Here is a 51,979-nt window from a genome sequence, read left to right on the forward strand (position 1 = left end):
GGCCGGTCGCCATCGAAGAACATACGCAACCGGACGTCGAACGCTTCAGCTATGCCGACAGTAACGCGGACCCAGGCTATAACCTGCGCGGCCAACCGATAGAACAGCGCGATATCGCCGGCCCCCTGAGTTTCAGCAACTATGAACGGGCCACGCCCGGCAACATGTTATGGTGCGCGCCCGTATTGCTGACTGTTTTCAACGCCATGCTTGCGACTTCCCGAACGTTACGCCTGACGCTGTACACCCTGCTGATCGTCGCCGGTGCGGTTCTGGCTGCCACCTTTGCCATCCGCCACGCCGAGCGCCAGGCGCTGGAAGAAGACGCCGCCCGCGCCAGTCAGCAATTGGCGTTGTACGCCAACTCCCTGCACACGCTGATTGAACGCTACCGCGCCCTGCCCGCCGTGCTGGCGCTGGACCCGCAATTGCGCGACGCGCTAAACGGTGAAGTGAGCACCGAAGAGCAGCTTGCATTGAATCGCAAACTGGAAAAAATCAACGGCGCCGCGCAGTCCTCGACCCTGGAACTGCTCGACCGTACCGGCCTCGCCGTGGCCGCCAGCAACTGGCGCCTGCCCAGCAGTTACGTCGGCCACAACTACGGCTTTCGCCCCTACTTCAGTCAGACCCGCACCCAGGGCACCGGGCGCTTTTATGCGGTGGGCGTCACCAGTGGCATTCCCGGTTACTTCCTGTCCAGCGCAGTGACTGGTGACGACGGCGAGTTCCTCGGCGCGATGGTGGTGAAACTCGAATTCCCGGAACTGGAGCGCGAATGGCGTCAGGGCAGCGACACGTTGCTGGTGAGCGATGCGCGCGGGATCATCTTCATCGCCAATCAGCCGGGCTGGCGCTATCGCCTGCTGCGGCCTCTGAGCGCCAGCGATCACACCGAACTCAAGGCCACGCGCCAATACGACAAACAACCGCTGACCCCACTTGAGTATCGTTCGGTGCGGCGCTTCGACGACAACAGTGATTTGACCCGGGTCAATGGCCCCGAGGGGACGGCGGATTACCTCTGGGAATCCCTGCCGCTGGCCACCGAAGGCTGGACGCTGCACTTGCTGCGCCGCCCGCAGGTAGCCTTCGAAGACCTGCGCAACGCCGGGCTCGCGGCCGCCGGGGTGTGGCTGGCCGTGGTGTTTCTGTTGCTGTTCCTCAATCAGCGTTGGCGGCTGGCGAAATTGCGCCAGCGCAGCCGCGAAGAACTCGAACGACTGGTAGAAGAACGCACCCGCGATTTGCGCACCGCCCAGGACGGCTTGGTGCAATCGGCCAAACTCGCGGCACTAGGGCAAATGTCGGCGGCGCTGGCCCATGAAATCAACCAGCCGCTGACTGCCCAGCGCATGCAACTGGCGACCTTGCGCCTGCTGCTCGATCATGGTCGGGTTGAGGACGCTTACAAGGCGCTGAAACCGGTGGACGATATGCTCACCCGCATGGCCGCGCTCACCGGCCACCTGAAGACCTTCGCCCGCAAAAGCCCCAGCGGCCTGCGCGAACGGCTGGACCTGGCGACGGTGGTCGATCAATCCTTGCAGTTGCTGGATACGCGCTTGCGGGACGAAAACGTCAGTCTCGTGCTGCACCTGACGCGCCCGGCCTGGGTGCGTGGCGATGCGATTCGCCTGGAACAGGTGCTGATCAACCTGCTGCGCAACGCCCTGGATGCGATGCACGACAAACCCTGCAAACGTCTGGAAATCCGCCTCGAAGCCGATGAACAATTGTGGCGCCTGACCGTCGCCGATAACGGTGGCGGCATTGCCGAAGAGAATCTGGCACAAGTCTTCGATCCGTTCTTCACCACTAAACCGGTGGGCGATGGCCTGGGTCTGGGGCTGGCCGTATCCTTCGCTATCGTTCACGAAGCGGGCGGACGTTTGAGTGCTGACAATGGCGAAAATGGCGCGGTATTCACCTTGACGTTACCTATTGATCTGGAGATCCCTGCCTGATGCTCAATTCGGTGATGGTGGTCGATGACGAAAGCAGCATCCGCAGTGCTGTCGAGCAATGGCTGAGCCTGTCGGGGTTCGAGGTGCAGCTGTTCAGCCGCGCCGACGAATGCCTGGCGCAACTGCCCAGACATTTCCCCGGGGTGATTCTCAGCGATGTGCGCATGCCCGGCATGACGGGGCTGGAGCTGCTGGCTGAAGTCCAGCGCCGCGATGCCGATTTGCCGGTGATCCTGCTGACCGGTCACGGCGATGTGCCAATGGCCGTCGAAGCCATGCGCGATGGCGCCTACGATTTCCTTGAGAAACCCTTCAGCCCGGAAGCCCTGATGAGCAGTCTGCGTCGGGCGCTGGACAAGCGTCGACTGGTGCTGGAAAACCGAGCGCTGCATGAGCAGGCGGACAATCGCGCCAAACTCGATGCCACCCTGCTGGGGGTGTCCCGTGGCTTGCAGACCCTGCGCCGCCAAGTGCTGGATTTGGCAATGCTGCCGGTCAATGTACTGATCCGTGGCGAAACCGGCAGCGGCAAGGAATTGGTTGCCCGTTGCCTGCACGACTTCGGTCCGCGCGCCGACAAAGCCTTCGTGGCGCTCAACTGCGCAGCGATTCCCGAGCAGTTGTTCGAGGCCGAATTGTTCGGTCATGAGAGCGGCGCGTTCACGGGCGCCCAAGGCAAACGCATCGGCAAGCTCGAATACGCCGACGGCGGCACGCTGTTTCTCGATGAAATCGAAAGCATGCCGCTGGCCCAGCAGGTGAAACTGCTGCGGGTGTTGCAGGAGCAGAAGCTTGAGCGCCTGGGTTCCAACCAGAGCATCCACGTGGACTTGCGGATCATCGCCGCGACCAAACCCGATTTGCTGGATGAAGCCCGGGCCGGACGTTTTCGCGAGGATCTGGCCTATCGATTGAACGTCGCAGAGTTACGTCTGCCGCCGTTGCGTGATCGGCGTGAAGACATTCCCCTGTTGTTCGAGTTCTTCGCGCGAAGTGCCGCCGAACGTTTGGGGCGCACCTTTGCGCCCTTGAGCGGGCCGCAACTGAGCCATCTGCTGAGCCACGACTGGCCGGGCAATGTGCGTGAACTGGCGAACGTCGCCGAACGACAAGTGCTGGGCCTCGGCGAACCGGAACCGGCGGGGATCGATCCCGGCCAGTCACTGGCGGCGCAGCAAGAAGCCTTCGAAGCCCATTGCCTGCGCGCGGCATTGACCCGGCACAAGGGTGATGTGAAAGCGGTGCTTGAAGAACTGCAACTGCCGCGCCGTACCTTTAATGAAAAGATGCAGCGGCATGGGCTGACGCGCGAGATGTTTTTGCAGGACAGCTGACTGATCGTTCCCACGCTCCGCGTGGGAATGCAGCCCGGGACGCTCTGCGTCCCAAAAGCCGAACGCGGAGCGTCCGTTGAGGCATTCCCACGCGGAGCGTGGGAACGATCAATCGGCGAAAATCCGCTCATACTCACGCACACCTTGAGCGACTATCCGCTCAACAAAACCGCCTACCCCCCTCTAAACCGGCCCTCCTCTCCTTGGCACAGCTCCTGCTATAGCTCCAGCAGGCTGCGTTTTAACGCGCTCCACAAAAACAATTAAACGAGGATCCTTCAATGGATAACTCCAACACCCTGCCCCTTGGGTCGGCTGCCCTGCCAGTCAAAGAAAGAACCACTGCCAGCCGGATCAAATCGATCTTCAGCGGCTCTGTCGGCAACATGGTCGAGTGGTACGACTGGTATGTCTATGCCGCCTTCTCCCTGTACTTCGCCAAAACCTTCTTCCCCGCCGGTTCCTCCACCGCACAGCTGATGAACACCGCTGCGATCTTCGCCGTGGGCTTCCTGATGCGTCCGATCGGTGGCTGGCTGATGGGCCTCTACGCGGACCGCGCCGGTCGTAAACGTGCGTTGATGGCCTCGGTGTATCTGATGTGTTTCGGCTCGCTGCTGATCGCCTTGAGCCCCAATTATGAAACCATCGGTATCGGTGCGCCGATCCTGCTGGTGTTCGCTCGCCTGCTGCAGGGCTTGTCGGTTGGGGGTGAGTACGGCACCTCGGCGACGTATCTCAGCGAGATGGCAACCAAGGAGCGTCGCGGCTTCTATTCCAGCTTCCAGTACGTGACCCTGATCTCCGGCCAACTCATCGCCCTGGCGGTGCTGATTGTGCTGCAACAGACCCTGACCACCGAGCAACTCTACGCCTGGGGCTGGCGCATCCCGTTCGCCATCGGTGCGCTGTGTGCCGTGGTCGCGCTGTACCTGCGTCGTGGCATGGAAGAAACCGAGTCGTTCACCAAGAAAGAGAAGGCCAAGGAAAGCGCGATGCGCACCTTGATGCGCCACCCGAAGGAACTGATGACCGTGGTCGGCCTGACCATGGGCGGCACCCTGGCGTTCTACACCTACACCACCTACATGCAGAAATACCTGGTGAACACCGTCGGCATGAGCATCACCGACTCCACCAGCATCTCGGCAGCCACGCTGTTTCTGTTCATGTGCCTGCAACCGATCGTTGGCGGGCTGTCGGATAAAGTCGGTCGCCGGCCGATCCTGATTGCCTTCGGTATCCTCGGGACGTTGTTCACCGTGCCGATCCTGACCACCCTGCACACTGTCCAGACCTGGTGGGGCGCATTCTTCCTGATCATGGCGGCGCTGATCATCGTCAGCGGCTATACCTCGATCAACGCGGTGGTTAAAGCTGAACTGTTCCCCACCGAGATCCGTGCGCTGGGCGTCGGTTTGCCGTACGCGCTGACCGTGTCGATCTTCGGCGGTACCGCTGAATACATCGCGCTGTGGTTCAAGAGCATCGGCATGGAAACCGGTTACTACTGGTATGTCACGGCGTGCATCGCGGTGTCGTTGCTGGTGTACATCACGATGAAAGACACCCGCAAACATTCGCGGATCGAGACGGACTGAGTCCACTCATACAAAAAGGGGGCAGATCCGGCAACGGTCTGCCCCTTTTCATTTGGCGCCAGCCCCCGTAGAAGCGATCGGCTGCGAGCACAAATACCGGAATCAACACAAAACCCTGTGGGAGCGAGCCTGCTCGCGATGGCGGTGTAACAGTCGAAATCTTTATCGAATGTTAAGCAGTCATCGCGAGCAGGCTCGCTCCCACATTGATCGAAGATCGACTGGAATTATGTCGCAGGCCCTTGCACCATGGCCCTCTCCCGAGATCCCCAGGAATTCACTGTATGCCCGACGACATCCATTTCTACGAACCCGCCAACGGCCACGGCCTGCCGCATGACCCGTTCAATGCCATCGTCGGCCCACGCCCTATCGGCTGGATTTCTTCCCAGGATGCCAATGGCTGCTTAAATCTGGCGCCCTACAGCTTTTTCAACGCCTTCAACTACATTCCGCCGATCATTGGGTTTTCCAGCGTCGGGCGTAAAGACAGCCTGAACAACATCGAGCAAACCGGCGAATTCGCCTGGAACCTGGCGACCCGGCCGCTGGCCGAGCAGATGAACCAGAGCTGCGCCATGGTCGGGCCGCAGGTCAATGAATTCGAACTGTCCGGGCTGACCACTGCGGCGTCGAAAATCATTCAGGTGCCACGGGTTGCCGAAAGCCCGGTGTCCTTTGAATGCAAAGTCACGCAGATCATTCAGTTGCAGCGCGCAAACAAGGAAGTGGTGCCGAGCTGGCTGATTCTCGGCGAAGTGGTCGCCGTGCATATCGCCAAGTGGCTGTTGAAGGATGGGGTATACGACACCGCCGCGGCAGAACCGATTCTGCGCGGCGGCGGGCCGGCGGATTACTTTCAGCTGGGGCCAGAGGCTTTGTTCAAAATGTTCCGCCCGGGGGCGGTCAAGTAATTACCAGAGCAGGTCGGCGTCTTCTTTAACGTCTTTGAGGCGGGTCAGCTCTTTGGCTGCGGCCTCGTCGGCTTCATGAGCGGTCTTGAAGGTCTGGCCTTCCAGTACTTTGTGAAAAGTCGGGGCACCGGAACCGCCGAGGGCTTTGACGGCAATCGCGGCGTGGTAACCGCCCTCGCCCGGTACTACTGCTGAAACGGCTTCGAAGTGTTCAAAGGCTTTGCGTGCCATGTCGCGGATCCTGGCTAATGGAGAATTGCGCCATTAAACCCTCAACCGGCGAGTTTGTGTACCGCTGCCTGGGACTGGCCAAGGGCCCGGGCCGCCGAGACATCCTTGAAGGTATGGAAATCCAGGCTATTGACCACCAGTTCCTGCACCAGCTCGGCAAAAATCTGCATCGCCGGGCTGCCGAAGTAAGCGGTCATGGCCTGTTGGTTGTCCCAGAAACCGGACACCAGCCACAGCTCGGGATCGCATTGCGAGTGCTGCAGGGCAAAGCTCAGGCAACCCGGCGCGTTGCGCGACGGCTCGATCAGGGCGCTCAGGCGCGCACCGAGTTCTGCCGAACGCCCGGCGCGGGCGCGGACGAAGGCCATATGACTGACGGGGATTTGCGTAGACATGTTCAACCCTCCCAGGTCATCCAGTGGCAGCCGGGGACGGGCTGCGACAGGATCCAAGATTAGGCGGCGTGTCGCAGTCGCCGTTAGTCGATTCCTGCCGACGCATTGCACAATCCTGCGAGACTTGGCTCAACACCTGTAACAACCGGTAAAACCCGTCACATCACTGTCACACGAGCTTTGTGTAGGCGCTGCCGAAGGCTGCGATCTTTTGACTTCTGTTTTCAAGGTCTAGAGATCGCAGCCTTCGGCAGCGCCTACAGGGGGAGGTTTGCGTCAGCCGTTGCCCATCTGCGTCACGTCATGACGGGGCGGCACACGAAGCCCCGTGCAGAATCAGGCAAGTTTTTGGCAGGATGTGGCTACCGCTGTCCCTTGCACAAATTTAAGCTCAGCCCATTACCAACGCGTCACCGAGGATGCCCAGCATGTCGTCGCTCGATCATTTTCAAGCCCCGCTTGCCGCCGACATGGAAAAACAGCGCGCGGAACTGGCCGCCCTCATCCGCCGCAACACGATGGAGGATGGCACTTATGCCACCGCCGTCGGTTCGCTGTTCATGTCGCGCCACAGTCAAAACCATGACTTCGCCCCAGTGCTGGCGCAACCGGCCCTGTGCATCATGGCCCAGGGGCGCAAGGAAGTGCGGCTGGCGGATGAATACTTCAATTACGACCCGCTGAATTACCTGGTGGTGTCGGTCTCGATGCCGTTGAGCGGGCGAGTGGTGAATGTCTCGCCCGAGGAACCGATCCTCGCCGTGCGGCTGGACATTGACCCGGCAGAAATCACCGCGCTGATTGCCGACGCCGGCCCCATTGGCGTCCCCACACGGCCCACCGGCCGCGGCCTGTATGTGGAGCAGATCGACACGGCAATGCTCGATGCCGTGTTGCGTCTGGCGCGGTTGCTGGATACACCCAAAGACATCGCCATGCTGGCGCCGCTGATTCGCCGGGAAATTCTGTATCGGCTGTTGCGCAGCCAGCAGGGGCATCGGCTGTACGAGATTGCCATCGCCAACAGCCAGAGCCATCGCATCAGCCAGGCGATCAAATGGCTCAACGGCAATTATGAGCAACCGTTGCGCATTGATGATCTGGCGCGGGAAGTGAACCTGAGCGTGTCGACATTGCATCACCGGTTCAAGGCGATGACGGCGATGAGTCCGCTGCAATATCAGAAGCAGTTGCGCCTGCAGGAGGCGCGGCGGTTGATGCTGGCCGAAGGGCTGGAAGCTTCGGCGGCGGGTTATCGGGTGGGGTATGAAAGCCCTTCGCAATTCAGCCGGGAATACAGCCGATTGTTCGGCGCGCCGCCGCTGCGGGATTTGGCGCGGTTGCGGTTGTCGGTTTGAGCAGATTTTTGTGTTGTTTGTGCCGGCCTCATCGCGAGCAGGCTCGCTCCCACAGTGGATCTGTGGTGTTCACAAATCCAGTGTTCACAGGAGATCCAATGTGGGAGCGAGCCTGCTCGCGATGGGGCCAGTAAGTCAGGCGCTCAACACGCGGCACGCCTCAGCCGGCAAGGTCACCGACACCGGATTGCCAATGCTCAACCCAACCCCCTGACACGGCGTGCTCAACGCGGTAAACGACACCCCGGAACACTCGACGGTGGTTTCAATCGTCGCCCCGATATCCCGCACAAACGTCACCTTCCCGAGCAAGCGATTGCCCGCCGTGGCCTGGGGTTGCGACAGTTGCAGGTCTTCCGGGCGAATCAGCATCTTCACCTTCTCCCCCACCACAATGCTGCTGCAGATTGGCACTTGCAGCGCATCGCCACCGGGCAAGCTGACTTTGCCGTTGCCCAGCGCCGTGGCCGGGAAAATGTTCCCCGAACCAATAAAGTCCGCGACGAATTCATTGGCCGGATGCCGGTAGATTTCAATCGGCGAGCCCACCTGTTGCACGCGATGTTCCCCCAGCACCACCACGATGTCGGCCATGGTCATGGCTTCGCGCTGGTCGTGGGTGACCATGATGGTGGTGATGTTCAAACGCTGTTGCAGCTGACGGATTTCCACCTGCATCGACTCACGCAGCTTGGCGTCCAGCGCCGACAGCGGTTCGTCGAGCAGGAGGATTTTCGGCCGCGAAGCAATCGCCCGGGCAATCGCCACGCGCTGACGCTGACCGCCGGAGAGTTTCGCCACCGGGCGATCAATCATTTCCTGCAGCTGAATCAGCTCCAGCAACTCCACCACCCGCGCCTGTTGATCAGCCTTGCTGACCCCGCGCAGTTTCAACGGATAGGCAATGTTCTCCCCCACTGTCATGTGCGGGAACAGCGCCAGGGATTGAAACACCATGCCGAAATTACGCTGATGCGCCGGCGTATGGCCGATGTCTTCACCGTCCAGGCGAATCTCGCCACCAGTCAGGGTTTCCAGCCCGGCGATCATCCGCAGCAAGGTGGTTTTACCGCAGCCCGAAGGGCCGAGGAAACACACCAGTTTGCCCTCGGGCAAATGCAGGTTCACATCCTTTACCGCGCAGGCCGAGCCGTAATGTTTCTCGACGTTTTCCAGAATCAGACCAGTCATGTTGCACCTCAAGAATAAGGTTCTGGCTGGAGGTCGCCGAGCGAAGATCAGGCAAGGCAAAAGTCTGCGAAGAAGCGGAGTTGACTTTAGTCAATGAGCATTCTGAGCGGACTTTTAACGCAGCATGATCGAGCGCAGGCACCTCCAGGCAGAAGCTAGAACGAAACGCCACCTTCACCGACTAGCTTCTCCAACGCCCAGATCAGGACGAAGTCGATCAGCACGATCAGCACGGCAAACGAGAAAACGGTAGGGTCGAGCGAAGACACGGTGCGGCTGTACATCCAGATAGGCACGGTCATGACGTCGATGGTGTAGAGGAAATAGGTCACGGTGAATTCGTTGAACGAGACGATGAACGCCAGCAGCATGCCCGCCAGAATCCCCGACTTCATCAGCGGCACCACCACATCGACAATCGCCCGCAGCGGTGAAGCGCCGAGCATCTGCGCGGCCTCTTCGACTTCGCTGCCGATGGAGAGCATCGCCGCGGTGCAGTTTTTCACCACGAACGGCAGCGCCAGAATCACGTGGGCAATCACCAGCCGCGAGGTGGTGATGTGAAACGGCAGGCTGTCGAACACCAGCAGCAAGGCCAGGCCCAACACCACCATCGGGAACACCAGTGGCAGCGACATCAATTGCAGCGCCACGGCCTTGCCGCGGAACTCGCAACGGGTCAGGGCATAGGCTGCCGGCACCGCGATAATCGTGGCGAAAATCATGGTCAGGCAGGCCACCATCAGGCTGGTGGTCATGGCTTTGCCGAGGCTCAGCACATCGCTGGCGTCCGGCGACACGAAGGTGTTCCAGGCGGCTTTGTACCATTGCAGGCTGTAGCTGCTGGGCGGGAAGTCGAGGTTCGATGCACCGCTGAACGACATGACGATCATGGTCAGGATCGGCAGCACCGCCAGCAGCAAAATGAAGCCCGACAGAATGCCGGCGAACTTGCCGGTATCGCCCGGCAGCAGTGAATGGCGCTTCTTGATCAGGGTGCTCATTGGGAAGCCTCCAACATGCGCCGACGACGGCCAGTGATGTATTCGGACAAGGTCATGATCGCCAGGGTGGTGACGATCAGCACCACACCGGCAGCGGACGCGGCGGGCCAGTTCATCAGCGGGGCGATCTGGTCATGCACCATCACCGCCAGCATCGGCACGCGCCGACCACCAAGCAGCAACGGCACCACGAAGCTACTGGCGTTGTAGGCAAACACCAGCGTCGCGCCGGTGATGATCCCCGGCAAACTCATCGGCAACACCACCTGGCGAAACACCTGCAAGCGACTGGCGCCGAGGGTGGCGGCAGCTTCTTCGTAAGTGCGGGCGACGCCGCGCATGGCGCTGGCAATCGGCAGCACGGCCAACGGGAACGCGGTTTGCACCAGGCCCATCAACACGCCGTTCTGGTTGTACAGCAGCATGATCGGCCGCTTGATCAGGCCCAGGCCCATCAGCGCCTGATTGAGCATGCCGCCGGGGCCGAGAATCACCAGCCAGCCGTAGCTTTGCAGCAGCAGGTTGACCAGCAATGGCAGCAGCACCGCGGCGAGGAAGATCCGCCGCACAAACGGTGAGGTCAGTCGCGACATGGTGTAGGCCACCGGGATCGCCAGCAACACCGCAATCACCGCGCTGATCAGCGCCAGGCGCAACGTCAGCAGCAACGATTTGAGGTAATAGGGTTCCAGCAATTGGGCGTAACTGGCCAGGCTGAAGCCGGACCACTCCGCACCTTTGGTGCCGACGCTCATGCGCAGCACCAAGAGGCTGGCGGCAATCAGCACGCCGAGAAACAGCATCGACGGCGAGAGGAAAAGCCAGGCGCGCGCCGTCGGTGAGACACCCCGGTTGACGCGCACGGGTGCGGCGCTTACCGGATGGGTCAGAGGTTGGTGTTCCATAGCAAGGGTCTCGTCAATGGAAAGCAGCTGAGCGAACACAGGCCTCGAAATCACATTGGCCCCCTGTGGGAGCGAGCCTGCTCGCGATAGCGATTTGTCAGTCGACATCAATGCTGAATGTCAGTCCGCAATCGCGAGCAGGCTCGCTCCCACAGGGGATCTATAGAGTTTTCAGAACCTGTGTTCGCCACTCGATCAGGAAGAAAAGATTTCCGTGTAACGACGAATCCATTGGTCATGCACGGTGGCCAGGAAGGCGTTGTCGTGCATGATCGCCTTCTCGGCAATCTGCTCCGGCGTGAGGATGTACGGGCTCTTGCGCGCTTCGGCGGAGATGATCGCCTTGGCGTTGACCGGGCCGTTGTAGATGTCTTCGGCCATCTTGCCCTGCACCAGCGGGTCCAGAGAGTGGTTGATGAAGGCGTAGGCCAGGTCGGTATCGCCCGGACGATTCTTCGGCATCACCGACAGCATCAGGTCGGTGTAGAAGCCTTCCTTCATGCCAAACGTAGCGCCCAGACCGTAGGCCGGATCGCGAATCTGTTTCGGGAAGAACGCCGGCGCGTACAAGCCGCCCATGTCCAGGGAACCGGTGCGGAACAGTTCTGCGATCTGGTTCGGGTTTTCGCCCAGGGTCACGACGCGATCTTTCAGCTCGGCGAGTTTCTTGAAGCCTGGCTCGATGTTGTGTTCGTCACCACCGGCCAGTTTGGCGGCGATGATGATCAGGTCCATGGCCTCGGTCCAGTTCGGCGGCGGCAGGAAGATGTTCGGTGACAGCTCCGCGTCCCACAGGGCGGCGTAGCTGTCCGGCGCTTCTTTGATGGTGCGGGTGCTGTAGACCAGGCTGTTGCACCACAGCAGGTAACCGATGCCGTGACCGTTGGCGCCAGTACGGTATTTCTCCGGCACGTCGATCAGGTTAGGGATACGGTTGAGATCGGGTTTTTCCAGCAGGTTGGCGGCGGCCAGACCTTCGGCGCCGACGCCGGCCAGGGTGATGATGTCGTACTGCGGACGATCACCGCCGGCCTTGAGTTTGGCGACCATTTCCGAGGTACTGCCGGTGCGGTCAGCAATGACCTTGCAGCCGTACTTGGCTTCGAAGGTTGCCGCGATGTTGCGCAGTGCCGCAAGGCCGGTGTCATCGGACCAGGTCAGCAAGCGCAGGGTCTTGCCCTGGAAACGTGTGTCGCTGGCATTGGCCTTGATGAACGGCATGCTCATGGCCGCCGCAGCCACGGACGCCACGCCCACGGTTTTGATGAATTGACGTCTGTTCAGATCGTGCTCGCCCATGAAGGACTCCCTTTGTTTTTTTAAGTATGAGGTTGGTCGCAACCGTTGCATCCGCGCGGCCAGATCGGCTTACAGTCCCCGGTTTCAAAGGACTTGAGCTGCACCGGCGGGTTCATCCTGAGGTCGTGCAAAACACCTGACTATCGATAAAAACTCATTGAAGCCATGACGCTAGTGCATGCCTCATCACGAGGCATGCACGGCCTTTTTTTGTGCCTTCAGACGGCCCGAATCACGTGTTTTATTTCCTGGAAAGCCTGCAAGCCCCACGGCCCCAATTCGCGGCCGATGCTGCTCTGTTTGTAGCCACCCCAGGCGGTCTGCGGGAAGATCACCTGCGGCGCGTTGATCCACACAAGCCCCGCCTGCAAAGCGTTAGCAACCCGATCCGCAGCCTCGCTGTCACGAGTGACCACGCTGGCCACCAGGCCAAACTGGCTGTCGTTGGCCAGGGCAATGGCCTCGGCTTCAGAGGTGAAACTGCGCACGCAAATCACCGGGCCGAAAATCTCTTCGCACCACAGCGCACTGTCGAGGGGCACGTCGATGAAAAGGGTCGGCTGCAAAAAATAGCCGCGAGGCAGGTCCGCCGGGCGATTACCGCCGCAGATCAGCTTTGCGCCAGCGCTCAAACCGCGATCGATGTGGCCCAGCACCCGTTGGTATTGCGCCTGATTGACCAGTGCGCCCATTTCCACGTTCGGGTCGAACGGGTCGGCCACGCGAATGGCTTCGGCGCGCACCTTCAATCGCGCTACAAATTCTTCCGCCAGCTCATCGGCAACCAGGACGCGGCTGGTGGCGGAACACATTTGCCCGGCGTTGAAGAAACCACCGCCACAGGCCACTTCCACGGCCAGTTCGATGTCGGCATCGGCGAGTACCAGCAGCGAAGATTTGCCGCCCAATTCCAGGCTCACACCCTTCACGGTTTCTGCCGCTCGCTGCATCACCTGCACGCCCACCGCGTTGCTGCCGGTGAAGGAAATCTTGGCGATGCGCGGATCAGCCGACAGCGGCGCACCAACAGCCAGGCCGGTGCCGCAAACCAGATTGAACACACCGTTTGGCAGACCGGCTTCGGCAATGATCGTCGCCAGTTCCAGCTCCGGCAGCGGCGTCACTTCCGACGGTTTAAGCACCACGCAGCAACCGGCGGCCAGGGCCGGGGCGAGTTTCCAGGCGGTGGTGACCATCGGGAAATTCCACGGCACGATCAGCCCCACCACACCGCACGGTTCGCGGCGCAAACGGGCGCTGAAATCATCGCTCGGCAACGCCACGGCGCTGTCTTGCTTCGCGTCCAGGCCTTCGGCCAGCTCGGCGTAATACTCGAAGGTGGCAATCACGTCGTCGACGTCTATGGCCGCTTCGAACAGCGGTTTGCCGTTGTTGCTCGACTGCAATTTCATCAACTGCTCACGACCGGCCTGCACGCCCGCGGCGATTCTGCGCAGGATCGCCCCGCGCTCGGCGCCGGTGGTTTTCGACCATTCCTTGAAAGCATGGGTCGCGGCTGTGACGGCCTGATCGACAGCGTGTTCGTCGCCGCCGTTAACGGTGGTCAACAGGGCTTCGGTCGCCGGGTTAATCACGCGCAGATGTTCGTTGCCGGCGGCCCATTGGCCGTTGATGTACAGACCATCCAAAGTAGTTGGAAAACTCATTGCGACACCGCCTTCATCCACTGGGTCTGATCAATTTCAATCAGGGTCGGGCCCTGGCGATCGGTGGCAAGGCGCAATGCATCACGCAATCCGTCAACACTGCTGACCGCCTCGGCCGCACAGCCCAGGGCCTTGGCCACTCCGATGAAATCGGGGGTGTAGATATCCACGCCCACCGGTTCGATGGCGCGGTTGACCATGTATTTCTTGATCTCTTCGTAGCCCTGGTTATTCCACAGCAGGACGATCACCGGGGTACGTGCTTCTACCGCACTGGCCAATTCCGGCAGGGTGAATTGCAGGCCACCGTCGCCGATCAGGCACACCACCGGAGGGCGTGCGCCGCCTTCGATGCGGCCACCGAGCCAGGCGCCAATCGCCGCCGGCAAGGCGTAACCGAGGGTGCCGTAACCGGTGGACGAGTTGAACCAGCGGCGCGGGCGCTCCGGGTTGAAGGTCAGGTTGCCGGTGTACACCGGTTGGGTCGAATCGCCGACGAATACCGCGTTCGGCAATTCATGCAAAACGGTTTCCAGGAAGCGAGTCTGAGCCAGCGTCGGGGCGTCCCAGGATGCGGCCAACTCATCGCGCAAATGCGCGGCACGCACCTGGCCCCAATCGTTGCGACGCTCGGCCAGTGACTTGTGGGACAGCGCACTCAGCAAGGCCTGAGCGGCGTTGCGCGAGTCGGCCACCAACGCGACTTTCGGCGGGTAATTGCGCACAGTCTGGTCGGGGTCGATGTCCACGCGCAGCAGCACGCCAGGAATTTCGAAGCCACCAGCGAAGGTGACGTCGTAATCGGTTTCGGCCAGTTCAGTGCCGATGGCCAGCACCACGTCGGCCTCGGCGACCAGCGCGCGAGTGGCTACCAGGCTTTGGGTCGAACCGATCAGCAGCGGGTGGCGGGATTCGAGCATGCCCTTGGCATTGATGGTCAGGGCCACTGGCGCGTCCAGCAGTTCGGCCAGTTCAGTCAGCTCGGCTGCGGCATCGATAGCGCCGCCACCGGCGAGAATCAACGGGCGCTTGGCACCGGCCAGCAAGTCGGTCATGCGGCTGATCGCGCTGGGCGAAGCACCGGCGCGGTCGATGTTCACCGGCACGCTGGCGAGCAAGTCATCGGCCTCTTCGACCAATACGTCCAACGGAATTTCGATGTGCACCGGACGCGGACGGCCAGCCTGGAACAACGCGAAGGCGCGGGCCAGGACGCCCGGCAATTCAGCCGCCGACATCAAGGTATGGGAGAACGCTGCCACGCCGCCGACCAGTGCGCTTTGGTTCGGCAGTTCATGCAACTTGCCGCGACCGCCGCCCAATTGGCTGCGCGATTGCACGCTGGAAATCACCAACATCGGGATCGAGTCGGCGTAAGCCTGGCCCATGGCGGTGGTGATGTTGGTCATGCCAGGGCCGGTGATGATGAAGCACACGCCCGGTTTTCCGCTGGTGCGCGCATAACCGTCGGCCATGAAGCCGGCGCCCTGTTCGTGACGCGGAGTGACGTGGTTGATGCTCGAACGGGCCAGCCCGCGATACAGCTCCACGGTGTGCACCCCGGGAATGCCGAACACCTGCTCGACCCCGTAGTCTTCGAGTAACTTGACCAATACTTCGCCGCACGTCGCCATGTCTTTGCCCTTTTTGTTCGTTTGAGACGCCGGGCCTGCGCAGTGTTTATGATGGGTTGGCAGGTCCAGGGATGGCCTCATTGGAACGGGCGACACGTAGCCGCAACAATGGATAAAAAGTCATACTAGCCATGTCCTCACGTCATACCTTGGATCCCAATGAAACGATTGCCTCCCCTGCCGGCGTTGCACACTTTTCTGATCACCGCGCAGTGCTGCAACTTCACCCGGGCCGCCGAACAACTGCACATCACCCAAGGCGCGGTGAGCCGGCAGATCGCCGGACTGGAAGATCATCTGGGTTATGAGCTGTTCATTCGTCAGGCACGAGGCTTGAGCCTGACCGCCGAAGGACGGGAGTGGCTGCCACGGGTGCAGCAGATTTTCGGCCTGATCGACGAGGCCGTGGAGCAGATCGGCGAGAAGCGCGAAACCCTGCAATTGAAAGCACCGACCTGCGTGATGCGCTGGCTGTTACCGCGCCTGTTGCAGTGGCAAAAGGAGCGCCCGGATGTGCCGGTGGAATTGACCACCACGGTCAAACACGGGGTGGATTTTCATCGCGAGCAGTTCGACGCGGCGGTGATGTACGGCCCGCCGCCAGACAGCTCACTGGCCTCCCAGCATCTGTTCGATGAACAACTGACGCCGGTGTGTTCCCGACCGATGCTTGAAGGGCCGATGGCCTTGCAGACACCGGCCGATCTGCAACAGCACTTGCTGCTGCACCCCACCCGCGATGAACGGGACTGGAACGCCTGGCTGAAGGCTGCGGATATTCGGCTGAGCAATGTCGGCAAAGGGCAGCATTTCGAAACCCTGGACCTGGCGATGTCAATGGCGTCTCAGGGGACGGGCGTGGCGATTGGCGATTGGTCGTTGATCGGCGATGACCTGAGTGCCGGACGGCTGGTCATGCCTTTTGATTTGAAGGTGAAAACCGGGTTGGCGTATTACCTGGTGTTCCCCGAGAAACCGGCGCCTTCGCCGAAGTTGCGCGAATTGATGGGGTGGTTGGTGGAGCAGGCTCAAAGCCGCTAAGAGATGCTCATAGATCGTTCCCACGCTCCGCGTGGGAATGCAGCCCGGGACGCTCCGCGTCCCTTCCAAAGCCGAACGCGGAGCGTCCGTTGAGGCATTCCCACGCAGAGCGTGGGAACGATCAGACGATCAATACCCGACAGTAAACCGCTGGCGGGAATGCTTCGGCGTTTGCACTTCATCAAGCAACGCAATCGCGAAGTCTGCAAAGGTAATCCAGCTGCGCCCCTCTGCACTCACCAGCAAGTCATCCTTACCGATTCGAAACGTACCCGTGCGCTCACCTTCGACAAACTCAGCCGACGGCGACAGGAAGGTCCAGTCCAGGTCCTGTTCCTGACGCAGGGTATTCAGGAACGCGGCACCGGCGCTGGCCTCGGCCTTGTATTCCTCCGGGAAGCCTTCGCTGTCGATCACCCTGGAACCGCCCGGCAGCAACAGCGAACCGGCACCGCCCACCACCAGCAGACGCTTGACCCCGGCCTTCTTCACCGGCTCGATGACCGCGCTGGCGGGGATGGTGGAGAAGTGCGCAGCGCTGATCACCGCATCATGCCCGGCCACGGCGGCCTGCAATGCATCGGCGTCGAGAACGTCCACGTTTTTGCTCACGACACCGGCTCGCGGGGCGATTTTCGAGGTGTCGCGGGCGATGGCAGTAACGCTGTGACCGCGACGCAGGGCTTCTTCCAACAGTTGACTACCGGCACGACCGGTGGCACCGATGATTGCGATGTTGCTCATGACGTTTCTCCAGTTGGTTTGGGTGAATCTGTTGATCGTTCCCACGCTCTGCGTGGGAATGCCTCAACGGACGCTCCGCGTTCGGCTTTTGATGGGACGCGGAGCGTCCCGGGCTGCATTCCCACGCAGAGCGTGGGAACGATCATCTCAGCGGATTACCACTTCATCTCGCCCTTGGCGACTTTGGCGCTCAGCTCCAGCGAGCTTTCTTCGCCCAGGGTCGGGTAGCGTTTTTTCATTGCGCCGATCAGTTCGGCAGCGTCTTTCGCCTTGGCGGTTTCTTCGTCGAAAGCCTTGATGTAATCGGCGGTGAATTGCACCGCCGCCAGAGAGCGAGCGCTCTCACCGAGGTAGTGACCTGGCACGATGGTGTTTGGCTTCAGCGCTTCAATCGCCTGCAGCGTCGTCAGCCAATCGGCATGGGATTGCGGGGTCTGGGTGTCAGCCATCCACACGTGAATGTTTTCGGCGACAACCACGCCACCCACCACAGCCTTGATCGACGGGATCCACACAAAGCTGCGATCCGGCTGCTTGCCGTCCAGGCCGATCACCTGCAATTTCTGCCCTTCCAGCATCAGGCTGTCGCCCTTGAGCACCTGCGGCACGATGGTTTTGTTCGGTACGTCGGCGCCCATTTTCGGGCCCCAGAACGCCAGTTTGCCGTCGACGGTTTTTTTGATGTGATCAACAGTCGGTTGCGAGGCCAGCACTTTGGCTTTCGGGAACGCTTGGGTCACGGTGTCGAGGCCGAAGTAGTAATCCGGGTCACCGTGGCTGATGTAGATGGTGGTCAGTTGCTTGCCGCTGGCGCGGATTTTTTCCACCACCTGTTCGGCCTGGGCTTTGCCGAATTGCGCGTCCACCAGAATCGCTTCCTTCTCGCCGCTGACCAGCACCGAGGTCACCGGGAAGATCGCGTTGGTGCCAGGGTTGTAGACGTCCAGCGTCAAGGTAGACGCCGCCGCGGCGTGGGCCGCGAAGCCAAGCGTGGCGGTTGCCAGAAGAATGCGTTTGATTGAAGTGAAGCCGATCATCTGTTGCTCCGTTGTCCGAATGCCGTGCTTGGCGATGGGACAGAGCTTAGTTGCCTGGTTCGATACAAAAAATGCGATGCTTGAACATAGTTTGTTTCTGAAAGCGGGCAAATCATGGATCGTCTACAAGCAATGCGGGTGTTCGTTACGGTGGTGGACCTGGGCAGCCAATCGGCCGCCGCCGATCACCTGGACCTGTCACGGCCGGTGGTTTCCCGCTATCTGGCGGAGCTGGAGGATTGGGTCGGCGCGCGCCTGATGCACCGCACCACGCGCAAATTGAGCCTGACCGCCGCCGGGACGGAAATTCTGCCTCGCTGTCGGCAGATGCTCGAGTTGTCCAGCGACATGCAAGCCGCCGTCAGCGAGCCGGACGACGCACCGCGAGGCCTGCTGCGGATCAGCGTCAGCACCTCGTTCGGCCAGGCGCAACTGGCGGACGCCATGGCGGCTTACGTTAAACGTTACCCCGGCGTCAGCATCGATATGCAAATGCTCGACCGCACGGTGAACCTGGTGGATGAACGCATCGACCTCGCCATCCGCACCAGCAATGACCTGGACCCGAACCTGATCGCCCGACGGCTGACGGTCTGCCGCTCGGTGATCTGCGCCTCCCCCGCTTACCTGCGCGAACACCCGACGCCGCAACGGGTCGAGGACCTGAGCCTGCACAACTGCCTGACCCACTCCTACTTCGGTAAAAGCCTGTGGCATTTCGAACAGGACGGCGAGCCCGTCTCGGTGCCGGTACAGGGCAACATCAGCGCCAACGAAGCCAGCACACTGTTGCGCGCGACGATGGCCGGGGCCGGCGTGGTGATGCTGCCCAGTTACCTGGCCGGCGTGCATATCCACAGCGGCGAACTGATCCGCCTGTTGCCCCAGGCCAAGCCTCGGCAGCTGAATATCTATGCGGTGTATGCCTCACGCAAGCACATGCCGACGGCGTTGCGCAGCATGCTGGATTTTCTGGTGCTTAGATTTCCCGAAGAGCCGGAGTGGGATGTCGGGTTGTAAACACCTCCCCTGTGGGAGCTGGCTTGCCTGCGATGGCGTCGTCACATCCAACAATGATGCTGACTGATAGCCCGCTATCGCTGGCAAGCCAGCTCCCACAGGGGATATCAATGTTCTGAATATTGCGTTAAACGCGAGGGCCGCTTTGCTGGCAACTCACTGGCGCTGACCTATGCTCAAAGCAGTACCGAAAGGTATTCGTTCAGAGGTCAACGCCATGAACATCAAAACAAAAAGATACCTCGCCATTTTCATCACTTGCGCGGCGACACTGGCGCTGTATGGCACAGCCGCCTGGCGTGTCGAGCAGTTGCGACAACAGCCCCGTGACTTTGCGAGCTGCAACTTCGAGCGCTGCATTCCCCACAACGCGACCCTCAACGCCCTCCGGTAACGAACACCCTGTGGCGAGGGGGCTTCGTTCGGCTGCGCAGCAGTCGTAATTCGGTGAATGCGGTGTTCTCATTGAAATGCTGGGGTCGCTTCGCGACCCAACGGGGGCAAGCCCCCTCGCCACAGGGTTCAGGTCTCGTTATCGGCAGCGTCCTGATCGGCCTTCAAGCGGTCGCGAAAGGCCTTGGGCGAAATCCCCACGCGACGTCGGAACAGGCGTGTGAAATTGGTCGGATCGGAAAACCCCAATACGTCGGACATTTCATAAATGGTCATGCTGGTGTAGGTCAGCAAGCGCTTGGCCTCCAGCAATTGACGCTCGTGCATGATCTGCAACGCCGGTTGCCCCGCCAGTTCACGGCACGTGCCATTGAGGTGGGACACGGAAATCCCCAGCCGATGAGCCAGGTCCTCGACCTTGACGTGTTGGCGATAGGTTTCTTCCACCAGCTGAATAAAGCCGTTGAGGTATTCCCGAGCCCGCTGCGGACGCTGGGTGGCGGTTTGGCGCTGAATCACCTGGCGGCTGATCCACACCATAATCACGCTGACCAGCGAATGCATGAGCATTTCCCGCGCCGGTTGATGGCCGGTGTACTCGCTTTGCAGCGCTGAAAACAGGCTGTTGAGGTACTCGCTGTCCTTGCCCGCCGGGTAGCTTTCGGCCTGTGCCAGAGCGTTCACCGAATTGCCCAGTTGTGCTTGCAGGTGGGCGATCAGCGGCGCGGCCAGCGTGACGACGAAACCTTCGACATCCTCGGAAAACCGATAACCATGCACCGATAACGGCGGCAAAATCAGGATTTCCGGCTCAGTCAATTGTGAGCGTTTGCCTTCGATCTCAAGCTCTGCCTGACCTTTGAAAACGAAGAGTAACTGACACAAATCGGCGTGGCGGTGGGGTTTGATTTCCCATTGATGTTCGCGGCTGCGTTTGGAAATGGTTTCACAGTGCAATAAGTCAGGGGTCGGCCAGTCCAGGCTTTCACCGTAGAGTTTGAACACCGGAATCGATGGCAGGTCAGGCTTGTTCATCACTTCAATCCAGGCCTCGAGGGTAACGGGGCGATAATCGCACCGATTGGCAGAATGTACAGGTATCGGCTCAGTTTTCCCCTTCAATTGACAGACTCGCAAGTGAAAAATGCAAGTACTCGATCCATAAAAATCATTCACCGGCCTTGGTCGTGTGGAGCTTGCGAGTCATAAAAACAATGAAAACACTGAAAACCCAAGTCGCGATCATCGGTGCCGGCCCCTCTGGCTTGCTACTCGGCCAATTGCTGCATAACGCCGGCATCGACACCCTGATCCTCGAGCGCCAGACCCCGGATTATGTGCTCGGACGCATCCGCGCCGGTGTCCTCGAACAAGGCATGGTAGAGCTGTTGCGTCAGGCCGGAGTGGGTCAGCGCATGGACGCCGAAGGGCTGGTCCATACAGGCTTCGAACTGGCCCTCGACGGGCGCCGGGTACATATCGATTTGCAGGCGCTGACCGGTGGCAAAACCGTAACGATCTATGGCCAGACCGAGGTCACCCGCGATCTGATGGCCGCTCGTCGGGACGCCGGTGCGCAGACGATCTACGAAGTCAGCAATGTCGTCCCCCACGGCATGAAAACCGCTGAACCCTTTGTCACCTTCGACAAGGACGGCGAAACGTATCGACTCGATTGTGACTATATCGCCGGCTGCGATGGTTTCCATGGCGTGGCGCGGCAGTCGATTCCTGCGGACTGCCTGAAAGTGTTCGAGCGGGTTTATCCGTTCGGCTGGCTGGGGATTCTCGCCGACACGCCGCCGGTGCATGAAGAGTTGGTCTATGCGCGGCATGAACGGGGATTTGCGCTGTGCAGCATGCGTTCGCCGACACGTACCCGTTATTACCTCCAGGTTCCAGCCCAGGACAAAGTCGAAGACTGGTCCGATCAGCGCTTCTGGGATGAGCTCAAATCCCGCCTGCCGGCCGCCCTCGCCGACGCGCTGGTGACTGGCCCGTCGATCGAAAAAAGTATCGCGCCGCTGCGTAGCTTCGTGGTCGAACCGATGCAGTACGGGCGGATGTTCCTGGTCGGCGACGCCGCGCACATCGTCCCGCCCACCGGCGCCAAGGGCCTGAATCTGGCCGCCAGCGACGTCAGTACGTTGTTCAATATTCTGCTGAAGGTTTACCGCGAAGGGCGTGTGGATTTGCTGGAGAAGTACTCCGAGGTCTGCTTGCGTCGGGTGTGGAAAGCCGAGCGGTTTTCCTGGTGGATGACCTCGATGTTGCATCGCTTCGACGAGCACGACGCGTTCAGCCAGCGCATCAGCGAATCGGAGCTGGCCTATTTCGTGGACTCCGAGGCGGGCCGAAAAACCATCGCCGAAAATTACGTTGGCCTTCCATACGAGGCTATCGAATAGCCTCCTACCGATCTACACTGGCGAGCATCCCGCTCGCCTTGCCCGCTGCGGGCCCATTACTGCCCGCAGGTTTTACCCGTGACCAATCTCAACCAGCCTGAAACGCCCAAACCGGCCATTCGCAGCGTGCTGATCGCCCTGATGCTGGCGATTTTTCTGGGCGCGCTGGACCAGACCATCGTCGCCGTGTCGATGCCGGCCATTTCCGCGCAATTCAAGGATGTCAGCCTGCTGGCCTGGGTGATTTCCGGGTACATGGTGGCGATGACCGTGGCGGTGCCGATTTACGGCAAACTCGGCGACCTGTATGGGCGCCGCAAGTTGATGCTGTTCGGCATGGGGGTGTTCACCCTGGCGTCGTTGTTCTGCGGCATGGCGCAAAGCATGGAGCAACTGGTGCTGGCGCGGATTCTTCAGGGCATCGGCGCCGGCGGGATGATTTCGGTGAGCCAGGCAATCATCGGCGACATCGTTCCACCCCGCGAACGCGGTCGCTATCAGGGTTACTTCAGCAGCATGTACGCGGTGGCCAGCGTGGCCGGCCCGGTTCTCGGTGGCTACATGACCGAATACCTGTCCTGGCGCTGGGTATTTCTGATCAACCTTCCATTGGGCCTGGGTGCCTTGTTGGTGGCCCACCGTACGCTGGTGGGTTTGCCAGTGCCGCAGCGCAAGCCGATCATCGATTACTTCGGCACCTTGCTGATGATCATCGGCCTGACGGCGTTACTGCTAGGCATTACTCAGGTTGGCCAGGGACATTCGTGGCGCAGCACTGAAGTGTCGGGTTTGCTCGGTTGTGCGGTGGTGGTGCTGGCTGTATTCGTCTGGCATGAACGGCGGGCGCGGGAACCGTTGCTGCCGATGCACTTGTTCGCCAACCGCAGTGCGATTCTTTGCTGGTGCACGATTTTCTTCACCAGTTTCCAGGCGATTTCCTTGATTGTGCTGATGCCGCTGCGCTTCCAGAGCGTCACCGGCGCCGGGGCTGACAGCGCCGCGCTGCACCTGTTGCCGCTGGCCATGGGTTTGCCGATAGGCGCGTACTTTGCCGGACGCCAGACCTCGGTGAGCGGTCGTTATAAACCGATGATCCTGACTGGCGCCCTGCTGATGCCGTTCTCGATTCTCGGCATGGCGTTCAGTGAGCCTCAGGCGTTTGTGCTGAGCAGTCTGTTCATGTTGCTCAGTGGTATCGCCAGCGGCATGCAGTTCCCCACATCGTTGGTGGGCACGCAAAACTCGGTGGAACAACGGGACATCGGCGTCGCCACCAGCACCACCAATCTGTTCCGTTCCCTGGGTGGCGCGGTGGGTGTGGCGTTAATGTCGGCGCTGTTGCTGGCGTTGTTGCAGGATTCGAGTTTCGTGCACCTGGCCAGCTCGTCGCTGATGGCCGAGGGGAGTTCGGGGAATGTTTTACTGGACGGTTTGAACGCCGCACCGGGGGATGCGCAGGACGCCTTGCGCGCAGAGCTGCTGCTGACCTTCCGGCATTTGTTGATGGTCAGCGCGGCGGTGTCATTGCTGGGGCTGGCGGCGGCGATTGCCATGCCCAATAGAGTGTTGCGGGGGCGGGAGGACAAGGTTCGCTAACCCCTCCGACCGATCGTTCCCACGCTCTGCGTGGGAATGAAGCCCGGGACGCTCTGCGTCCCATTGGAACGCGGAGCGTCCCTTGAGGCATTCCCACGCAGAGCGTGGGAACGATCAATGTCTACCCTTCAAGGGCTGTAATACCCCACCGCCACCAGAAACTGCCCGACCTTTTTCAGGTAGGCATGCTTGTCTTCGACCTTGCCGGTCACCGGGTTTTTCCAGCGGTATTCGTATTCGCCGTCATCCTGTTTGGCCATCAGCGCCAGAATCGGCTCGCCCACCGGTTTGCCTTCCGGGTCCTTGATCTTGCCGAAGTCGGTATTGATCAGTCGCAGGTTGGTGCCATGGGCGACATAGCGCTGGGTATCCTGGTCGACGACAAACACGTACAGGTCATCCTGCAAGTAACCGCCCTTGAGGGAGTTGATCGCTGTGAGCGTGCCCTTCTCGTTTTTGGCCAGATCGACCGCTGCTTTATCGAGCAACGCTTGCGCCTGTTGCGGCGAGGCCCGTGGCAGGTAATAACCGACCGCCAGAATCCGCTGGCCGATGCGCTGATAGAACACATGTTTGCGTTCGACTTTTCCGTCGGCCCAGTTCTGCCAGCGGTATTCGGCCTGCTGAATGCCGTTGCCTTCCGGTACTTTCAAGGCGTCCTTGAAGGCTTTCTGCACATCCGGCCCAAGCACCTCGGACACATCACGACCGATCAACGCCGAAGATGGCCCGCCGCTGGCGAGCATCACGCCCTTGGTATCGACCACGAAGACATAACGATCCTTGTCGACAAACTCGCCCTGACGGCTGAACGCCGCAAAAGCCTTGTCACCCTGCTCGTGGTAATAGGCCAGGGCTTTTTCCAGCAAGGCTTTGGCGGCCAGGCTGTCAGCCTTTTCCGTCGTGGCGGCATGAACCGGCCCCAGGCACAGCAAAAGCAAACCGCCCAGCCAGGCCAGCTTGTGAAGAACCCCCATGGTGCATTCCCCCGTTCTTGTTAGTGTTTCAAGAGCGTAGACGGCTTGGGGCTATGTATGAATATTCAGGAAAGCGTGGTGGTCGCTGTGCTTTGAAGAGGCTTTGTGTGGCCAGGGGATTTTCTGTAGGGAGGGGCTTTTTGTGGCGAGGGGGCTTGCCCCCGTTCGGCTGCGCAGCAGTCGCAAATCAGGCGCCGCGGATTATCTGAAAAACCGCGGCGAATGGATTGGGGCGGCTGCGCCACCCAACGGGGGCAAGCCCCCTCGCCACAGCAAGCCCCCTCGCCACAGAAGCTCCGTCGCCACAAAAGCCCCATTCCCCATCACGGCATCAGTCAATCAAGGCCGGGTGCGCAGCTGCTGCTGCAGATTCTGAATCTGCGCCTGCAGGGTGTTGATGTTGCGGGTGACCTGGCCGCGGAAGGCGTCGAACTCGGCGGTGTTGGTGCCACCTTGCGCGGCGGCCGGGCGGTTGTCCTGTTGGCTTTTGAGCACGATCATGTCTTGCTCCAGGCGCTCGATGGCGGCGCTTGGGTTGCCTTGCCTCTTCAGCGCGGTAATGTCGGCCCCCAGGCTTTTGAGCTGGGCATCGATTTGGCTGGTATCGGCCGACGCGTTCTTCAACGCGGCCAGTTCGCCGCTCAAGGCTTTGACCTGGGCCTGCAACTGAGCATTGGCGGTTTGTTGTTCGGTGGCTTGCGCGGTCATTTGCGCCAGGCGCTTGTCCAGATCGGAGGTCTGGCCGAGTACGCCTTGCTGCTGTTTGCTCTGGTCCTGAAGCTTGCTTTCCAGCTGTTTGCTCTGGTCCTGGAGTTTGCCTTCAAGCTGTTTGATTTGCAGCTTCAACGCTTCACTGCCGGTGTTGACGTTGGACTGGCTGGCCACGACCTTGCCGGAAATGTCCTGCAAGCGCCCCGCCGCTTCCTCACTGATGCGCGCGAAACTTTCCTGGGTCGCCACCAGTTGCTGTTCCATCAGCGAAATCTGCTGAAAACTCCACCAGGCAAGGCCGGCGAAGGCAAAGAACAGCGCGCCGACCAATGCCCACAGAGGGCCGGTGCTCGGGCCTTTGACCTTGACCACCGGTGTGATGCGCGAATGCACGGAAGTGCGAGCGGTGGTCGGAAAATCATCGTCATCGAGGCTGCTGGCGCGCAGGCTCGGGACATCGTCGAAGTCGTCGTTGGCATCGTTACGCATGGGCATTAGGGTCAACCTTTGTGGAACGCGGTGATGGCTTGATGCGGCGAAGTATAACCCCCGCTGCCGCACCGGTTGACCCTGAACCCCGAACTCGGTTCAGTCAGGGCCACCCTTGTGTGTCAGCGAATGTCCTGAGCCTTCCACCAACCGCAGAACTCATCGAGGGCGGTCCAGAGGCTGACTTTCGGATCGTAGTCCAGATAATGGCGTGCGCGGCTGATGTCGAGGGTGAAGTTTTTGTTCATGACTTGCATGCCCAGCCGCGACAGGGTCGGCTCGGGACGACCGGGCCACAGCTTGCACACACCCTCGTTGAGCGCGGCAAGGCTGTAGGCCAAACCGTAGGAACGGTAGCGGGTAACCTGTGGGACATCCATTTGGCGCATCACGTAATTGACCACATCCCACAACGGAACCGGCGCTCCGTTGCTGATGTTGTAGGCCTTGCCCAAGGCCGAACCGCTGGCCAGCAAGCTGCTGAGCAACGCTTCATTGAGGTTTTGCACGCTGGTGAAATCGACCTTGTTCAGGCCGTTGCCGATAATCGCCAACCGCCCTTTGCGCTGCATTTTCAGCAATCTCGGGAAAATGCTCATATCGCCGGCGCCCGTCACGAAGCGCGGGCGCAGGGCCAGGGTTTCGAGGCCGAATTCCTGCGCACCGAAGACTTTTTGCTCGGCCAGGTATTTGGTCGCGGCGTAGGGATGCTTGAAGCGCTTGGGCACCTGCTCTTCGGTCAACCCCAGATGATCGCGGCCATCGAAGTAGATCGACGGCGACGACAAGTGCACCAGACGCCGGACCCGCTGTTTCAGACAGGCCTCGACCACGTTCTCGGTGACTTCGACGTTGCCTTGATGAAAGTCCTGATACCGCCCCCACAAACCTACTGCGCCGGCGCAATGGACCACGGCTTCGACATCTGAACACAGGTCGCGCGCCAGTTGCGGGTCGCTCAAATCGCCCTGAATGAACTCGGCGCCACGGCGCACCAGATGCTCGACGCTCTCGGCCCGGCGACCGTTGACCCGCACGTCCAGGCCCTGCTCCAGGGCGAAACGCGCAAAGCGTCCACCAATGAAGCCGCTTGCGCCGGTGACCAGAATCTTCATGAATTGCTCCGAATATTTCGTTTTACGTTTTGCGCTTTGCATATTGCATATTGCGTAGGGCGTAGGGCGTGAGGTCTTGACGCTGCCCGTCAGTCCAACGGCACCAGCCATTGCTTCGACGAGTGCACCAATTGGTCGGTGAGTAACCCCAGCAACTGACCGCCATTGCGCCAATGATGCCAGTACAGCGGCACATCGATCGGCTTATCTGGCAAAAGCTCCTGCAATTGACCGCGTTCCAGTTGCTCGCGCACCTGCAATTCAGGCACCAGGCCCCAGCCAAGCCCTGCTTCCGTGAGACGAAGAAAGCCTTCGGACGATGGGCATAAATGGTGTTCGAAACCGCCATCCACACCGAGGGAGGCGAGGTAGCGATGCTGTAGGAAATCATCCGGGCCAAACACCAATGCCGGGGTTTTGGCCAACTGGTCGGCGCGCACACCTTCGGGAAAATGTCGGGCGATGAAGGCCGGGCTCGCCATCGCACGGTAGCGCATCGCCCCCAACAGCACGCTGCGCGCACCGGCCACCGGTCGTTCACTGGCGCAGAGACATCCCGCCACTTCACCTGCGCGCATGCGTTTGAGGCCGACGGTCTGGTCTTCTACCACCAAATCGAGCAGCAAATGTTGTTCCGCGCAAAAGTCCCCCACAGCTTCGGCCCACCAGGTGGCCAGGCTGTCAGCGTTCAGCGCGATGCGCAGGCGTTCCGGCAGGCCTTCTTCGTCCAGCGCCGGGACCAACGTTTGTAGATCCCGCTCAAGCAATCGCACCTGCTGCACATGGTTGAGCAATCGCCGGCCAATCTCTGTCGGCGCCGGGGGTGTGACCCGCACCAACACCGGTTGGCCGACCCGTGCCTCCAGCAGTTTGATCCGTTGGGAGATGGCCGATTGGGACAAACCCAGCACCTGCGCGGCGCGTTCGAATCCGGCCTGCTCGATGACGGCGGCGAGCGCGGAAAGTAATTTGTAGTCGAACATCAGTTTTCCTAATGGGCGATCAGTACTATTGGTTTTTCTTATACAGCCTTCAACCGGAGAATGGCCAGCAAGAACTCTTGAACAAGGATCACCGACATGGCTGGCGAAACGTCATTGGCAACCCTGCTGCGCAGCATGAGCCCGCAACTCAACGACGGCGAATACGTGTTCTGCACGTTGCGCGACGGCAAGTTGCCCGCCGGCCTTGAGATCATCGGCAGTTTTCGTGAACGGGAAGGCCTGACGGTGATTCTGGAACGTTCCCACGCTGAAAAGGCCGGTTTCAGCTTCGATTATGTCGCCGCCTGGATCACCTTGAACGTGCACTCGGCCCTCGAAGCCGTCGGCCTGACTGCCGCGTTCGCCACGGCGTTGGGCCAGGCCGGCATCAGTTGCAACGTGATCGCCGGGTATTACCACGATCATTTGTTCGTCGGCCAGGCCGATGCCGAACGCGCCCTGCAGGTACTGCGGGATCTGGCATCCAACGCGGAGTAAAACGTATGTGGCAAAGCTATGTGAACGGCCTGTTGGTGGCCGCGGGGCTGATCATGGCGATCGGCACCCAGAATGCGTTTGTGCTGGCGCAGAGCCTTCGGCGTGAACATCACCTGCCGGTAGCGGCGCTCTGCGTGACCTGTGATGCGCTGCTGGTGGCCGCCGGAGTGTTCGGGCTGGCGACGGTGCTGGCGCAAAACCCGACCCTGCTGGCCATCGCCCGTTGGGGTGGCGCGGCGTTTTTACTGTGGTACGGCAGCCTGGCGTTGCGTCGGGCCTGCTCGAAACAAAGCCTGCAACAGGGTGAAAATCAGGCGGTACGCTCACTGCGGGCGGTGCTGCTCAGTGCGTTGGCGGTGACGTTGCTCAACCCGCACGTTTATCTGGACACCGTGTTGCTGATCGGCTCCCTCGGCGCTCAACAAACCGAGCCCGGTGCTTATGTGGTGGGCGCGGCCAGTGCGTCATTGCTGTGGTTTTTCACTTTAGCCCTTGGCGCGGCATGGCTGGCGCCGTGGCTGGCAAGGCCAGGCACCTGGCGAATTCTCGACCTGTTGGTTGCCGTCATGATGTTCACCGTAGCGTTCCAGCTAATCAGCGCCGGATGATTTATTCCAAAAGGCTCTGGAACCTCTATTCCACACAGTTGTTGCGTGGTTATGCCGCACCCCCGGTGCTATGATCCGATCCCTGCGCCGCAAAGAGTACAAACTCCCCGGCGCATGTCTGGCCGCCCGTGATCGGCCTTGCGCCCACCGCAACTGACCTGATTAGGAGAATCATCATGGCTTTCGAATTGCCGCCGCTGCCTTACGCACACGATGCCTTGCAGCCGCACATTTCAGAGGAAACTCTGCAGTATCACCACGACAAGCACCACAACACCTATGTCGTGAACCTGAACAACCTGGTGCCAGGCACCGAGTTCGAAGGCAAGACCCTGGAAGAAATCGTCAAGACTTCCTCGGGCGGTATCTTCAACAACGCCGCTCAGGTCTGGAACCACACGTTCTACTGGAACTGCCTGGCGCCAAACGCCGGCGGTCAACCAACCGGCGCGCTGGCTGATGCCATCAACGCAGCGTTCGGCTCGTTCGACAAGTTCAAGGAAGAGTTCAGCAAAACCTCCATCGGCACCTTCGGTTCCGGTTGGGGCTGGCTGGTGAAAAAGGCTGACGGTTCCCTGGCCCTGGCCAGCACCATCGGCGCCGGCAACCCGCTGACCAGCGGCGACACCCCGCTGCTGACTTGCGACGTCTGGGAACACGCTTACTACATCGACTACCGCAACCTTCGTCCGAAGTACGTCGAAGCGTTCTGGAACCTGGTCAACTGGAAGTTCGTGGCTGAGCAGTTCGAAGGCAAAACCTTCACCGCTTAAGCTTCGCGCCAGTCAAAAAACCCGGCTTTTGCCGGGTTTTTTTGTGGGCTCGGGAACCTGGCATGCTTGATAAGAATCTGGAGCCTGCCAGGCCGCCTTCGCGAGCAAGCCCGCTCCCACAGGGGTTCATCGTTGCTCACAAATTCCATGTACGACACAAGTCAACTGTGGGAGCGGGCTTGCTCGCGAAGAACGATAACGCGGTCTACGCCGGATCAACGTTATCCAGCGCCCGATTCACCGCCAGCTCCGTCAGCATGATGACCTGCTGAATCACAACACAAGTGGCATTCGCCCTCTTGCCCCCACATCACAGCCGTCTAACATCAATCACAAGGAAAAATTGTCCCGTTCCCCTCAAGTTGAGGGCCTCAACAACCGACACAGTGCTAATAGGGCAAATACTCCAAACAACAGACTATCGGCCAAGCTACCGGCAAAATCCCCTGGGTTGGATTGTCCCTTTGACTGACCTCACGGGATTGCCAATACTCATGGCAACTTGACGCTACCCGCACGGAACAAGGAATAACCCTTTGAAGCTGGAACTCAAGAACAGCTTGTCGGTGAAGTTACTCCGGGTCGTGCTCCTGTCGGCATTGATCGTCGGCGTGGTCTTGAGCTGCGCGCAGATCGTTTTCGATGCCTATAAAACACGTCAGGCCGTAGCCAGCGATGCCCAGCGCATCCTCGATATGTTCCGTGACCCTTCGACCCAGGCCGTCTACAGCCTGGACCGGGAAATGGGCATGCAGGTGATCGAGGGCCTGTTTCAGGACGACGCCGTGCGCATGGCCTCCATCGGCCACCCTCACGAAGCCATGCTCGCGCAAAAAACCCGTGAATTGCAGCACTCCAACAGCCGCTGGCTGACCGATCTGATCCTCGGCAAGGAACGCACCTTCACCACCCAACTGGTGGGCCGCGGGCCCTACAGCGAATACTACGGCGACCTGAGCATTACCCTCGACACTGCCACCTACGGCAAGGGCTTCATTGTCAGCTCGGTGATCATCTTCATCTCTGGCGTATTGCGCGCCATGGCCATGGCCCTGGTGCTGTATCTGGTCTATCACTGGCTGCTGACCAAACCGCTGTCGCGGATTATCGAACACCTGACCGAAATCAACCCGGACCGGCCCAGCGCCCACAAGATTCCCCAGCTCAAGGGTCATGAAAAGAACGAGTTGGGCGTGTGGATCAACACCGCCAACCAGTTGCTCGAATCCATCGAGCGCAACACCCACCTGCGCCACGAAGCGGAAAACAGCCTGCTGCGCATGGCCCAGTACGACTTCCTCACCGGTTTGCCGAACCGCCAGCAATTGCAGCAACAACTGGACAAGATCCTCGTCGACGCCGGTAAATTGCAGCGTCGGGTCGCGGTGCTGTGTGTCGGGCTCGATGATTTCAAAGGCATCAACGAACAGTTCAGCTATCAGGCCGGCGACCAATTGCTGCTGGCCCTGGCCGATCGACTGCGGGCCCATAGCGGTCGCCTCGGCGCCCTCGCCCGTTTGGGGGGCGACCAGTTCGCATTGGTCCAGGCCGACATCGAACAACCCTACGAAGCCGCCGAACTGGCGCAAAGCATTCTTGACGATCTGGAAGCGGCGTTCGCCCTCGATCATCAGCAAATTCGCCTGCGCGCCACCATCGGCATCACCCTGTTCCCCGAGGACGGTGACAGCACCGAAAAGTTGCTGCAAAAAGCCGAGCAGACCATGACCCTGGCCAAGACGCGCTCGCGCAACCGCTATCAGTTCTATATCGCCAGCGTCGACACCGAAATGCGTCGGCGCCGCGAGCTGGAAAAAGACTTGCGCGATGCCTTGATCCGCGACCAGTTCTACCTCGTTTATCAACCGCAGATCAGCTACCGCGATCATCGCGTGGTGGGCGTCGAGGCGTTGATTCGCTGGCAACATCCCGAACACGGGCTGGTGCCGCCGGACCTGTTCATTCCGCTGGCCGAGCAGAACGGCACCATCATCGCCATCGGCGAATGGGTGCTGGATCAGGCCTGCAAACAATTGCGCGAATGGCACGATCAGGGTTTCGACCTGCGCATGGCGGTGAACCTGTCCACCGTGCAATTGCACCACGCCGAGTTGCCGCGGGTGGTCAATAACCTGCTGCAGATGTATCGCCTGCCACCGCGCAGCCTGGAACTGGAAGTCACCGAAACCGGCCTGATGGAAGACATCAGCACCGCCGCCCAGCACTTGTTGAGCCTGCGTCGCTCCGGAGCGCTGATCGCCATCGACGACTTCGGCACCGGTTATTCATCACTGAGTTATCTGAAAAGCCTGCCGCTGGACAAGATCAAAATCGACAAGAGCTTCGTTCAGGACCTGCTCGATGACGACGACGATGCGACCATCGTTCGCGCCATCATCCAGCTGGGCAAGAGCCTGGGCATGCAGGTGATCGCCGAGGGCGTGGAAACCGCGGAGCAAGAGGCCTACATCATCTCCGAAGGCTGCCACGAAGGTCAGGGCTATCACTACAGCAAACCGCTGCCGGCACGGGAATTGAGCGCCTACCTCAAGCAAGCCCAGCGCAGTAACGCAGCCATCCTCTGAAACAGCCTTTGAAGGAACTGGCTAAGCCCTGTGGCGAGGGAGCTTGCTCCCGTTCGGCTGCGCAGCAGTCGCAATCAGGTGGACGCGATACTTCTGGCAGAACCGGGTTGCAGAATTTGGGACAGCTTCGCCGTCCAGCGGGAGCAAGCTCCCTCGCCACAGGGCTGCGCCAGCTGCTATAGATCATGTTCCTGGCATTCAGCCGCGCGAATAAGAAATATTTACAGGAACAACCCTTTACACATAATGCGAAAGATTTGCATTATGTCGCAGTTTTGCGCGCCCCTCGCGCGTCCATCAATCACCGAAGCAGGATGTTCGCCATGATTCGTATGCCTCTGGCTACCGCCAGTCTGCTGGCCATCGCTATTTCCCTCGCCGGTTGCGGCGAAGGCAAAGACAAGGCTGCCGCTCCACAAGCGCCGACCCCGGCCGCCAGCACCGCTGCCCCGGCTGCGCCTGCTGCTACCGGTAAAGTCGATGAAGCCGCCGCCAAGGCTGTGGTTGCGCACTACGCCGACATCGTCTTCGCCGTTTACAGCGATGCCGAATCCACCGCGAAAACCCTGCAAACCGCCGTCGACGCATTCCTCGCCAAGCCAAACGCCGATACGCTGAAAGCCGCCAAGGCTGCCTGGGTCGCGGCCCGCGTGCCTTACCTGCAGAGCGAAGTGTTCCGCTTCGGCAACACCATCATCGACGACTGGGAAGGTCAAGTGAACGCCTGGCCACTGGACGAAGGCCTGATCGACTACGTCGACAAATCCTACGAACACGCACTGGGTAACCCGGGCGCCACCGCCAACATCATCGCCAACACTAAAGTTCAGGTCGGCGAAGACAAGGTCGACGTGAAAGACATCACCCCGGAAAAACTCGCCAGCCTGAACGAGCTGGGTGGTTCCGAGGCCAACGTCGCCACCGGCTACCACGCCATCGAATTCCTGCTCTGGGGCCAGGACCTGAACGGCACCGGCCCTGGCGCCGGCAACCGTCCGGCTACCGACTACCTGGAAGGCAAAGGCGCTACCGGCGGTCACAACGATCGTCGTCGCGCTTACCTGAAATCCGTGACCCAATTGCTGGTCAACGACCTGCAAGAAATGGTCGGTAACTGGAAGCCGAACGTGGCCGACAACTACCGCGCCACCCTGGAAGCGGAACCGGCTGAAACCGGTCTGCGCAAAATGCTGTTCGGCATGGGCAGCCTGTCCTTGGGCGAACTGGCGGGCGAGCGCATGAAGGTTTCCCTGGAAGCCAACTCCCCGGAAGACGAACAGGATTGCTTCAGCGACAACACCCACAACTCGCACTTCTACGACGCCAAAGGCGTGCGTAACGTGTACCTGGGCGAATACACCCGCGTCGATGGCAGCAAAATGACCGGCGCCAGCCTGTCGTCGCTGGTCGCCAAAGCCGACCCGGCAGCCGACACCGCGCTGAAAGCCGACTTGGCCGCCACCGAAGCCAAGCTTCAGGTCATGGTCGATCACGCCAACAAGAGTGAGCACTACGACCAACTGATCGCTGCCGGTAACACCGCTGGCAACCAGATCGTGCGCGACGCCATCGCCTCGCTGGTCAAGCAGACCGGTTCGATCGAAGCCGCCGCTGGCAAACTGGGCATCAGCGACCTGAACCCGGACAACGCTGATCACGAGTTCTGATCAACGCTGGCTGAGTGAATACAAAGGCGACCTTCGGGTCGCCTTTTTCGCCGATCGTTCCCACGCTCTGCGTGGGAATGCCTCAACGGACGCTCCGCGTTCGGCTGTTGATGTGACGCAGAGCGTCACGGGCTGCATTCCCACGCAGAGCGTGGGAACGATCAGTTGCCTCAGATCAACCAAACGATAATTCCTCTTATTCAAACTCCCCTGCCCTGTTAGACTTTGCGCCCTTGTTTTGCTCGTCTTGCAGGATGTCCGATGCCCTCGCTGCCTCTTCGCTTGTCCGCTCTGTTGCTGGCCCTGGGCCTGAGTGCCTGCGATGACGCCCCGCGTTTCACCCAGGCCGAACCCGGTGAAGCCCGCTCCGGCGGCAGCGCAACGGTGCGCAAGACCGATCAGAACGCATTCTCCCTGCCGTCCGCCAATCTGCCGCCGTCACGGCGTGTGGATTTCAGCGTCGGCAACAGTTTCTTTCGCAGCCCTTGGGTGATTGCCCCATCGACCACCACCGCCCGCGATGGCCTTGGCCCGTTGTTCAATACCAACGCCTGCCAGAACTGCCACATCAAGGACGGGCGCGGTCACCCGCCCGCGCCCGATGCACCGAATGCGGTGTCGATGCTGGTTCGCCTGTCGATTCCTGATACGCCGGCTTATGCCAAAGTCATCGAACAATTGGGCGTGGTGCCAGAGCCTGTCTACGGCGGGCAGTTCCAGGACATGTCGGTGCCCGGCGTCGTTCCGGAAGGCAAGGTGCGCGTCGATTACACAGCGGTCCCGGTGCGGTTCAAGGACGGCAGCGAAATCGAGTTGCGTAAGCCGACCTTGCAGATGACCCAGCTCGGCTACGGCCCGATGCACCCCGACACGCGTTTCTCGGCGCGCATCGCACCGCCGATGATTGGCCTGGGCTTGCTTGAGGCGATCCCCGACGAGGCCATCCTGGCTAACGCCGAGGCCCAGGCTCGGGAGAAGAACGGCATCGCCGGACGACCGAATCGGGTCTGGGATGACGCGAAGCAGAAAACCGTCCTCGGGCGATTTGGCTGGAAGGCCGGGCAACCGAACCTCAATCAACAAAACGTTCACGCGTTCTCTGGTGATATGGGCCTCACGACCAGCCTGAGACCCGTTGATGACTGCACCGATGCGCAAACCGCTTGCAAGCAGGCGCCCAACGGCAATGGCCCGGATGGCGAGCCGGAAGTCAGCGATAACATCCTGCGTCTGGTGCTGTTCTATAGCCGTAACCTCGCGGTGCCGGCCCGACGCGATGTCGGCACGCCGCAAGTGCTGGCCGGCAAGAATCTGTTTTTCCAGGCGGGATGCCAGTCCTGCCATACCCCGAAATACACCACCGCCGCCAACGCCGCGGAACCTGAATTGGCCAATCAAGTGATTCGCCCTTACAGCGACCTGCTGCTGCATGACATGGGCGACGGCCTGGCTGACAACCGCACCGAGTTCCAGGCCAGCGGCCGCGACTGGCGCACCCCGCCGTTGTGGGGCATCGGCCTGACACAAACGGTCAGCGGCCACACCCAGTTTTTGCATGACGGCCGCGCCCGCAACCTGCTTGAAGCCGTGCTCTGGCATGGCGGCGAGGCACAGGCGGCGCAGCAACAGGTTTTGTCTTTCAATGCCGAGCAGCGTGCGGCGTTGCTGGCGTTTTTGAATTCCCTTTAATACGTTTTCCTTCAGCGGGAGCCCGACATGTTCCGTCCCAAATTGTTGTTCACCAGCCTTGCCGCCCTCGCCCTGGGCGCCTGTTCCCCCCAGGATCCACAAGCGGTCACGTCGGCGGCCATCGCCAAGCAAGTCATCCTGCCGACCTACAGCCGCTGGGTCGAAGCCGACCGTCAATTGGCGGTCAGCGCCTTGGCGTTCTGTCAAGGCAAGGAAAACCTCGAAACCGCCCGCGCCGACTTCCTGCACGCGCAGAAAGCCTGGGCCGAGTTGCAACCGCTGCTGATCGGGCCGTTGGCCGAGGGCAACCGTTCGTGGCAGGTGCAGTTCTGGCCGGACAAGAAAAACCTCGTTGGCCGTCAGGTCGAGCAACTGGTGACCGCGCAGCCGCAGATCGATGCCGCCGCCCTGACCAAGTCCAGCGTAGTGGTTCAGGGGCTCTCGGCCTATGAATACATTCTGTTCGACAGCAAGATCGACATGGCCGACAGCGCTCAGAAAGCCAAATACTGCCCACTGTTGACTGCCATTGGCGAACGTCAGAAGCAACTGGCCGAAGAGATCCTGTCGCGCTGGAACACCAACGACGGCATGCTCGCGCAGATGAGCAAATTCCCGAACCAGCGCTACGCCGACTCCCACGAGGCGATCGCCGATCTGCTGCGCGTGCAAGTGACGGCGCTGGACACCCTGAAGAAAAAACTCGGCACGCCGATGGGCCGTCAGAGCAAGGGCACGCCCCAGCCGTTCCAGGCCGATGCCTGGCGCAGCCAATCGTCGCTGCAAGGCCTGCAAGCGAGCCTGAGCGCGGCGCAAACGGTCTGGGTCGGTGTCGACAACAAAGGCCTGCGCGGTCTGTTGCCGAGCGAGCAGAAACCCTTGGCCGACAAGATCGACGCGGCCTACGCAGCGTCCCTGAAGCTGTTCGCCAGCAACCAGCGCTCGCTGACCGACATGCTCACCGACGATGCCGGGCGCCAGCAGCTCAACGCCATCTACGACAGCCTCAACGTTGTCCATCGCCTGCACGAAGGCGAACTGGCCAAGGCGCTGGGCATCCAACTGGGCTTCAACGCCAACGACGGTGACTGATGAGGGCAAGTGCCATGCTGCGACGCCAGGCTCTGACGTTAGGGAGTTTGCTGCTGGGTGCGGTGACACTGGGCGGCTGGACGCTGTTCAAGCAAAAGGACAAAAGCCCGCTGTTGCTCTCGGCGCGGGACGACGGTGACGGCAAGCATTACGCCGTCGGTTATCGGCTGGATGGCACCCGGGTGTTTGCCACCCAGGTCGGCCAGCGGTGCCACGACATCATCAACCACCCGACGCTGCCGATAGCACTGTTCGTCGCTCGGCGTCCGGGCACCGAGAGTTACCTGATCGACCTGCGCGACGGCACGCTGCTGCAAACCGTGGTCTCGCAGCCGAACCGGCACTTCTACGGTCACGCAGTGATTCACCAGAGCGGCGACTGGCTGTACGCCACCGAGAACGACACCTCCGATCCGGGCCGAGGTCTGCTCGGTGTGTATAAATTCGAAGGTGAGCGGCTGGTGCACAGTGGCGAGCTTTCCACCCACGGTGTCGGCCCGCATCAGGTGTCGTGGATGCCCGATGGCGAGACGCTGATTGTGGCCAACGGCGGCATTCGCACCGAGGCCGAAAGTCGGGTCGAGATGAACCTCAACGCGATGGAGCCGAGCCTGGTTTTAATGCAGCGCGATGGCACTTTGTTGAGCAAGGAAACACTGGCTCAGCAAATGAACAGCGTGCGGCACTTGGGCGTCGCCAGCGATGGCACCATCGTCGCCGGCCAGCAGTTCATGGGCGCTGCCCACGAGTCATCGGAGCTGCTGGCGATCAAGCGTCCCGGCCAACCGTTCGTGGCGTTCCCGGTCCCCGAGGATCAGTTGCAGGCCATGGGGCATTACACCGCCAGCGTCGCCGTACACAGCGAACTGCGTCTGGTCGCCCTGACTGCGCCGCGGGGCAACCGCTTTTTTATCTGGGACCTGGACAGTGGTGAAGTACGCCTGGATGCGCCACTTCCCGATTGCGCCGGCGTCGGCGCCGTGGCCGATGGTTTCGTCGTGACCTCCGGTCAAGGACGCTGCCGCTACTACGATTGCCGCCAGACAACCCTGGTTGCAAAACCTCTGGAGTTACCTGCGGGGCTCTGGGACAACCATCTGCATCTGATCTGATCTCACCCGCCCTTGCAGGAGCGAAGCTTGCTCGCGAAAGCGATGTATCAGTCGGTATTTCCGCTGACTGACACACCGCTTTCGCGAGCAAGCTTCGCTCCTACAGGTTTTGTGCTCGCTTGTAAAAAGTGGCAGTTGGATTCACTGCCACACTCGGAGTAATGTTCCCGCCTGTCTCACCTGATTTTCTCCAAGGAAATGGAAATATGCTGCGTCGCCGCATGCTGATCATGTTGGGTGTTGTCCTGCTAATCGTGCTGGTCCTGGCCGGTTACAAAGCCTTCTCCATCTACACGATGATGCAGGGCTTCTCCGTGCCGAAACCACCGATAAGTGTCGCCGTGGCCACCGCCACCGAACGTCCGTGGCAAAGCCGTTTGCCAACGGTCGGCACCCTCACGGCGCTGCAAGGGGTCGACCTGAGCCTGGAGATCGCCGGCACCGTCAAGGAGGTGCAGTTCGAGTCGGGGCAGAAGGTCAAGGCCGGTCAGCCGATCCTGCAACTCGACACCGCCGTAGAAACGGCCCTGCTGGCAACCGCTCAAGCCGACCTGGGACTGGCGCAACTGGATTACGGTCGCGGCAGCCAATTGGTGGGCAGCCAGGCCATTTCCAAAGGCGAGTTCGACCGACTCTCGGCGGTGTTGCAAAAAAGTCGTGCCACGGTCAATCAGCTCAAGGCGGCACTGGAGAGAAAACGCATCCTCGCCCCGTTCAGCGGCACCATCGGCATTCGTCAGGTAGACGTCGGCGACTACGTGGCCAGCGGCACGATGATCGCCACCCTGCAAGACATCAGCAGCCTCTACGTCGACTTCTTTGTGCCCGAACAATCGGTGCCGAAAATCGCCCTCGGCCAACCGGTACAAGTCATTGTCTCAGCCTACCCGACAGAGAGTTTCCCCGGCACTATCAGTGCGATCAACCCGAAGGTCGAGAGCAGCACCCGCAACGTGCTGGTGCGCGCAACCCTGGCCAACCCCGATGACAAACTGCTGCCGGGGATGTTCGCCAGCCTGCAGGTGATGTTGCCCGATCCGCAGCCACGCATCGTCGTGCCGGAAAGCGCGATCAGCTACACCCTTTATGGCAACTCGCTGTACGTCGTCGCGCAGAAAAAGGCCGAAGACGGCAGCCTCGAAAAAGACGACAAGGGCGAGCCGATCCTGATCGCCGAGCGGCGCTTCATCGAAACCGGCGAACGCCGCGACGGGATGGTCATGATCACCAAAGGCGTGCAGAACGGCGAAAAAGTGGTCACGGGGGGCCAGATCAAACTGGACCACGGCGCACACATTGCCATTAGCGACGACAAGACCCTAGCCGAGAAGAGCAGTCAGCCGCACGCTGACTGATCAAGGAATCCCCATGGCTTTTACCGACCCGTTCATCCGCCGCCCGGTGCTCGCCACCGTGGTCAGCCTGTTGATTGTGCTGCTGGGCTTCCAGGCCTGGAGCAAATTGCCGCTGCGCCAATACCCGCAAATGGAAAACGCCCTGATCACGGTGACCACCGCTTATCCCGGGGCTAACGCCGAAACCATCCAGGGTTACATCACCCAACCGATGCAGCAGAGCCTGGCCAGCGCCGAAGGCATCGACTACATGACGTCGGTCAGTCGCCAGAACTTCTCGGTGATCTCGATCTACGCACGCATTGGCGCCAACAGCGATCGCTTGTTCACCGAGCTGCTGGCCAAGGCCAACGAGGTCAAAAACCAGCTACCTCAGGACGCCGAAGACCCGGTGCTGAGCAAGGAAGCCGCCGACGCTTCGGCGCTGATGTACATCAGCTTCTTCAGCGACGAACTGAGTAATCCGCAGATCACCGATTACCTGTCACGGGTTATCCAGCCGAAACTGGCGACCCTGCCGGGCATGGCCGAAGCCGAGATTCTTGGCAACCAGGTATTCGCCATGCGCCTGTGGCTGGACCCGGTGAAACTCGCCGGTCACGGCCTGAGCGCCAGCGATGTGACCAACGCCGTGCGCCAGTACAACTTCCTCTCCGCCGCCGGCGAAGTGAAAGGCGAGTATGTAGTCACCAGCATCAACGCCAACACCGAACTCAAATCCGCCGAAGCCTTCGGCGCGATTCCGCTCAAGGTCGATGGCGACAGCCGCGTGCTGTTACGGGACGTGGCGCGGGTCGAGATGGGCGCGGAGAACTACAACACCATCAGCTCTTTTGGCGGCACCCCCTCGGTGTACATCGGTATCAAGGCTACCCCAGGCGCCAACCCGCTGGATGTGATCAGGGAAGTGCGCAAGATCATGCCGGAGCTGGAAGCCCAGCTGCCGCCGAACCTGAAAGGTGAAATCGCCTACGACGCCACGCTGTTCATTCAAGCGTCTATCGACGAAGTGGTGAAAACCCTGTTCGAAGCGGTGCTGATCGTGATCGTGGTGGTGTTCCTGTTTCTCGGCGCCTTGCGCTCGGTGGTGATCCCGGTGGTCACCATTCCGCTGTCGATGATCGGCGTGATGTTCTTCATGCAGATGATGGGCTACTCGATCAACCTGCTGACCCTGCTGGCGATGGTATTGGCCATCGGGCTGGTGGTGGACGATGCCATCGTGGTGGTGGAAAACATCCACCGGCATATCGAAGAAGGCAAGACGCCGCTGGACGCGGCTATCGAGGGTGCCCGGGAAATCGCCATGCCGGTGGTGTCGATGACCATCACCCTGGCGGCGGTCTATGCGCCGATCGGCTTCCTGACAGGTCTGACGGGGGCGCTGTTCAAGGAATTCGCCCTGACCCTGGCCGGGGCGGTGGTGATCTCCGGCGTCGTTGCCCTGACGCTGTCGCCGATGATGTGCGCCCTGCTGCTGCGCCACGATGAAAACCCTACCGGCCTGGCCCATCGCCTGGACGTGATCTTCGAAGGCCTCAAGCGTCGTTACCAGAGTGTGCTTCATGGCACCCTCAACACCCGGCCAGTGGTACTGGTGTTCGCGGTGATCGTGCTGTGCCTGATTCCGGTCCTGCTCAAATTCACCCAGTCGGAACTGGCGCCGGACGAGGACCAGGGCGTCATCTTCATGATGGCCAGTGCCCCGCAGCCGGCCAACCTCGACTACCTGAACACCTACACCGACGAGTTCCTCGCGATTTTCAAGGAGTTCCCCGAGTACTACTCCTCGTTCCAGATCAACGGCTTCAACGGCGTGCAATCGGGGATCGGCGGCTTCCTGCTCAAACCCTGGAACGAACGCGACCGGACCCAGATGCAGATCCTCCCCGAGGTCCAAAGCAAGCTGGAGAGCATCCCCGGGTTACAAATCTTCGGCTTCAACCTGCCTTCCCTGCCGGGTACCGGTGAAGGCTTGCCGTTTCAATTCGTGATCAACTCGGCCAACACCTACGAGTCATTGCTGGAAGTGACGGACCGGGTGAAAAAAAGGGCGATGGAGTCCGGCAAATTCGCCTTCGTCGACGTCGACCTGGCCTTCGACAAACCCGAAGTCGTGGTGGATATCGATCGCGCCAAGGCTGCACAAATGGGTGTGTCGATGCAGGACCTGGGCGGCACCCTCGCAACGTTGCTGGGTGAGGCGGAGATCAACCGTTTCACTATCGAAGGCCGCAGCTACAAAGTCATTGCGCAGGTGGAGCGACCTTTTCGCGATAACCCCGACTGGCTGAACCACTATTACGTCAAGAACACCAAGGGCGAATTGCTGCCCCTGTCGACCCTGATCACCGTGACCGACCGGGCTCGGCCGCGCCAGTTGAACCAGTTCCAGCAACTCAATTCGGCAATTCTTTCCGGGGTCCCGCTGGTCAGCATGGGTGAAGCCATCGACACCGTGCGCCAGATCGCTCGAGAAGAAGCTCCGGCAGGTTACGCCGTCGACTATGCCGGCGCATCACGGCAATACGTTCAGGAAGGCAGCGCGCTATGGGTCACCTTCGCCCTGGCGCTGGCGATCATCTTCCTGGTGCTGGCAGCCCAGTTCGAAAGTTTCCGCGACCCACTGGTGATTCTGGTCACCGTGCCGCTGTCGATCTGTGGCGCGTTGATCCCGCTGTTCCTTGGCTGGTCGAGCATGAACATCTATACCCAGGTGGGATTGGTGACGTTGATCGGGCTGATCAGCAAGCACGGGATCCTGATCGTCGAGTTCGCCAACCAGTTGCGCAAGGAGAAGGGCCTGTCGCCTCGCGAGGCGGTGGAGGAAGCGGCGGCCATTCGCCTGCGTCCGGTGTTGATGACCACGGCGGCGATGGTGTTCGGCATGGTGCCGTTGATCATCGCCACGGGCGCGGGGGCAGTCAGCCGGTTCGACATCGGCACGGTGATCGCGACGGGGATGTCGATCGGGACGCTGTTCACGTTGTTTGTGTTGCCGTGCATCTACACGTTGCTGGCCAAGCCCGATAAACCTTGACGTCAAAAGATCGCAGCCTTCGGCAGCTCCTACATGATCGTTCCCACGCTCTGCGTGGGAATGCAGCCCGGGACGCTCCGCGTCCCATCAAAAGCCGAACGCGGAGCATCCGTGGAGACATTCCCACGCAGAGCGTGGGAACGATCGGCACAAAAAAGGCCTCGCAACTGCGAGGCCTTTTATTTGGGCTTCAATCTGTTCAACTCTGTGGCCTCAGTCCCTGAGAAAGTCCGAACATGAACAGTAACAAGTCATGATCGGGTTGAGTGGCCACGGGTGCTTTGGCAACCCGGGGCAACGGACAATGCGCGTCACCGTGCACGGAGCTGAGGACTTGCGTGCGGGGTTGCTCCCAGGCCGCCACCGCCAATGAAGCAACTGCCAAGGCTCCGGCTAAAAACAAACCTCGTGCAATTTCGAGTTTCATTGTTATAAGCCTTTGATAGCGCTGCCAAACGCCGTCTCATAAAAATAGACGAGTTTTTTCCAGTCCGTATCGCTGAACGACGAGTGGCGACGCAGTTGCTTCAGGTCATGGGCCGCCGCTTGATGGGGAGTCAAGCGCTGCCGACATTTTTCCAGATCGATCAACGCCACTTCGACCTTGGCTGACTCGCCTTCGCCGGTGACCCTCACGAATACATGCTTGATGTAGATACAGCCGTGTTGCCAACGGCCCTTGTGCATGCGGGCCAGGTTATCGGCCAGATCCTTCAACACGCGATCGTGCACCGCCTCACCATAACGCTCGCGACCGCCACCCGCGTACCAGTGTTGGATTTCCCCGAAGCCATCCAGGGACTTGGTAACCAGCAATGCGCGCCATTTGTGCACGGGATCGCGCTGCGCCCCGCAGAAAACGATTTCCGGAACACGAACGTTGAGCAGACGCAGGCCAATGAGCGCATCGCGCTCGCGCAACACCGTCGGTCGGCCGAACGGGTGTAACGCACTGCGATAGATATGCCCGGTTTGACGCTTGGTGTAGAGCAACTGTCCATCACTGCCCCTAACGCGCTGCACGCCACTTTCGCCACCGCGACGGACGTTGGGTTCTTCTACCCATTCACCGCGCAGGTTCCAGAAGTAGTCGAAGCGGTCCTGAGAAGCCACTTCTGTTTGTGCTGCCCATTGCATTGCCATCTTGTTACCTCTTGCGTAATACGTATACCCGCCACAGGGCATAGAACGGTAAAAAATCCAGATGTTCCTGGATCCGAAAACCTGCCTGCTCGAATTCCTTTTCAACCGTGGCGGCCGGTAACACAAATCGATTCTGGTAACCCTCCTGACTACGTCGTTTCTCCGCGCGCTTGCGTTTCCAGGCCTTGAAATTGCCGTCCACCCACAACGAAACAATCACGCTGTCACGGGTGACTCGTTCGAATTCGCGCAGGATGGCCAGTCGATGCTCGGCTTCACCGATGTGATGAAGCAAGCGCATGCAGAAAATGCTGTCGACGGCGTTATCGGGCAAGGCAATGTCGAATGCAGAAGTGTGCAAGGGTTGTACCCGTTTCACCACGTCGGCGGGTTGCGCCTGCATGGCAGTCTTCAACATGGACTCCGAGTTGTCGGCCCCGATGATGACGCGGTTGTGTTTTTCCGCCAGCAGCGGCCAGAAACGCCCCGCGCCGCACGGTAAATCGAGGACCAATCCTGGCTCACCGGCCAGCGTCAGCGCTTTTCGCGCCAATTGTTCGTCACGCCAATGGGACAGTCGGCGGCTGGGACCGTCCTGATGCTTGCGCAAATATTTCTGGGCGTGTTGATCGTCGTACTTTTCGGAAAAATCGAGTTTGATCGGACCAGCCATCACTGCAGTCTCCTGAACTTCTGATGACCACCACCTTAGGTAGCGTCGTGTCAGTGTCAGGTCGTGCCTTTGTGAAAAAATTGTCATGTAAAACCCGGAATTATTTCAGGGTTTTACAGGGCCAATTCAGGATCTTTTCGTTTTTCCTTCAGATCAAAGACGGACTCAAATCCACCTGAAAGCGGCAACCATTGGGTTCCATATTGGTCAGGCTGACGTTCCAGCCCTGGTTCTCGCAAATCCGTTGCACCAGCGATAGCCCTAACCCGAGGCCCTCGCCGCGTTTCTCGTTGCCGCGCACGAAAGGCTCGAACATCGCCTCGCGTTTTTCCTCGGGAATGCCTACGCCACTGTCCTCGACCACGAACCCCGTGTCCGTCAGGGCGAGGAGGATGTAGCCGTGCTCGGTGTAATGCAGCGCATTACGCAACAGGTTGCCCATCACCGCATGCAAAAGCGTTGCGTTATAGCGGGTGTCCGGCGGATTTTCCGGCTCGAAGTTCAGTGTCAGGCCCTTGGCTTCGATCGGCTCGCGCCATTGAGAAAGTAGCCCGTCGGCCACTTGGCTAAGGGTCTGCTGGGGAGCCATGCTGGCGTCTTCATGTTGAGCGCGAGCCAGCATGAGGAAGGTTTGCACCAGCTCGCGCATCTCGGCACACGCACGGGCAATTCGCTCCACCTGAGCACGGCCGCGCTGATCGATACCAGGGTTTTCCAGCAAAAGTTCACAGGAACTGGCCAACACCATCAACGGCGTGCGCAGCTCGTGGCTGACGTCACTGGTGAACAATCGCTCACGGGTCAATGCTTGACGCAAACGCCCAAGGGTGGCGTCGAAGGCCACGGCCAGCTCGCCCACTTCATCAGCGGCATAGTCCGGCGCCAGTGGCGGCGCCAGCCCTAGCAGTTGATCGCGATGACGCACCTGACGGGCCAGTCGCACCACTGGCGCCATGACCTTGCGTGCCAGCACCCAGCCCAGAAATACCGCCAATGCCAGGCTCAGTACGAAACCCACCAGCACCACGGCAAACAGCACCCGCTCACGCTCTTCGAAATCGCTCTGGTCCTGCATCAGCACGTAACGCCGACCGTCAACGACTTCGACCATCGCGTGATATGACAGCTGCTCGCGAAAGACTTCATGAAAGCCTGAGTCCAGGTGCCGCAAATCCTTGGGTAATTCGAAGTCGCCCGGGCCGCCGCTGAAATAGAACAGTTGGTCCGGCTCGGGGCGGTGGCTCCAGTCCGACACGCTGTCCATCAGCAACAGACGTTGCAAATCGCCGCCCAGACCTGCCGAAATCAGTTTCTCTTCCACCAGGTGCACGGTCGCCACAATGCCCATGGCGAAGGCTCCCGCCACCAGCGCGCTCATCAACGCAAAGGCAATGATGATCCGTTGCGCAAGGCTCTGTTTAAACTCCATCACGGCCCTCGGCCAAGCGATAACCGACGCCATGCACCGTGTGCAGCAAGGGCTTGTCGAACGGCTTGTCGATCACCTGACGCAGTTGATGGACGTGGCTGCGCAGGCTGTCGCTGTCCGGACAGTCATCGCCCCACAGGGCTTCTTCGAGAACTTCGCGGCGTAATACATGGGGGCTTTTCTGCATCAACACGGCCAGCAACTTCAGGCCCACCGGGTTGAGTTTCAGCAGACGGCCTTCGCGCGTGACTTCCAGGGTATCCAGGTCGTAGCTCAGATCACCGACTTGCAAGGCACGGCGACCGCCCCCTTGGGCGCGGCGCATGACCGCCTCGATCCGCGCGGCGAGTTCGGACAGGGCAAAGGGTTTGATCAAATAGTCGTCTGCACCGGATTTGAAGCCTTGCAAACGGTCATCCAGTTGATCACGGGCAGTGAGCATGATCACTGGCGTGTCGCGGCGGGCGTCTTCGCGCAGACGTTTGCACAGGGTGTAACCGTCGATGCCAGGCAGCATGATGTCGAGCACGATCAAATCGTAATGCTCGGTGGCCGCCAGGTGCAGGCCCGACAAACCGTCCTGCGCGCAATCCACGGTGTAACCCTTGAGCCCCAGATAATCGGCCAGATTGGCCAGGATATCGCGGTTGTCTTCAACCAATAGAATTCGCATCGGCACCTCCTCCGTACACAGTAACGGCTGTCTTGGCGCGCAGCTTAAGGCCAAGTGTGGCTCAGGGATAGGGTGGCGTGCAGGGGTAAATCCGACAAAAAAAACCTGAAACGGCCTTAACAAGTTTTTCACCATCGATTCACAAGCTGACGACAGAGGCGTGTTCAGACTCCCGCGGTTGTGCTCTTCAGAACATTTCACCCACCAAGGAATTGCCATGGCTTCGACCGCTGCCCGCCCCGCTTCCAGGCCACTGAATGCCTGGCTATGCCTGGGAGTGCCCGCCATTGCGGCGATCACCCTGCTGTTGCTCGAACTGACGTCCCTGGACATGGACCTTGCCAAGCTGTTCTATGACCCGGTCGCCGGGGCGTTCATCGGGCGACACAGTTACTTCCTGGAAGACATCCTGCATGACCGGGCCAAGCAAGTGGTCATCGCCTTCTCGGTGTTCGCCATCCTGGGCTTCATCGGCGCCTTTTTCATGGACAGGCTCAAACCGTTCAAACGTGAACTGGGTTGCCTGGTGTTGTCTCTGGCACTGGCAACCTCGTTTGTCACCCCGGTCAAAGCGGTGACGGCGGTGCAATGCCCATGGAGCCTGGAGCAATTCGGCGGGCACGAAACCTACAGCGAACTGCTCAGCCCTCGCCCGCATACCGACAAGCCGGGCCGCTGCTGGCCTGGTGGTCATGCGGCGACCGGTTTCACTTTGTTTGCGCTGTTCTTCGTGTTGCGCGACCGTCGACCGAGGCTGGCGCGCAAAGCGTTCGTCCTGGCCTTTGCGTTGGGTTCGGTGTTTTCCATCAGCCGGATGATGCAGGGCGCGCACTTCTTTTCGCACAACGTGTGGACGGCGATTTTCTGCTGGTTGATTTGTCTGGGGGCGTATTACTACATTCTTTATCAACCAGTTCCCAAGGTTGAGCGGGAGAGTGAGGCAGAACCGGTCAGCGCCTGAAGGCTGCGATCTTTTGAGGTTGATCTTATGAAGGGCAATAAAAAACCCCGCCTGCTCAACGCAGGCGGGGTTTTTATGTACGGGGTAAGGCTGGCTTACATCATGCCGCCCATGCCGCCCATACCGCCCATGTCTGGCATGCCGCCGCCAGCTGGTGCGTCGTCCTTGATCTCAGCGATCATGGCTTCGGTGGTGATCATCAGGCTGGCAATCGACGAAGCCGCTTGCAGAGCCGAACGAGTCACTTTAGCCGGGTCCAGGATACCCATTTCGATCATGTCGCCGTATTCGCCGGTAGCAGCGTTGTAACCGTAGTTACCCGAACCCTGCTTGACCTTGTCGACAACTACGCTTGGCTCGTCACCGGAGTTGGCAACGATCTGACGCAGTGGCGCTTCAACAGCGCGACGCAGCAACTGGATGCCAACGTTCTGGTCATCGTTGTCGCCTTTCAGCTCGGAGATAGCCTGCAGAGCGCGAACCAGTGCCACGCCGCCGCCAGGTACCACGCCTTCTTCAACGGCTGCACGGGTAGCGTGCAGGGCGTCTTCAACGCGGGCTTTCTTCTCTTTCATTTCAACTTCGGAACCGGCGCCAACCTTGATCACCGCAACGCCGCCGGACAGTTTGGCCAGGCGCTCTTGCAGTTTTTCACGGTCGTAATCGGACGAAGTGTCAGCCACTTGCTGACGGATCTGCAGAACGCGAGCCTGGATGTCAGCCTCAACGCCGGCACCGTCGATCACGGTGGTGTTTTCTTTGGACAGGATCACGCGCTTGGCATTACCCAGGTGTTCCAGGGTAGTACTTTCCAGGCTCAGGCCGATCTCTTCGGAGATAACGGTACCGCCAGTCAGAACAGCGATGTCCTGCAGCATGGCCTTGCGACGGTCGCCGAAGCCTGGAGCCTTGACGGCTGCGACTTTAACGATGCCACGCATGTTGTTCACAACCAGAGTCGCCAGGGCTTCGCCTTCAACGTCTTCGGCAACGATCAGCAGTGGACGGCCGGCTTTGGCAACGGCTTCCAGTACTGGCAGCATTTCGCGGATGTTCGAGATCTTTTTGTCGACCAGCAGGATCAGCGGACCGTCCAGCTCGGCAGTCATGGTCTCTGGCTTGTTGACGAAGTACGGGGACAGGTAGCCACGGTCGAACTGCATGCCTTCAACAACCGACAGTTCGTTTTCCAGGCCCGAGCCTTCTTCAACGGTGATCACGCCTTCTTTACCGACTTTTTCCATGGCTTCGGCAATGATGTCGCCGATGGAGCTGTCGGAGTTGGCCGAGATGGTGCCGACCTGAGCGATGGCCTTGGTGTCAGCGCAAGGCTTGGACAGGGCTTTGAGCTCTTTGACGATGGCGATGGTCGCTTTGTCGATACCGCGCTTCAAGTCCATCGGGTTCATGCCGGCAGCGACGGCTTTCAGGCCTTCGTTGACGATCGACTGAGCCAGAACGGTAGCGGTGGTGGTGCCGTCGCCTGCGTCATCGTTGGCACGGGAGGCAACGTCTTTGACCAGCTGCGCGCCCATGTTTTCGAAGCGATCTTTCAGCTCGATTTCTTTGGCAACGGAAACGCCGTCCTTGGTGATGGTCGGAGCGCCGAAGCTCTTCTCGATGATCACGTTACGGCCTTTAGGGCCCAGGGTCGCTTTTACTGCGTCAGCCAGGACGTTGACACCGGCGAGCATTTTCTTGCGGGCGGAATCGCCGAATTTAACTTCTTTAGCAGCCATGATCGATATTCCTTAAATACTTTGTAGTAGCGGGAAAATGAGCGGGGAATCAGCCTTCGATTACTGCGAGGATTTCGCTCTCGCCAATTACCAGCAGGTCTTCGCCGTCAACTTTCACAGTGTTGCTGCCGGAGTAAGGGCCGAACACAACCTTGTCACCCACTTTCACGGCCAGCGCACGCACTTCACCGTTGTCCAGTGCTTTGCCTGGGCCTACAGCGAGGACTTCACCCTGGTTTGGCTTTTCAGCAGCCGAACCTGGCAGGACGATACCGCCAGCGGTTTTCTTTTCTTCTTCGCTGCGACGGACGACGACGCGGTCATGCAGAGGACGAAGCTTCATTGTCGATCTCTCCTAATTGTGGTTTTCATCGGCCGGTGTAGTCCCGGCGGGTTTAACAAATCCGGCGGCGCCGGGTGCGGTTCGTCAAGCGAACCGCGGAAGTCTGTCTGGCGCAATTGCCAGAAACCTTGCGGTGACCGTTACATAAGGGCGTACAAGCTTATTTCAAGGGCGGGGAGCGAAAAATTTTTATCTCAATGCCCTGGAAATGAACACGACACCCGAAGGTGCCGTGTCGATGGAAGGGTTACTTGGAATCGCGGTGTTCGAACTCGCCTTCGATCACGTTCGGCTCACGGCCCAGTGGCTGCCGCGGAGCAGGACCGCCCCGTGGCTGAAGGTCATCGGCGAACGCACGCTGACGCATCGCTTGTTCCTCGGCGCGCAGACGCATTTTGTTCGCCAGCAGCCGACGAGAGATCGGCAGCAACATGATCAGGCCCAGCACGTCGGTGACGAAGCCCGGCAGGATCAACAGACCGCCCGCCAGGGCCAGCATCAGGCCTTCGAGCATGGTCTGGGCCGGCAGCTCACCGCGGTTCAGGCTTTCACGGGCGCGCAGCGCAGTAGCAAGACCGGCGACACGCAGCACGAACACGCCGAGCATCGAGCCGAGAATGATCAGCAGCAGGGCCGGGAAAAACCCGATCGCCCCGCTGACCTTGACGAATACGAACAGCTCCAACACCGGGAACAGTACAAAGAGCAACAAAAAAGGGCGCATCAAATGGTTCCTCAACGCAAGAATGCCTTGCCAGTTTTCCTTAGATGACGTCGCCGTTTCGTGAATTCAAGCGTCGGCCACTTCATTTTTCGGCCAATGCTCGGCGTGAGCCAGGAAAACCAAGGCTTCCCGGACTTGTGTCGGCGTATTACAGGGCGTTTGAAACGGTAGCCAGTAAAGTCCCTGACCAATGCGCAAGTGCATGCCTTCTGAGTCAATACCGGTCAATTGCGCCGGGGTGGTTTTCGGCAGCCCTGCCAGGTCTACGTAGTGGGCGATGGCTTTGGCGTGATCGGCATTCATGTGCTCGACCATACTCACTTCGGCTTTGCCGGCGAACGGGTTGGCTAGGGTCAACTGATCGATCCAGTGGATCGCGCCGAAGCCGCCAATGTAGCGGTGACGTACCTCTTTGAGCACCCAGAAATCGAAATCATGGGCCTTGTGATAGTTCTGCGAATCGGGGAAATAGCGGTAGTAACGCTCGGCGGCCGCCTCGATAGCAGCGGGATCTTGAAGCTTTTCTGCCTCGGCGAGGTAAGTCAGGCGACCAACGGCTTGTACGTCTTCGGCTTCACGCTCACCCACCAGCAGCGAACATTTCGGATCTTTCTGCAGGTTGTGAGTGTGCTGAGCGATGCGGCTAATAAGGATCAGCGGTCGGCCCTGCTCATCCAGGCAGTAGGGAACCACGGAGCCAAACGGGAAACCGGGCATCGCTTTGGAGTGCGTCGAGAGCACTCCACGGTATTCCTTGAGAAGCAATTCTCGGGCATGCTTAGCCACTACAACGCTCAATTTATGACTCCTTATATAGAATCCGTCAAAAAAACGGACAGGCGCCTGGGTAAAGTTCCAGCACGCCATAGGGGCAGTTCTCATGTGCAGCCAGGCCATATCAGGCTCAGATCGAGAGGCCCTCTAGAATAGAAGGAAAACCACTCCGAACTGCTATGGGGCTATGCGAATGCAACTCACTGACAAAGTAATCATTATCACCGGCGGTTGCCAGGGTTTAGGCCGCTCCATGGCCGAGTACCTTGCAGGCAAAGGCGCGAAGCTGGCACTGGTGGACCTGAATCAGGAAAAACTCGATGCTGCCGTCGCGGCTTGCAAAGCCAAGGGTGTCGAGGCCCGCGCCTACCTGTGCAACGTCGCCGATGAAGAGCAGGTGACCCATATGGCCGCTCAGGTGGCCGACGATTTCGGCGCGATCCATGGCCTGATCAACAATGCCGGCATTCTGCGCGATGGCCTGCTGCTGAAGGTCAAGGATGGCGAAATGACCAAGATGAGCCTGGCCCAATGGCAGGCAGTCATCGACGTCAATCTGACCGGTGTGTTCCTGTGCACCCGTGAAGTCGCGGCAAAAATGATCGAGCTGCAAAACAGCGGCGCGATCATCAATATCTCGTCGATTTCGCGCGCCGGCAACGTTGGCCAGACCAACTACTCCGCCGCCAAGGCCGGTGTCGCTGCGGCGACCGTGACCTGGGCCAAGGAACTGGCGCGCTACGGCATTCGCGTGGCGGGCATTGCGCCGGGTTTCATCGAAACCGAGATGACCCTGAGCATGAAACCGGAAGCGCTGGAGAAAATGACGTCCGGGATTCCGCTCAAGCGCATGGGCAAACCCGAAGAGATTGCCCAGTCGGCCGCCTACATTTTCGAGAACGACTACTACACCGGTCGGATTCTGGAATTGGATGGCGGGTTGCGGATTTAAAGCAAGATCAAAAGATCGCAGCCTCGCTTCGCTCGACAGCTCCTACAGGTGTAAGCGTATGCCTGTTGGGGGTGTGGTGCGCAGAGAGGGTGGGATGGGTTGAGCGCTTGTAAGGGCGGTGTCGGTTATGTGAGG

Annotated in this window: 46 protein-coding genes and 1 pseudogene; 22 read left to right on the forward strand and 25 right to left on the reverse strand. The window is 60.1% G+C overall.

The window, feature by feature from the left end:
• The first annotated feature begins 206 nt into the window (after nucleotides 1-206).
• The 4 genes from ACZ9IM_RS10760 (at nucleotide 207) to ACZ9IM_RS10775 (ending at nucleotide 5,816) form a co-directional block, all read left to right on the forward strand.
• Nucleotides 207-1,967, forward strand: coding sequence for a sensor histidine kinase (locus ACZ9IM_RS10760; RefSeq protein ID WP_476223887.1), 1,761 nt, complete (start codon nucleotides 207-209; stop codon nucleotides 1,965-1,967).
• Nucleotides 1,967-3,301 (forward strand): sigma-54-dependent transcriptional regulator, encoded by a 1,335-nt coding sequence (locus ACZ9IM_RS10765; protein WP_476223871.1) that lies wholly within the window; start codon nucleotides 1,967-1,969, stop codon nucleotides 3,299-3,301. The genes ACZ9IM_RS10760 and ACZ9IM_RS10765 overlap by 1 nt, the downstream gene beginning before the upstream one ends.
• A 281-nt stretch (nucleotides 3,302-3,582) precedes the next feature.
• Nucleotides 3,583-4,902 carry an MFS transporter gene (locus ACZ9IM_RS10770; protein WP_427622932.1) on the forward strand — a complete coding sequence of 440 codons (1,320 nt, stop codon included), beginning with the start codon at nucleotides 3,583-3,585 and terminating at the stop codon, nucleotides 4,900-4,902.
• Nucleotides 4,903-5,186: 284 nt separating this feature from the next.
• Nucleotides 5,187-5,816 carry a flavin reductase family protein gene (locus ACZ9IM_RS10775; protein ID WP_476223872.1) on the forward strand — a complete coding sequence of 210 codons (630 nt, stop codon included), beginning with the start codon at nucleotides 5,187-5,189 and terminating at the stop codon, nucleotides 5,814-5,816.
• On the opposite strand, the gene ACZ9IM_RS10780 is transcribed toward ACZ9IM_RS10775, so the two are convergent.
• Both ACZ9IM_RS10780 and ACZ9IM_RS10785 read right to left on the reverse strand, forming a co-directional pair.
• Nucleotides 5,817-6,047, reverse strand: a complete 231-nt coding sequence (locus tag ACZ9IM_RS10780) for a hypothetical protein (protein WP_008010028.1) — start codon at nucleotides 6,045-6,047, stop codon at nucleotides 5,817-5,819.
• A 41-nt stretch (nucleotides 6,048-6,088) separates the two neighbouring features.
• Nucleotides 6,089-6,442, reverse strand: coding sequence for a putative quinol monooxygenase (locus tag ACZ9IM_RS10785; protein ID WP_476223873.1), 354 nt, complete (start codon nucleotides 6,440-6,442; stop codon nucleotides 6,089-6,091).
• A gap of 428 nt (nucleotides 6,443-6,870) precedes the next feature.
• On the opposite strand from ACZ9IM_RS10785, the gene ACZ9IM_RS10790 reads away from it, so the two are divergent.
• Nucleotides 6,871-7,800 carry an AraC family transcriptional regulator gene (locus tag ACZ9IM_RS10790; RefSeq protein WP_063341346.1) on the forward strand — a complete coding sequence of 310 codons (930 nt, stop codon included), beginning with the start codon at nucleotides 6,871-6,873 and terminating at the stop codon, nucleotides 7,798-7,800.
• 135 nt (nucleotides 7,801-7,935) lie between these two features.
• On the opposite strand, the gene ACZ9IM_RS10795 is transcribed toward ACZ9IM_RS10790, so the two are convergent.
• The 6 genes from ACZ9IM_RS10795 to ACZ9IM_RS10820 form a co-directional block, all read right to left on the reverse strand.
• The gene (locus ACZ9IM_RS10795) at nucleotides 7,936-8,991 is read right to left on the reverse strand and encodes an ABC transporter ATP-binding protein (RefSeq protein WP_008069588.1); all 1,056 of its coding nucleotides are present in this window, start codon (nucleotides 8,989-8,991) and stop codon (nucleotides 7,936-7,938) included.
• A 155-nt stretch (nucleotides 8,992-9,146) separates the two neighbouring features.
• Nucleotides 9,147-9,995 carry an ABC transporter permease gene (locus tag ACZ9IM_RS10800; RefSeq protein ID WP_427622934.1) on the reverse strand — a complete coding sequence of 283 codons (849 nt, stop codon included), beginning with the start codon at nucleotides 9,993-9,995 and terminating at the stop codon, nucleotides 9,147-9,149.
• On the reverse strand, nucleotides 9,992-10,900 hold the full coding sequence (locus tag ACZ9IM_RS10805; protein ID WP_008069586.1) for an ABC transporter permease: 909 nt from the start codon (nucleotides 10,898-10,900) through the stop codon (nucleotides 9,992-9,994). The genes ACZ9IM_RS10800 and ACZ9IM_RS10805 overlap by 4 nt, the downstream gene beginning before the upstream one ends.
• Nucleotides 10,901-11,095: 195 nt before the next feature.
• On the reverse strand, nucleotides 11,096-12,199 hold the full coding sequence (locus ACZ9IM_RS10810; RefSeq protein ID WP_367372720.1) for an ABC transporter substrate-binding protein: 1,104 nt from the start codon (nucleotides 12,197-12,199) through the stop codon (nucleotides 11,096-11,098).
• 218 nt (nucleotides 12,200-12,417) lie between these two features.
• Nucleotides 12,418-13,866 carry an aldehyde dehydrogenase family protein gene (locus ACZ9IM_RS10815; RefSeq protein ID WP_476223874.1) on the reverse strand — a complete coding sequence of 483 codons (1,449 nt, stop codon included), beginning with the start codon at nucleotides 13,864-13,866 and terminating at the stop codon, nucleotides 12,418-12,420.
• A complete protein-coding gene (locus tag ACZ9IM_RS10820; RefSeq protein WP_427622937.1) occupies nucleotides 13,863-15,500 on the reverse strand; it encodes a 5-guanidino-2-oxopentanoate decarboxylase in 1,638 nt (545 codons plus the stop codon). The genes ACZ9IM_RS10815 and ACZ9IM_RS10820 overlap by 4 nt, the downstream gene beginning before the upstream one ends.
• Before the next feature lie 159 nt (nucleotides 15,501-15,659).
• Here ACZ9IM_RS10820 and ACZ9IM_RS10825 point away from each other — a divergent pair, with 159 nt between their 5' ends.
• Nucleotides 15,660-16,541 carry a LysR substrate-binding domain-containing protein gene (locus ACZ9IM_RS10825; protein WP_008010011.1) on the forward strand — a complete coding sequence of 294 codons (882 nt, stop codon included), beginning with the start codon at nucleotides 15,660-15,662 and terminating at the stop codon, nucleotides 16,539-16,541.
• Nucleotides 16,542-16,670: 129 nt separating this feature from the next.
• Here the strand turns inward: ACZ9IM_RS10825 and ACZ9IM_RS10830 are convergent, their stop codons facing one another.
• Nucleotides 16,671-17,285: an NAD(P)-dependent oxidoreductase gene (locus ACZ9IM_RS10830; protein ID WP_476223875.1), complete on the reverse strand. Its 615-nt coding sequence runs from the start codon at nucleotides 17,283-17,285 to the stop codon at nucleotides 16,671-16,673.
• A gap of 155 nt (nucleotides 17,286-17,440) precedes the next feature.
• The gene (locus ACZ9IM_RS10835) at nucleotides 17,441-18,322 is read right to left on the reverse strand and encodes an MBL fold metallo-hydrolase (RefSeq protein WP_476223876.1); all 882 of its coding nucleotides are present in this window, start codon (nucleotides 18,320-18,322) and stop codon (nucleotides 17,441-17,443) included.
• Nucleotides 18,323-18,436: 114 nt separating this feature from the next.
• Here ACZ9IM_RS10835 and ACZ9IM_RS10840 point away from each other — a divergent pair, with 114 nt between their 5' ends.
• Nucleotides 18,437-19,342, forward strand: a complete 906-nt coding sequence (locus ACZ9IM_RS10840; RefSeq protein WP_427622940.1) for a LysR family transcriptional regulator — start codon at nucleotides 18,437-18,439, stop codon at nucleotides 19,340-19,342.
• Nucleotides 19,343-19,559: 217 nt separating this feature from the next.
• Nucleotides 19,560-19,736 carry a hypothetical protein gene (locus ACZ9IM_RS10845; RefSeq protein ID WP_007898397.1) on the forward strand — a complete coding sequence of 59 codons (177 nt, stop codon included), beginning with the start codon at nucleotides 19,560-19,562 and terminating at the stop codon, nucleotides 19,734-19,736.
• A 128-nt stretch (nucleotides 19,737-19,864) separates the two neighbouring features.
• Here the strand turns inward: ACZ9IM_RS10845 and ACZ9IM_RS10850 are convergent, their stop codons facing one another.
• Entirely contained in the window at nucleotides 19,865-20,770 is a 906-nt protein-coding gene (locus tag ACZ9IM_RS10850; protein WP_476223877.1) for a helix-turn-helix domain-containing protein, read from the reverse strand.
• A 188-nt stretch (nucleotides 20,771-20,958) separates the two neighbouring features.
• Between ACZ9IM_RS10850 and pobA the strand changes: the two genes are divergently transcribed.
• A complete protein-coding gene (gene pobA, locus ACZ9IM_RS10855; protein ID WP_476223888.1) occupies nucleotides 20,959-22,143 on the forward strand; it encodes a 4-hydroxybenzoate 3-monooxygenase in 1,185 nt (394 codons plus the stop codon).
• A gap of 78 nt (nucleotides 22,144-22,221) precedes the next feature.
• The gene (locus ACZ9IM_RS10860) at nucleotides 22,222-23,739 is read left to right on the forward strand and encodes an MDR family MFS transporter (RefSeq protein WP_427622942.1); all 1,518 of its coding nucleotides are present in this window, start codon (nucleotides 22,222-22,224) and stop codon (nucleotides 23,737-23,739) included.
• A 128-nt stretch (nucleotides 23,740-23,867) separates the two neighbouring features.
• Here the strand turns inward: ACZ9IM_RS10860 and ACZ9IM_RS10865 are convergent, their stop codons facing one another.
• The 4 genes from ACZ9IM_RS10865 to ACZ9IM_RS10880 all read right to left on the reverse strand — a co-directional run bounded on the left by ACZ9IM_RS10865 (nucleotide 23,868) and on the right by ACZ9IM_RS10880 (nucleotide 28,014).
• Complete coding sequence (locus ACZ9IM_RS10865) at nucleotides 23,868-24,716, reverse strand: cache domain-containing protein (RefSeq protein WP_476223878.1); 849 nt, start codon at nucleotides 24,714-24,716, stop codon at nucleotides 23,868-23,870.
• A gap of 339 nt (nucleotides 24,717-25,055) precedes the next feature.
• Nucleotides 25,056-25,922: an ATPase gene (locus tag ACZ9IM_RS10870; protein WP_476223879.1), complete on the reverse strand. Its 867-nt coding sequence runs from the start codon at nucleotides 25,920-25,922 to the stop codon at nucleotides 25,056-25,058.
• A gap of 116 nt (nucleotides 25,923-26,038) precedes the next feature.
• Complete coding sequence (locus ACZ9IM_RS10875; RefSeq protein ID WP_007898415.1) at nucleotides 26,039-27,031, reverse strand: NAD-dependent epimerase/dehydratase family protein; 993 nt, start codon at nucleotides 27,029-27,031, stop codon at nucleotides 26,039-26,041.
• 89 nt (nucleotides 27,032-27,120) lie between these two features.
• Nucleotides 27,121-28,014, reverse strand: coding sequence for a LysR family transcriptional regulator ArgP (locus ACZ9IM_RS10880; protein WP_427622945.1), 894 nt, complete (start codon nucleotides 28,012-28,014; stop codon nucleotides 27,121-27,123).
• 96 nt (nucleotides 28,015-28,110) lie between these two features.
• Between ACZ9IM_RS10880 and ACZ9IM_RS10885 the strand changes: the two genes are divergently transcribed.
• From ACZ9IM_RS10885 to ACZ9IM_RS10895, 3 genes are all read left to right on the forward strand, one after another.
• A complete protein-coding gene (locus ACZ9IM_RS10885; RefSeq protein ID WP_427622946.1) occupies nucleotides 28,111-28,512 on the forward strand; it encodes an ACT domain-containing protein in 402 nt (133 codons plus the stop codon).
• Nucleotides 28,513-28,517: 5 nt separating this feature from the next.
• Nucleotides 28,518-29,120: a LysE/ArgO family amino acid transporter gene (locus ACZ9IM_RS10890; RefSeq protein WP_476223880.1), complete on the forward strand. Its 603-nt coding sequence runs from the start codon at nucleotides 28,518-28,520 to the stop codon at nucleotides 29,118-29,120.
• 176 nt (nucleotides 29,121-29,296) lie between these two features.
• On the forward strand, nucleotides 29,297-29,893 hold the full coding sequence (locus ACZ9IM_RS10895; RefSeq protein ID WP_007898423.1) for a superoxide dismutase: 597 nt from the start codon (nucleotides 29,297-29,299) through the stop codon (nucleotides 29,891-29,893).
• 205 nt (nucleotides 29,894-30,098) lie between these two features.
• Here ACZ9IM_RS10895 and ACZ9IM_RS10900 read toward each other — a convergent pair.
• Nucleotides 30,099-30,179, reverse strand: a pseudogene (locus ACZ9IM_RS10900) (DUF6124 family protein); the annotation flags it as partial.
• A gap of 250 nt (nucleotides 30,180-30,429) precedes the next feature.
• Between ACZ9IM_RS10900 and ACZ9IM_RS10905 the strand changes: the two are divergent.
• From ACZ9IM_RS10905 to ACZ9IM_RS10935, 7 genes are all read left to right on the forward strand, one after another.
• Complete coding sequence (locus ACZ9IM_RS10905; RefSeq protein WP_427622948.1) at nucleotides 30,430-32,478, forward strand: putative bifunctional diguanylate cyclase/phosphodiesterase; 2,049 nt, start codon at nucleotides 30,430-30,432, stop codon at nucleotides 32,476-32,478.
• Between the two features lie 323 nt (nucleotides 32,479-32,801).
• The gene (locus tag ACZ9IM_RS10910; RefSeq protein WP_476223881.1) at nucleotides 32,802-34,145 is read left to right on the forward strand and encodes an imelysin family protein; all 1,344 of its coding nucleotides are present in this window, start codon (nucleotides 32,802-32,804) and stop codon (nucleotides 34,143-34,145) included.
• A 261-nt stretch (nucleotides 34,146-34,406) separates the two neighbouring features.
• Nucleotides 34,407-35,834: a di-heme oxidoreductase family protein gene (locus ACZ9IM_RS10915; RefSeq protein ID WP_476223882.1), complete on the forward strand. Its 1,428-nt coding sequence runs from the start codon at nucleotides 34,407-34,409 to the stop codon at nucleotides 35,832-35,834.
• Between the two features lie 27 nt (nucleotides 35,835-35,861).
• Nucleotides 35,862-36,926, forward strand: a complete 1,065-nt coding sequence (locus ACZ9IM_RS10920; protein ID WP_427622951.1) for an imelysin family protein — start codon at nucleotides 35,862-35,864, stop codon at nucleotides 36,924-36,926.
• 14 nt (nucleotides 36,927-36,940) lie between these two features.
• The gene (locus ACZ9IM_RS10925; RefSeq protein WP_476223883.1) at nucleotides 36,941-38,038 is read left to right on the forward strand and encodes a DUF1513 domain-containing protein; all 1,098 of its coding nucleotides are present in this window, start codon (nucleotides 36,941-36,943) and stop codon (nucleotides 38,036-38,038) included.
• 206 nt (nucleotides 38,039-38,244) lie between these two features.
• Complete coding sequence (locus ACZ9IM_RS10930) at nucleotides 38,245-39,393, forward strand: efflux RND transporter periplasmic adaptor subunit (RefSeq protein WP_427622953.1); 1,149 nt, start codon at nucleotides 38,245-38,247, stop codon at nucleotides 39,391-39,393.
• Nucleotides 39,394-39,406: 13 nt separating this feature from the next.
• On the forward strand, nucleotides 39,407-42,433 hold the full coding sequence (locus ACZ9IM_RS10935) for a multidrug efflux RND transporter permease subunit (RefSeq protein WP_476223884.1): 3,027 nt from the start codon (nucleotides 39,407-39,409) through the stop codon (nucleotides 42,431-42,433).
• Nucleotides 42,434-42,632: 199 nt separating this feature from the next.
• Here ACZ9IM_RS10935 and ACZ9IM_RS10940 read toward each other — a convergent pair whose 3' ends face one another.
• The 5 genes from ACZ9IM_RS10940 to colR form a co-directional block, all read right to left on the reverse strand.
• Nucleotides 42,633-42,860 (reverse strand): hypothetical protein, encoded by a 228-nt coding sequence (locus ACZ9IM_RS10940; RefSeq protein WP_026331876.1) that lies wholly within the window; start codon nucleotides 42,858-42,860, stop codon nucleotides 42,633-42,635.
• A 2-nt stretch (nucleotides 42,861-42,862) separates the two neighbouring features.
• Complete coding sequence (locus ACZ9IM_RS10945) at nucleotides 42,863-43,576, reverse strand: lipopolysaccharide kinase InaA family protein (protein ID WP_427622955.1); 714 nt, start codon at nucleotides 43,574-43,576, stop codon at nucleotides 42,863-42,865.
• Nucleotides 43,577-43,580: 4 nt separating this feature from the next.
• Nucleotides 43,581-44,249, reverse strand: a complete 669-nt coding sequence (locus tag ACZ9IM_RS10950; RefSeq protein WP_427622956.1) for a class I SAM-dependent methyltransferase — start codon at nucleotides 44,247-44,249, stop codon at nucleotides 43,581-43,583.
• 148 nt (nucleotides 44,250-44,397) lie between these two features.
• Nucleotides 44,398-45,678: a sensor histidine kinase gene (locus ACZ9IM_RS10955; protein WP_427622957.1), complete on the reverse strand. Its 1,281-nt coding sequence runs from the start codon at nucleotides 45,676-45,678 to the stop codon at nucleotides 44,398-44,400.
• Nucleotides 45,668-46,351 carry a two-component system response regulator ColR gene (colR, locus tag ACZ9IM_RS10960; RefSeq protein ID WP_008069526.1) on the reverse strand — a complete coding sequence of 228 codons (684 nt, stop codon included), beginning with the start codon at nucleotides 46,349-46,351 and terminating at the stop codon, nucleotides 45,668-45,670. The genes ACZ9IM_RS10955 and colR overlap by 11 nt, the downstream gene beginning before the upstream one ends.
• A gap of 217 nt (nucleotides 46,352-46,568) precedes the next feature.
• Here colR and ACZ9IM_RS10965 point away from each other — a divergent pair, with 217 nt between their 5' ends.
• A complete protein-coding gene (locus ACZ9IM_RS10965) occupies nucleotides 46,569-47,312 on the forward strand; it encodes a phosphatase PAP2 family protein (protein ID WP_427622958.1) in 744 nt (247 codons plus the stop codon).
• A 95-nt stretch (nucleotides 47,313-47,407) separates the two neighbouring features.
• On the opposite strand, the gene groL is transcribed toward ACZ9IM_RS10965, so the two are convergent.
• The 4 genes from groL to ACZ9IM_RS10985 form a co-directional block, all read right to left on the reverse strand.
• Nucleotides 47,408-49,051, reverse strand: a complete 1,644-nt coding sequence (groL, locus tag ACZ9IM_RS10970) for a chaperonin GroEL (protein WP_074874047.1) — start codon at nucleotides 49,049-49,051, stop codon at nucleotides 47,408-47,410.
• A 49-nt stretch (nucleotides 49,052-49,100) separates the two neighbouring features.
• A complete protein-coding gene (locus tag ACZ9IM_RS10975; protein WP_007898444.1) occupies nucleotides 49,101-49,394 on the reverse strand; it encodes a co-chaperone GroES in 294 nt (97 codons plus the stop codon).
• Between the two features lie 247 nt (nucleotides 49,395-49,641).
• A complete protein-coding gene (locus ACZ9IM_RS10980) occupies nucleotides 49,642-50,118 on the reverse strand; it encodes an FxsA family protein (protein WP_427622959.1) in 477 nt (158 codons plus the stop codon).
• A gap of 66 nt (nucleotides 50,119-50,184) precedes the next feature.
• A complete protein-coding gene (locus tag ACZ9IM_RS10985; protein ID WP_427622960.1) occupies nucleotides 50,185-50,916 on the reverse strand; it encodes a HugZ family pyridoxamine 5'-phosphate oxidase in 732 nt (243 codons plus the stop codon).
• 169 nt (nucleotides 50,917-51,085) lie between these two features.
• On the opposite strand from ACZ9IM_RS10985, the gene ACZ9IM_RS10990 reads away from it, so the two are divergent.
• Nucleotides 51,086-51,844 (forward strand): SDR family oxidoreductase, encoded by a 759-nt coding sequence (locus tag ACZ9IM_RS10990; protein WP_427622961.1) that lies wholly within the window; start codon nucleotides 51,086-51,088, stop codon nucleotides 51,842-51,844.
• Nucleotides 51,845-51,979 lie beyond the last annotated feature (135 nt).

Source organism: Pseudomonas sp. TE12508 (assembly GCF_056279485.1).

Coding starts and splice junctions, on each gene's coding strand:
- ACZ9IM_RS10760 (WP_476223887.1), top strand. CDS start 207: ATGCTTGCGACTTCCCGAACGTTACGCCTGACGCTGTACACCCTGCTG.
- ACZ9IM_RS10765 (WP_476223871.1), top strand. CDS start 1,967: ATGCTCAATTCGGTGATGGTGGTCGATGACGAAAGCAGCATCCGCAGT.
- ACZ9IM_RS10770 (WP_427622932.1), top strand. CDS start 3,583: ATGGATAACTCCAACACCCTGCCCCTTGGGTCGGCTGCCCTGCCAGTC.
- ACZ9IM_RS10775 (WP_476223872.1), top strand. CDS start 5,187: ATGCCCGACGACATCCATTTCTACGAACCCGCCAACGGCCACGGCCTG.
- ACZ9IM_RS10780 (WP_008010028.1), bottom strand. CDS start 6,047: ATGGCACGCAAAGCCTTTGAACACTTCGAAGCCGTTTCAGCAGTAGTA.
- ACZ9IM_RS10785 (WP_476223873.1), bottom strand. CDS start 6,442: ATGTCTACGCAAATCCCCGTCAGTCATATGGCCTTCGTCCGCGCCCGC.
- ACZ9IM_RS10790 (WP_063341346.1), top strand. CDS start 6,871: ATGTCGTCGCTCGATCATTTTCAAGCCCCGCTTGCCGCCGACATGGAA.
- ACZ9IM_RS10795 (WP_008069588.1), bottom strand. CDS start 8,991: ATGACTGGTCTGATTCTGGAAAACGTCGAGAAACATTACGGCTCGGCC.
- ACZ9IM_RS10800 (WP_427622934.1), bottom strand. CDS start 9,995: ATGAGCACCCTGATCAAGAAGCGCCATTCACTGCTGCCGGGCGATACC.
- ACZ9IM_RS10805 (WP_008069586.1), bottom strand. CDS start 10,900: ATGGAACACCAACCTCTGACCCATCCGGTAAGCGCCGCACCCGTGCGC.
- ACZ9IM_RS10810 (WP_367372720.1), bottom strand. CDS start 12,199: ATGGGCGAGCACGATCTGAACAGACGTCAATTCATCAAAACCGTGGGC.
- ACZ9IM_RS10815 (WP_476223874.1), bottom strand. CDS start 13,866: ATGAGTTTTCCAACTACTTTGGATGGTCTGTACATCAACGGCCAATGG.
- ACZ9IM_RS10820 (WP_427622937.1), bottom strand. CDS start 15,500: ATGGCGACGTGCGGCGAAGTATTGGTCAAGTTACTCGAAGACTACGGG.
- ACZ9IM_RS10825 (WP_008010011.1), top strand. CDS start 15,660: ATGAAACGATTGCCTCCCCTGCCGGCGTTGCACACTTTTCTGATCACC.
- ACZ9IM_RS10830 (WP_476223875.1), bottom strand. CDS start 17,285: ATGAGCAACATCGCAATCATCGGTGCCACCGGTCGTGCCGGTAGTCAA.
- ACZ9IM_RS10835 (WP_476223876.1), bottom strand. CDS start 18,322: ATGATCGGCTTCACTTCAATCAAACGCATTCTTCTGGCAACCGCCACG.
- ACZ9IM_RS10840 (WP_427622940.1), top strand. CDS start 18,437: ATGGATCGTCTACAAGCAATGCGGGTGTTCGTTACGGTGGTGGACCTG.
- ACZ9IM_RS10845 (WP_007898397.1), top strand. CDS start 19,560: ATGAACATCAAAACAAAAAGATACCTCGCCATTTTCATCACTTGCGCG.
- ACZ9IM_RS10850 (WP_476223877.1), bottom strand. CDS start 20,770: ATGAACAAGCCTGACCTGCCATCGATTCCGGTGTTCAAACTCTACGGT.
- ACZ9IM_RS10865 (WP_476223878.1), bottom strand. CDS start 24,716: ATGGGGGTTCTTCACAAGCTGGCCTGGCTGGGCGGTTTGCTTTTGCTG.
- ACZ9IM_RS10870 (WP_476223879.1), bottom strand. CDS start 25,922: ATGCCCATGCGTAACGATGCCAACGACGACTTCGACGATGTCCCGAGC.
- ACZ9IM_RS10875 (WP_007898415.1), bottom strand. CDS start 27,031: ATGAAGATTCTGGTCACCGGCGCAAGCGGCTTCATTGGTGGACGCTTT.
- ACZ9IM_RS10880 (WP_427622945.1), bottom strand. CDS start 28,014: ATGTTCGACTACAAATTACTTTCCGCGCTCGCCGCCGTCATCGAGCAG.
- ACZ9IM_RS10885 (WP_427622946.1), top strand. CDS start 28,111: ATGGCTGGCGAAACGTCATTGGCAACCCTGCTGCGCAGCATGAGCCCG.
- ACZ9IM_RS10890 (WP_476223880.1), top strand. CDS start 28,518: ATGTGGCAAAGCTATGTGAACGGCCTGTTGGTGGCCGCGGGGCTGATC.
- ACZ9IM_RS10895 (WP_007898423.1), top strand. CDS start 29,297: ATGGCTTTCGAATTGCCGCCGCTGCCTTACGCACACGATGCCTTGCAG.
- ACZ9IM_RS10910 (WP_476223881.1), top strand. CDS start 32,802: ATGATTCGTATGCCTCTGGCTACCGCCAGTCTGCTGGCCATCGCTATT.
- ACZ9IM_RS10915 (WP_476223882.1), top strand. CDS start 34,407: ATGCCCTCGCTGCCTCTTCGCTTGTCCGCTCTGTTGCTGGCCCTGGGC.
- ACZ9IM_RS10920 (WP_427622951.1), top strand. CDS start 35,862: ATGTTCCGTCCCAAATTGTTGTTCACCAGCCTTGCCGCCCTCGCCCTG.
- ACZ9IM_RS10925 (WP_476223883.1), top strand. CDS start 36,941: ATGCTGCGACGCCAGGCTCTGACGTTAGGGAGTTTGCTGCTGGGTGCG.
- ACZ9IM_RS10930 (WP_427622953.1), top strand. CDS start 38,245: ATGCTGCGTCGCCGCATGCTGATCATGTTGGGTGTTGTCCTGCTAATC.
- ACZ9IM_RS10935 (WP_476223884.1), top strand. CDS start 39,407: ATGGCTTTTACCGACCCGTTCATCCGCCGCCCGGTGCTCGCCACCGTG.
- ACZ9IM_RS10940 (WP_026331876.1), bottom strand. CDS start 42,860: ATGAAACTCGAAATTGCACGAGGTTTGTTTTTAGCCGGAGCCTTGGCA.
- ACZ9IM_RS10945 (WP_427622955.1), bottom strand. CDS start 43,576: ATGGCAATGCAATGGGCAGCACAAACAGAAGTGGCTTCTCAGGACCGC.
- ACZ9IM_RS10950 (WP_427622956.1), bottom strand. CDS start 44,249: ATGGCTGGTCCGATCAAACTCGATTTTTCCGAAAAGTACGACGATCAA.
- ACZ9IM_RS10955 (WP_427622957.1), bottom strand. CDS start 45,678: ATGGAGTTTAAACAGAGCCTTGCGCAACGGATCATCATTGCCTTTGCG.
- colR (WP_008069526.1), bottom strand. CDS start 46,351: ATGCGAATTCTATTGGTTGAAGACAACCGCGATATCCTGGCCAATCTG.
- ACZ9IM_RS10965 (WP_427622958.1), top strand. CDS start 46,569: ATGGCTTCGACCGCTGCCCGCCCCGCTTCCAGGCCACTGAATGCCTGG.
- groL (WP_074874047.1), bottom strand. CDS start 49,051: ATGGCTGCTAAAGAAGTTAAATTCGGCGATTCCGCCCGCAAGAAAATG.
- ACZ9IM_RS10975 (WP_007898444.1), bottom strand. CDS start 49,394: ATGAAGCTTCGTCCTCTGCATGACCGCGTCGTCGTCCGTCGCAGCGAA.
- ACZ9IM_RS10980 (WP_427622959.1), bottom strand. CDS start 50,118: ATGCGCCCTTTTTTGTTGCTCTTTGTACTGTTCCCGGTGTTGGAGCTG.
- ACZ9IM_RS10990 (WP_427622961.1), top strand. CDS start 51,086: ATGCAACTCACTGACAAAGTAATCATTATCACCGGCGGTTGCCAGGGT.